52 protein-coding genes and 1 pseudogene (2 of these 53 cut by a window edge) are annotated in these 56,479 nt (G+C 71.3%); 12 read left to right on the forward strand and 41 right to left on the reverse strand.

The features are described 5' to 3' along the window. Positions 1-761: the start of an ABC-F family ATP-binding cassette domain-containing protein gene (locus tag GPA03_RS06940; RefSeq protein ID WP_156251171.1), read on the reverse strand. It extends 922 nt beyond the left edge of the window; the window shows 761 of its 1,683 coding nt (coding positions 1-761); the start codon lies at positions 759-761; its stop codon lies off the left edge, out of view. 83 nt (positions 762-844) lie between these two features. Here GPA03_RS06940 and GPA03_RS06945 point away from each other — a divergent pair, with 83 nt between their 5' ends. Together GPA03_RS06945 and GPA03_RS06950 are read left to right on the forward strand one after the other, a co-directional pair. Beyond that, positions 845-1,288: a DUF5946 family protein gene (locus tag GPA03_RS06945; RefSeq protein WP_156251172.1), complete on the forward strand. Its 444-nt coding sequence runs from the start codon at positions 845-847 to the stop codon at positions 1,286-1,288. A gap of 149 nt (positions 1,289-1,437) precedes the next feature. Then, the gene (locus GPA03_RS06950) at positions 1,438-3,729 is read left to right on the forward strand and encodes a RecQ family ATP-dependent DNA helicase (RefSeq protein WP_156251173.1); all 2,292 of its coding nucleotides are present in this window, start codon (positions 1,438-1,440) and stop codon (positions 3,727-3,729) included. Between the two features lie 8 nt (positions 3,730-3,737). On the opposite strand, the gene GPA03_RS06955 is transcribed toward GPA03_RS06950, so the two are convergent. The 6 genes and pseudogenes from GPA03_RS06955 to dnaE all read right to left on the reverse strand — a co-directional run bounded on the left by GPA03_RS06955 (position 3,738) and on the right by dnaE (position 12,161). Next, the gene (locus tag GPA03_RS06955; RefSeq protein WP_156251174.1) at positions 3,738-5,036 is read right to left on the reverse strand and encodes a VOC family protein; all 1,299 of its coding nucleotides are present in this window, start codon (positions 5,034-5,036) and stop codon (positions 3,738-3,740) included. A gap of 24 nt (positions 5,037-5,060) precedes the next feature. Then, complete coding sequence (locus GPA03_RS06960; RefSeq protein WP_156251175.1) at positions 5,061-5,306, reverse strand: PspC domain-containing protein; 246 nt, start codon at positions 5,304-5,306, stop codon at positions 5,061-5,063. A 51-nt stretch (positions 5,307-5,357) separates the two neighbouring features. Next, entirely contained in the window at positions 5,358-6,683 is a 1,326-nt protein-coding gene (hisD, locus tag GPA03_RS22810; protein WP_421958404.1) for a histidinol dehydrogenase, read from the reverse strand. A 132-nt stretch (positions 6,684-6,815) separates the two neighbouring features. Next, a pseudogene (locus tag GPA03_RS22815) lies at positions 6,816-8,075 on the reverse strand (MFS transporter); the annotation flags it as partial. Between the two features lie 102 nt (positions 8,076-8,177). After that, entirely contained in the window at positions 8,178-8,612 is a 435-nt protein-coding gene (locus tag GPA03_RS06970) for a hypothetical protein (protein WP_156251177.1), read from the reverse strand. A 3-nt stretch (positions 8,613-8,615) separates the two neighbouring features. Then, on the reverse strand, positions 8,616-12,161 hold the full coding sequence (dnaE, locus tag GPA03_RS06975) for a DNA polymerase III subunit alpha (RefSeq protein WP_156251178.1): 3,546 nt from the start codon (positions 12,159-12,161) through the stop codon (positions 8,616-8,618). A gap of 105 nt (positions 12,162-12,266) precedes the next feature. Between dnaE and GPA03_RS06980 the strand changes: the two genes are divergently transcribed. Beyond that, complete coding sequence (locus GPA03_RS06980; protein WP_156251179.1) at positions 12,267-13,511, forward strand: aminotransferase class I/II-fold pyridoxal phosphate-dependent enzyme; 1,245 nt, start codon at positions 12,267-12,269, stop codon at positions 13,509-13,511. A gap of 3 nt (positions 13,512-13,514) precedes the next feature. Here GPA03_RS06980 and GPA03_RS06985 read toward each other — a convergent pair whose 3' ends face one another. From GPA03_RS06985 to mraZ, 19 genes are all read right to left on the reverse strand, one after another. Next, complete coding sequence (locus GPA03_RS06985) at positions 13,515-14,000, reverse strand: GNAT family N-acetyltransferase (protein ID WP_156251180.1); 486 nt, start codon at positions 13,998-14,000, stop codon at positions 13,515-13,517. Beyond that, positions 13,997-14,914 (reverse strand): RluA family pseudouridine synthase, encoded by a 918-nt coding sequence (locus tag GPA03_RS06990; RefSeq protein ID WP_156251181.1) that lies wholly within the window; start codon positions 14,912-14,914, stop codon positions 13,997-13,999. Before GPA03_RS06990 ends, GPA03_RS06985 begins: the two co-directional genes overlap by 4 nt. A 3-nt stretch (positions 14,915-14,917) precedes the next feature. Further along, a complete protein-coding gene (gene lspA / locus GPA03_RS06995) occupies positions 14,918-15,544 on the reverse strand; it encodes a signal peptidase II (RefSeq protein WP_241681108.1) in 627 nt (208 codons plus the stop codon). Between the two features lie 16 nt (positions 15,545-15,560). Next, positions 15,561-16,235 (reverse strand): DivIVA domain-containing protein, encoded by a 675-nt coding sequence (locus GPA03_RS07000; RefSeq protein ID WP_156251183.1) that lies wholly within the window; start codon positions 16,233-16,235, stop codon positions 15,561-15,563. A gap of 66 nt (positions 16,236-16,301) precedes the next feature. After that, positions 16,302-16,598: a YggT family protein gene (locus tag GPA03_RS07005; protein WP_156251184.1), complete on the reverse strand. Its 297-nt coding sequence runs from the start codon at positions 16,596-16,598 to the stop codon at positions 16,302-16,304. Positions 16,599-16,610: 12 nt separating this feature from the next. Continuing rightward, positions 16,611-17,090, reverse strand: a complete 480-nt coding sequence (locus GPA03_RS07010; protein WP_156251185.1) for a cell division protein SepF — start codon at positions 17,088-17,090, stop codon at positions 16,611-16,613. Positions 17,091-17,193: 103 nt separating this feature from the next. Beyond that, positions 17,194-18,396, reverse strand: coding sequence for a cell division protein FtsZ (ftsZ, locus tag GPA03_RS07015; RefSeq protein WP_156251186.1), 1,203 nt, complete (start codon positions 18,394-18,396; stop codon positions 17,194-17,196). 160 nt (positions 18,397-18,556) lie between these two features. After that, on the reverse strand, positions 18,557-19,393 hold the full coding sequence (locus GPA03_RS07020) for a cell division protein FtsQ/DivIB (RefSeq protein WP_156251187.1): 837 nt from the start codon (positions 19,391-19,393) through the stop codon (positions 18,557-18,559). Next, positions 19,390-20,757: a UDP-N-acetylmuramate--L-alanine ligase gene (gene murC, locus GPA03_RS07025; RefSeq protein WP_156251188.1), complete on the reverse strand. Its 1,368-nt coding sequence runs from the start codon at positions 20,755-20,757 to the stop codon at positions 19,390-19,392. Before murC ends, GPA03_RS07020 begins: the two co-directional genes overlap by 4 nt. Beyond that, the gene (locus GPA03_RS07030) at positions 20,754-21,902 is read right to left on the reverse strand and encodes a UDP-N-acetylglucosamine--N-acetylmuramyl-(pentapeptide) pyrophosphoryl-undecaprenol N-acetylglucosamine transferase (RefSeq protein WP_206673455.1); all 1,149 of its coding nucleotides are present in this window, start codon (positions 21,900-21,902) and stop codon (positions 20,754-20,756) included. Before GPA03_RS07030 ends, murC begins: the two co-directional genes overlap by 4 nt. Further along, the gene (locus GPA03_RS07035; protein WP_241681109.1) at positions 21,895-23,211 is read right to left on the reverse strand and encodes an FtsW/RodA/SpoVE family cell cycle protein; all 1,317 of its coding nucleotides are present in this window, start codon (positions 23,209-23,211) and stop codon (positions 21,895-21,897) included. Before GPA03_RS07035 ends, GPA03_RS07030 begins: the two co-directional genes overlap by 8 nt. Then, positions 23,208-24,695, reverse strand: coding sequence for a UDP-N-acetylmuramoyl-L-alanine--D-glutamate ligase (gene murD / locus GPA03_RS07040; RefSeq protein WP_241681110.1), 1,488 nt, complete (start codon positions 24,693-24,695; stop codon positions 23,208-23,210). The genes GPA03_RS07035 and murD overlap by 4 nt, the downstream gene beginning before the upstream one ends. Continuing rightward, positions 24,680-25,762, reverse strand: coding sequence for a phospho-N-acetylmuramoyl-pentapeptide-transferase (gene mraY / locus GPA03_RS07045; protein ID WP_156251190.1), 1,083 nt, complete (start codon positions 25,760-25,762; stop codon positions 24,680-24,682). The genes murD and mraY overlap by 16 nt, the downstream gene beginning before the upstream one ends. Next, on the reverse strand, positions 25,759-27,162 hold the full coding sequence (locus GPA03_RS07050) for a UDP-N-acetylmuramoyl-tripeptide--D-alanyl-D-alanine ligase (protein ID WP_156251191.1): 1,404 nt from the start codon (positions 27,160-27,162) through the stop codon (positions 25,759-25,761). Before GPA03_RS07050 ends, mraY begins: the two co-directional genes overlap by 4 nt. Then, positions 27,159-28,343, reverse strand: a complete 1,185-nt coding sequence (locus GPA03_RS07055) for a glutamate ligase domain-containing protein (protein WP_156251192.1) — start codon at positions 28,341-28,343, stop codon at positions 27,159-27,161. Before GPA03_RS07055 ends, GPA03_RS07050 begins: the two co-directional genes overlap by 4 nt. A 55-nt stretch (positions 28,344-28,398) precedes the next feature. Next, complete coding sequence (locus GPA03_RS07060; protein WP_156251193.1) at positions 28,399-30,177, reverse strand: peptidoglycan D,D-transpeptidase FtsI family protein; 1,779 nt, start codon at positions 30,175-30,177, stop codon at positions 28,399-28,401. 49 nt (positions 30,178-30,226) lie between these two features. After that, on the reverse strand, positions 30,227-30,625 hold the full coding sequence (ftsL, locus tag GPA03_RS07065) for a cell division protein FtsL (protein ID WP_156251383.1): 399 nt from the start codon (positions 30,623-30,625) through the stop codon (positions 30,227-30,229). Between the two features lie 22 nt (positions 30,626-30,647). Next, on the reverse strand, positions 30,648-31,652 hold the full coding sequence (gene rsmH / locus GPA03_RS07070; RefSeq protein ID WP_156251194.1) for a 16S rRNA (cytosine(1402)-N(4))-methyltransferase RsmH: 1,005 nt from the start codon (positions 31,650-31,652) through the stop codon (positions 30,648-30,650). Between the two features lie 173 nt (positions 31,653-31,825). Then, a complete protein-coding gene (mraZ, locus tag GPA03_RS07075) occupies positions 31,826-32,254 on the reverse strand; it encodes a division/cell wall cluster transcriptional repressor MraZ (protein ID WP_156251195.1) in 429 nt (142 codons plus the stop codon). A 316-nt stretch (positions 32,255-32,570) separates the two neighbouring features. On the opposite strand from mraZ, the gene GPA03_RS07080 reads away from it, so the two are divergent. Genes GPA03_RS07080 through GPA03_RS07090 form a run of 3 tightly spaced genes read left to right on the forward strand, consistent with a single transcriptional unit; the run spans position 32,571 to position 36,783 of the window. Next, positions 32,571-33,521, forward strand: coding sequence for an AAA family ATPase (locus GPA03_RS07080; RefSeq protein ID WP_156251196.1), 951 nt, complete (start codon positions 32,571-32,573; stop codon positions 33,519-33,521). Positions 33,522-33,529: 8 nt separating this feature from the next. Then, positions 33,530-34,657: a DUF58 domain-containing protein gene (locus GPA03_RS07085; RefSeq protein ID WP_156251197.1), complete on the forward strand. Its 1,128-nt coding sequence runs from the start codon at positions 33,530-33,532 to the stop codon at positions 34,655-34,657. Beyond that, on the forward strand, positions 34,654-36,783 hold the full coding sequence (locus tag GPA03_RS07090; protein WP_156251198.1) for a transglutaminase TgpA family protein: 2,130 nt from the start codon (positions 34,654-34,656) through the stop codon (positions 36,781-36,783). The genes GPA03_RS07085 and GPA03_RS07090 overlap by 4 nt, the downstream gene beginning before the upstream one ends. 4 nt (positions 36,784-36,787) lie before the next feature. On the opposite strand, the gene GPA03_RS07095 is transcribed toward GPA03_RS07090, so the two are convergent. Genes GPA03_RS07095 through GPA03_RS07105 form a run of 3 tightly spaced genes read right to left on the reverse strand, consistent with a single transcriptional unit; the run spans position 36,788 to position 38,908 of the window. Then, positions 36,788-37,189 (reverse strand): DUF3040 domain-containing protein, encoded by a 402-nt coding sequence (locus GPA03_RS07095; RefSeq protein WP_156251199.1) that lies wholly within the window; start codon positions 37,187-37,189, stop codon positions 36,788-36,790. Between the two features lie 46 nt (positions 37,190-37,235). Further along, the gene (dinB, locus tag GPA03_RS07100; RefSeq protein WP_156251200.1) at positions 37,236-38,483 is read right to left on the reverse strand and encodes a DNA polymerase IV; all 1,248 of its coding nucleotides are present in this window, start codon (positions 38,481-38,483) and stop codon (positions 37,236-37,238) included. Next, positions 38,480-38,908, reverse strand: coding sequence for an SAV_6107 family HEPN domain-containing protein (locus tag GPA03_RS07105; RefSeq protein WP_156251201.1), 429 nt, complete (start codon positions 38,906-38,908; stop codon positions 38,480-38,482). Before GPA03_RS07105 ends, dinB begins: the two co-directional genes overlap by 4 nt. Before the next feature lie 197 nt (positions 38,909-39,105). Between GPA03_RS07105 and GPA03_RS07110 the strand changes: the two genes are divergently transcribed. Next, the gene (locus tag GPA03_RS07110) at positions 39,106-39,828 is read left to right on the forward strand and encodes a spermidine synthase (RefSeq protein WP_241681111.1); all 723 of its coding nucleotides are present in this window, start codon (positions 39,106-39,108) and stop codon (positions 39,826-39,828) included. An 85-nt stretch (positions 39,829-39,913) separates the two neighbouring features. Here the strand turns inward: GPA03_RS07110 and GPA03_RS07115 are convergent, their stop codons facing one another. From GPA03_RS07115 to GPA03_RS07125, 3 genes are all read right to left on the reverse strand, one after another. Continuing rightward, positions 39,914-40,117, reverse strand: a complete 204-nt coding sequence (locus GPA03_RS07115) for a cold-shock protein (protein ID WP_156251203.1) — start codon at positions 40,115-40,117, stop codon at positions 39,914-39,916. A 191-nt stretch (positions 40,118-40,308) separates the two neighbouring features. Next, positions 40,309-41,202, reverse strand: a complete 894-nt coding sequence (locus tag GPA03_RS07120; protein ID WP_156251204.1) for a serine protein kinase RIO — start codon at positions 41,200-41,202, stop codon at positions 40,309-40,311. A 239-nt stretch (positions 41,203-41,441) separates the two neighbouring features. Beyond that, complete coding sequence (locus GPA03_RS07125) at positions 41,442-42,407, reverse strand: proteasome assembly chaperone family protein (protein WP_241681112.1); 966 nt, start codon at positions 42,405-42,407, stop codon at positions 41,442-41,444. Positions 42,408-42,555: 148 nt separating this feature from the next. On the opposite strand from GPA03_RS07125, the gene GPA03_RS07130 reads away from it, so the two are divergent. Continuing rightward, positions 42,556-44,769, forward strand: coding sequence for a HelD family protein (locus GPA03_RS07130; protein WP_241681113.1), 2,214 nt, complete (start codon positions 42,556-42,558; stop codon positions 44,767-44,769). Between the two features lie 65 nt (positions 44,770-44,834). After that, entirely contained in the window at positions 44,835-46,058 is a 1,224-nt protein-coding gene (gene serA / locus GPA03_RS07135; RefSeq protein ID WP_156251205.1) for a phosphoglycerate dehydrogenase, read from the forward strand. Between the two features lie 13 nt (positions 46,059-46,071). Here serA and GPA03_RS07140 read toward each other — a convergent pair whose 3' ends face one another. From GPA03_RS07140 to GPA03_RS07165, 6 genes are all read right to left on the reverse strand, one after another. After that, complete coding sequence (locus tag GPA03_RS07140) at positions 46,072-46,275, reverse strand: DUF5302 domain-containing protein (protein WP_156251206.1); 204 nt, start codon at positions 46,273-46,275, stop codon at positions 46,072-46,074. Next, entirely contained in the window at positions 46,268-46,855 is a 588-nt protein-coding gene (locus tag GPA03_RS07145) for a P-loop nucleotide/nucleoside kinase family protein (protein ID WP_156251207.1), read from the reverse strand. The genes GPA03_RS07140 and GPA03_RS07145 overlap by 8 nt, the downstream gene beginning before the upstream one ends. Further along, positions 46,852-47,601 (reverse strand): hypothetical protein, encoded by a 750-nt coding sequence (locus tag GPA03_RS07150; protein ID WP_156251208.1) that lies wholly within the window; start codon positions 47,599-47,601, stop codon positions 46,852-46,854. The genes GPA03_RS07145 and GPA03_RS07150 overlap by 4 nt, the downstream gene beginning before the upstream one ends. Positions 47,602-47,605: 4 nt before the next feature. Further along, positions 47,606-48,247, reverse strand: coding sequence for a SatD family protein (locus GPA03_RS07155; RefSeq protein ID WP_206673456.1), 642 nt, complete (start codon positions 48,245-48,247; stop codon positions 47,606-47,608). Between the two features lie 101 nt (positions 48,248-48,348). After that, the gene (gene nrdR / locus GPA03_RS07160; protein WP_156251209.1) at positions 48,349-48,819 is read right to left on the reverse strand and encodes a transcriptional regulator NrdR; all 471 of its coding nucleotides are present in this window, start codon (positions 48,817-48,819) and stop codon (positions 48,349-48,351) included. A 128-nt stretch (positions 48,820-48,947) separates the two neighbouring features. Beyond that, the gene (locus GPA03_RS07165; protein WP_156251210.1) at positions 48,948-49,436 is read right to left on the reverse strand and encodes a LysM peptidoglycan-binding domain-containing protein; all 489 of its coding nucleotides are present in this window, start codon (positions 49,434-49,436) and stop codon (positions 48,948-48,950) included. Positions 49,437-49,779: 343 nt separating this feature from the next. Between GPA03_RS07165 and lexA the strand changes: the two genes are divergently transcribed. Further along, a complete protein-coding gene (gene lexA / locus GPA03_RS07170; RefSeq protein ID WP_156251211.1) occupies positions 49,780-50,469 on the forward strand; it encodes a transcriptional repressor LexA in 690 nt (229 codons plus the stop codon). A gap of 1 nt (position 50,470) precedes the next feature. Here lexA and GPA03_RS07175 read toward each other — a convergent pair whose 3' ends face one another. Together GPA03_RS07175 and hflX are read right to left on the reverse strand one after the other, a co-directional pair. Next, positions 50,471-52,498 (reverse strand): ATP-dependent DNA helicase, encoded by a 2,028-nt coding sequence (locus GPA03_RS07175; RefSeq protein ID WP_156251212.1) that lies wholly within the window; start codon positions 52,496-52,498, stop codon positions 50,471-50,473. Positions 52,499-52,664: 166 nt separating this feature from the next. Next, on the reverse strand, positions 52,665-54,212 hold the full coding sequence (hflX, locus tag GPA03_RS07180; protein WP_421958398.1) for a GTPase HflX: 1,548 nt from the start codon (positions 54,210-54,212) through the stop codon (positions 52,665-52,667). A gap of 123 nt (positions 54,213-54,335) precedes the next feature. Between hflX and GPA03_RS07185 the strand changes: the two genes are divergently transcribed. Further along, complete coding sequence (locus tag GPA03_RS07185; RefSeq protein WP_241681114.1) at positions 54,336-54,941, forward strand: class I SAM-dependent methyltransferase; 606 nt, start codon at positions 54,336-54,338, stop codon at positions 54,939-54,941. Here the strand turns inward: GPA03_RS07185 and GPA03_RS07190 are convergent. Continuing rightward, complete coding sequence (locus tag GPA03_RS07190) at positions 54,930-55,526, reverse strand: helix-turn-helix domain-containing protein (protein ID WP_156251213.1); 597 nt, start codon at positions 55,524-55,526, stop codon at positions 54,930-54,932. The two genes, GPA03_RS07185 and GPA03_RS07190, sit on opposite strands and share 12 nt — an antisense overlap. Positions 55,527-55,591: 65 nt before the next feature. Here GPA03_RS07190 and GPA03_RS07195 point away from each other — a divergent pair, with 65 nt between their 5' ends. Next, positions 55,592-56,479 carry the 5' portion of an NAD(P)/FAD-dependent oxidoreductase gene (locus tag GPA03_RS07195; protein WP_156251214.1) on the forward strand. Its footprint extends 60 nt past the window's final position, so the window shows 888 of its 948 coding nt (coding positions 1-888); its start codon is at positions 55,592-55,594; the stop codon falls past the right edge of the window.

Raw genomic sequence — 56,479 nt, forward strand, 5'->3', positions numbered from 1 at the left:
GCCGCGGGGTAGGTCCGGAACGATCCCGGGTGCACCCATAGCCGGGAGCCGCCGCCGCCAGGTTCCAGGGTGGCGACGGCGGTGGCCACCCGGTCGAGGAGCTCGCGGTCGTGGCTGATCAGCAGGACGGTCTTGTCGGAGGCGATCAGCTGGTCCTCGAGCCATCGCTTGCCGGGGACGTCGAGGTAGTTGTCGGGCTCGTCGAGGAGCAGGACCTCGTCGGGTCCACGGAGCAGCACCTCGAGCACCAGGCGTTTCTGCTCACCGCCCGAGAGGGTCGTGACGGCACGCCACTGGGCGCGCTCGTAGGGCGTGCCGAGCGCCGCCACGGTGCAGATGTCCCAGAGCGTCTCGTGCTCGTAGCCGCCCACGTCGGCCCAGTCGGCGAGCGCCTGGGCGTAGGCGAGCTGGACCTGCTCGTCCTCCCGCTCCATCATCGCGAGCTCGGTGCGGTCGATCTCGGCGGCAGCCGTGCGGATCGGTGCAGGCGCGACCGAGAGCAGCAGGTCGCGCACGGTGCTGTCGTCGTGGACCGAGCCGATGAACTGCCGCATGACGCCGAGGCCGCCCACGCGGGTGACGGCGCCCTCCGGGATCGGCAGGTCACCGGCGACCATCCGCACCAGGGTGGTCTTGCCGGCGCCGTTGGGCCCGACGAGCGCGACCCGCGCGCCCTCGCCGACGCGCAGCGAGACGTCCTCCAGCAGCGGCCGCCCGTCTGGCAGCACGTAGCTGATGCCGGAGATGTCGAGGAAGCCCATGAGGAGAGTGTGCGGGTCGCACGCCGTGCCGTCACGCTCAATCCAGGTGCTGGTCGGCAGGTGCGCTTTGTAGGGTCGGCGTCATGGCGGGCCAGGCGCAACCGTGCGTGCAGTGCGGAGCGAGCGGTCGACTGGGTACCTGCGACGAGCTGTTCCATGCGCTGCTCGCCCTCGACCACCAGCGGCTGCAGCCGTGGGGCCGGTACCACGGGCTCAACGTCGCGTGCTTCGGACTGCAGCACCCGTCGGGGATCACTGCGAAGGTGCTGGATGGACAGCTGGCGATGCTGACGGCGTTCCTCGTGGGCGGTCTGGACGCCGTCAACGCGCGCGAGGCGGAGCAGGTGCGCGCGAACCGGCGCGGCGGCCTGATGCGCGCCGACGCCGCTGCGGTGGTGCCGCCGTCGAGCGCGCCCGTCGTTCTGGTCACGATCGAGGACGTCGCAGTCGACGGCACCTTCCCCGCCGAGGGGTACCAGCAGCGCATGCACGCGTGGGCCAGGTCGATCGCCGGCGAGCGGCCCTGACGACGTAGCTCTCGTGCGACTGGGTGCCCACGGCGCTCAGATCGCACGTGCACGGTGAGCGCGCACTGCGCACCGTGCGATCCCACCGTGGATGTGCGATCTCAGTGCCGGAGCGGACGCGTGTGGGTGGTTGTCGTTACGGTCGAGCCATGACCGATCCCGCTGCCTCGCACCCGACCGCAGCCGACCAGCAGCGCGCCGAACCGCCACCCGATGACTGGTACGGCGAGCCGCAGGAGCCGCCCTTCCCCGACCCGGAGGAATGGGGCGCGCCTTATGGCGGCGGCGACGCCGCCGCAGAGCCGGTCGAGCGCCCTGCGGTACCGACCTCGCAGCTGCCGCCACCCGATCCCGAACAGCTGCGCCCGGAGGCCGAAGCGGCGCTGCGACGCCTCGTCGGCCGCGACGACGCTGAGCTGCGCGAAGACCAGTGGCGGGCGATCGAGGCGCTGGTGGTCGATCGCCGGCGCGCACTGGTGGTGCAGCGGACCGGCTGGGGCAAGTCGGCGGTGTACTTCGTGGCCACGGCGCTGCTGCGCGCCCGCGGCGCGGGGCCGACCGTGATCGTCTCGCCGCTGCTGGCGCTGATGCGGGACCAGATCGCGGCCGCCGACCGTGCCGGGATCCATGCCGTGACCGTGAACTCGGCCAACTCCGGCGAGTGGTCGCAGGTCTACGAGCGCATCGCGTCCGGTGAGGTCGATGTGCTGCTGTGCTCGCCGGAGCGGCTCAACAACCCCGACTTCCGCGACGAGGTGCTCCCCCGGCTCGCCGCCAGCGCCGGCCTGGTCGTGGTCGACGAGGCCCACTGCATCTCCGACTGGGGCCACGACTTCCGCCCCGACTACCGCCGGATCCGCACCTTGCTGGCCGACCTTCCGACGGGGATCCCGGTGCTGGCCACCACGGCGACGGCGAACGAGCGGGTCACCACCGACGTGGCCGAGCAGCTCGGCTCAGGTGCGGACGTGCTGGTGCTGCGCGGCGGGTTGGACCGCCCCTCGCTGCACCTCGCCGTCGTGCAGCTTCCGGATGTCTCCACCCGGCTCGCGTGGCTGGTCGAGAACCTCAGCGACTACGGCGGCTCCGGCATCATCTACTGCCTCACGGTCGCTGCCGCCGAGCAGACCGCCACCCAGCTGCGCGCGGCGGGCTACCCGGTCGCCTCGTACACCGGCCAGACCGACCCGGCTGAGCGCGAGCAGCTCGAGGCCGACCTCAAGGAGAACCGGGTCAAGGCGCTGGTCGCCACCTCGGCGCTCGGCATGGGCTTCGACAAACCCGACCTGGGCTTCGTCATCCATCTCGGCGCACCGCCCTCGCCGATCGCGTACTACCAGCAGGTCGGCCGCGCCGGGCGCGCCGTCACCCGCGCCGACGTCGTGCTGCTGCCCGCAGCCGAGGACAAGGCCATCTGGGACTACTTCGGCTCGATGGGCTTTCCGCAGGCCTCAGACGTCCGCGCCACCCTTGCCGAGCTGCCGAGGCTGGGCGAGGGTGCGATCTCGGTCGCCTCGCTCGAACCCCTGGTCGACCTGCGGCGCAACCGCCTGGAGATGATGCTGAAGGTCCTCGACGTCGATGGCGCGGTACGGCGCGTGCGCGGCGGCTGGGCAGGCACCGGCGAGGAGTGGGAGTACGACGCCGATCGCTACCAGCGCGTCGAGGCGGCCCGGCTCGCCGAGCAGGAGGCCATGCTCGTCTACGAACGGACCGACGGTTGCCGGATGACGTTCCTCCGGCGCTGTCTGGACGACCCCGAGCTGCAGCCCGACGAGCGCTGCGGCCGGTGCGACGGCTGCGGCGCGGTCACGCCACCCGGTGCCCCGGCTGCAGCCGCGGTGAGCGCCGCGCGCGAGGGCCTCGATGTCATCGGTGTCGAGATCACCCCGCGCCGGCAGTGGCCGCCCGGGATGAAGCAGCTGGGCATCGAGCTCTCCGGCCGTATCGGGCCGGACGAGCAGCCCGAGCCGGGTCGGGCGCTCGCGCGCCTCGACGGGCTGGGTTGGTCGCTCCCCCTGCGCGAGCTCCTCGCAGGTCCCGACGGCGAGCTGCCGGTGAGTCTGCGAGGGCCCCTCACGAGACTGGTCCGCGAGTGGGAACCGAGTGTCGACGTGATCGTCGCCGTCGACTCGGTGACGCGCCCGCAGCTGCTGCGGCACCTGACCTCCGGGGTGGCGGCGCTGCTGACCGTGCCGGTCGCCGGTGCGATCCGACCAGCGTCAGGGAGCGAACCCGGCCGGCACGACGTCAACTCCGCGCAGCGCCTCGCGGGCGTGGTGCGGCGGCTGCCCACGGTCGACGGCCTCGACGTCGCCGGCAAACGCGTGCTGCTCGTCGACGACAGCGTCGACTCGGGCTGGACCGTCACGTACACGGCTCGGTTGCTACGGCTCGCGGGCGCGACGGCCGTGCTGCCGCTGGTGCTGGCGCAGCGGTAGGGCCCGCCCTAGCCGCTCGTCGCCTCGCGCCAGTGCTCCTCGCGCCCCACCGTCACGGCGATGTCGAGCTCGTTGCCCTCCGGATCGGCGATCGTCCACCAGAAGGGGGCGTGGGCGTCGGTGAGAAGTCGCCCGCCGGCCGCGAGCGCGGCATCGACCCGTGCCCGTGCCTGGTCCGCGGGCACGTACAGGTCGACGTGGATCCGGTTACGCTGGGCGCGGCGTGCCGTCTCGCTCGCGGGCATGGGCTGGAAGAAGACCGGTGGTCCGAGCCACCGCGGATCATCGATGTCGGTGACGCCGGCGCGCGGGTCCTCCACGTAGCCCAGCGCCGCACGCCAGAACTCCCGCACCAGCGGCACGTCCACGGCATCGATCCCCATCTGCACGAACCGCACCCGGTCGAGGTCGGCGCGCAGCCCCATCCCGCGGGCGAGGCCCTGCACGCGGGTGGCGAAACCCAGGAAGCTCTCGTCCTCCCACCGGTCCTTGCCCGAGTCGATGGTCACGCCGTCGGGGCGGATGTCGATGAGCGCCGGCGCGCCGGTCTCATCGGCCAGCACCGCCACGGCTGAGGCGAGCTCCGCCGCCTGGGTCGGGGACGTCGTCGGGTAGCAGACCATCGCGCCGAAGATCAGTCGCCAGTCCTCGGCCCCGGGTTCCTCGAAGGTGTCGGCGGCAGCCAGCGGCACGAGGTCAGCCTCGTTCCCCTCGATGTCGGCCACCGTGGCGTAGTAGTCGACCGCGAACCTCTCGCTGGCGCCTCCGGCGAGCAGCGCCGCCCTCGCGGACCGCCCGAGCTCGTGCCGACGGCTCGCATCCACGTGGATCCGGTTCCGCTCCGGCCGCGCAGCCGCAGCGGTCTGGAACCAGATCGGCGGAAACCTGCCACCGGGGTCGACGAGATCCTCGTCGCGCTTGTCCACGTACCCGAGCGCCTCGCGCCAGAACGACCGGACCCCCTCGAGGTCGAGCACGTCGATCGTCAGCTGCATCGACTGCACGCTCGCAGGGTCGGCAGCCATCCCGAGCGTGGCGGCCGCGGCCGAGACCGCCCGGGCGGTCTCGACATCTGCAGGGCTGAAGCCCGCGTCGGCGCGCCGGATGTGGACCTGCACACCGTCAGCACGGACGTCGAACCACGGCTCGGCACCGGCGCTGCTCGGTCGCTCGGCCACTCGCGTGACCAGCGACGCGCCCGCGGCGTACGACGGCGCCGCGAACCATGTCACGGCGTCGTCGGAGAGGACCCGCCAGTCCGGGAGATCGTCCTGGAACAGGCGGCCGGTCAGGCGTTCGTCGGACATCCTCGGCCTCCGCGTGTCGTGCTGCTATCGGCGCGGCGAGAGCAGCCGCTCGAGCGGGATCGTGCCGTCCTGCCACGGGAGCAGCAGCCACCCCACCAGGTAGGCGGCGACGCCGAAGAACGGGAGCAGGAAAGCGAGCAGCATGCCGATCCGCACGATCGTGACACTGATCCCGGCCTTGGCCGCGATGCCGCCGCAGATGCCGCCGGCGATCCGTTCGGGGCCGCGCTGGTAGCCGAGCTTGCGGATGCTGTCGAAGATGTTCTCCATGCGCCCACGCTACGGGCGCGCGCCCGCCGTGACCAGAGGGATGTCCCCCGCTCAGAGGGTGGGTCGACCCCGCCGCAGCATCGCCGCGGTGCCGTGCGCCGGCAGGTCCTCCGCCTCGGCCAGCGAGATCAGCGGGTCGGTGACCTCCGCCAGCGCGGCCGCTGTGTACTCGATGACCTGGACCGACCGCAGGTAGGCGTGCACGTTCAGCCCTGCGGCGTAGCGGGCCGTGCCGCCGGTGGGCAGCACGTGGTTCGAGCCCGCGATGTAGTCGCCGAGCGGGACGGGCGAGTACGGGCCGACGAAGATCGCCCCCGCGTTGCGCACCCGTGCCGCCACGGCTGCGGCGTCGGCGGTCTGGATCTCGAGGTGCTCGGCTGCGTACGCGTCAACGACCTGCAGGCCCTGCTCGACGTCGTCGACGAGCACGACGGCGGACTGCGGGCCGGTCAGCGCCGCCCTGATCCGCTCGGCGTGCTTGGCCTCGGCGGCCTGCCGTTGGACCTCGAGCGCGACGGCGGCGGCCAGATCGGTCGAGTCGGTCACCAGGACCGACGCGGCGGCGGGGTCGTGCTCGGCCTGCGAGATCAGGTCGGCCGCCACGAAGGAGGGGTCGGCTCCGGCGTCGGCGAGCACCGCGATCTCGGTGGTGCCGGCCTCGGAGTCGATGCCGACCACGCCCATCACCGCCCGCTTCGCCGCGGCGACGTAGATGTTGCCCGGTCCGGTCACGACGTCGACCGGATCGCAACGGTTCTCCGTGTCGCCGCCGCCCACCCCGTAGGCGAACATCCCGATGGCCTGGGACCCACCGACGGCGTAGACCTCGTCGATGCCGAGCAGCTCGCAGGCGGCGAGGATCGTCGCTGCCGGCCAGCCGTCGTCATCCTTCTGCGGAGGGCTCGCCACCGCCAGCGACTCGACACCGGCCACCTGAGCCGCGACGACGTTCATCACCACCGAGGAGGCCAGCGGTGCCAGCCCGCCCGGGACGTAGAGACCGACACGACGGACCGGGGCCCAGCGCTGGTGGACCAGGGCACCGTCGGCGAGCACCGTCGTGCGCTCCTGCGGCAGCTGCGCCTCGTGCCCGAGGCGAGCTCGCCGGATCGCCTCGACCAGCGCGTCGCGCACGCTGGGCTCCAACCGCGCCGGTGCCTGCGCCAGCACCTCGCGCGGCACCCGCAGCGAGTGGGGGACGAGCCCGTCGAGCTCCTCGGTGTACCGGCGCACCGCCTCGTATCCCTCGCTGCGCACGGCCGCCAGGATCGGCCGCACCCGCTCGCTCGCCGCCTCGATGTCCACCTCGGCGCGCGGGAGCCGTGCCCGCAGCTCAATCGGGCTGAGGCTGGTCCCACGCAGGTCGATCGTCCGCATCACGACAGCGAGTGTAGGCAGCGCGCGCGCAGGGCGCGCTCGGCGACCACGCCGGAGGACGGCGGCACGTTCGTACCCGATGTCCCACCAGTGCTGCACGGGCACCACAGGTGGTTCCCACCCCTCCTCCGCGACCAGCCGCATCGTCCGGCGACGACACAGCAGCAGCCACCGCAACATCTGGCCGGTGGTGAGCAGCGCCGCCACCCCGAGGACCGCGAGCCCCCAGCGGTAGTCGAGCAGCGTGGGCTTCGCCGACCCGCTGCGCAGGTCGATCACCACACCCACCAGCACCGTGCCGAGCATGGCTGTGGTGAAGCCGGCGACGTTCACGATGCCAGTAGCGAGCGCGCGCCGCTCGGGATCGCTGTGGTCGCGTGCGATCTGGAACCCGACCTGCGAGGCCGGGCCGCCGATGGCGAGCACGACCGTCACCGTCACCACGACGGCGAACGGCACCTGCCCGCCAGGCCACCCGAGCAGCACGGCCCAGGCCAGCACGCATCCGACCGCCGAGGCGAGGGCGATCGCTGTGCGGGACCCCCGTCGTCGGCTCGTGACCGGACCGAGCACCAGGCTCGCACCGAGCATGCCGACCACGAAGATCGTCAGCACCGAGGCGGCCCGGGTCTCCGGCATCCCGAGCCCGTTGGTCAGGTACGGGAACGCCCAGAGCACCGTGAAGGCGGTGCCGGTGGCCATCGTGGCGGCGTGCGTCCAGAACGCGAGCCGGATCTCGGGGATCCCCCAGGTCCGTCGCACATCGCCCAGCAGTGAACCTACGCGTGCCCGCAGGCGCGGGGCGGGGACGGGGGCTCGGCCATCCGTGCTCGCTCGAACCGCTCGCTCGCGGAACGGCGCCGCCATCGCGGGCCGGAGCAGCAACAGGGCGTACCCGAGCGAGACGCCGCCTGCGAATGCGAGCGTCCGGGTCCAGCCCCAGGTGGAGAACGCGAGCGCCAGCGGCACCGTGGCAAGAAGGTTGCCGACCATGGCGAACAGGCCGGTGACCATCGTCATCATCGCGAAGCGGCGCGGCTCGAACCACAGTGTCACCAACCGGATCACCGCGATGAACACGGCGCTGTCCCCGATGCCCAGCAGCGCTCGTGCGAGCAGCGCGACCGGGTACGAGCCGGCGAACGCGAACACGAGCTCGGCGATCCCGAGGATCGTGGTGGCCGCCAGCAGCACCCGACGTGGTCCGAAGCGGTCGATCGCCAGCCCCCACGGCACCTGCATCGCGGCGTACATGCCGAGCTGGAGCGTCACGAACGAGCCGAGCTGAGCGGCGCTCACGTCCAGCCGCTCGATCGCCAGCGGCCCGGCCACGCCGAGCGACATCCGGTGTGCCACGGACAGGACATAGACGCCACAGGCCAGCAGCCACACCGCCCAGGGGGAACGGCGGGCAGCCGCGAGCGGGTGCAGGTGCGTAGTCAGGCTGCCATTCTTCCGTACCAGCCTCGAGGACCGGGGCCGGGGACACAGGACCTAGATCTGCACCATGAAGAAGAGCGGGTCGATCTCGGAGCAGTCGTCGGGGACATCGACGTCGAAGCCCTCGATCGGCAGCTTCACGATGTCACCCCTGAGGTGGACCGGCCGGCCGAGGAAGTACCGCTTGCTCTCCACCCACAGCGACTCCCGGTCCCACCGGGTGCCGAGATCGGGGAACAGCGGGATCCAGCGGCGGCCGTCGTCGGCGTCGAGGTAGGTGCATCCCGCCTCGCGCCGAAGCTCACCCGAGACGAGGTCGGTCTTGCGACCGGTCAGCGGCGGGCTGAACACCGCGACGTCCTCGGCGCGACCCGCCGTCGGCTGCTGCGCCGAGACCAGAGCAGCGACCCCCGCGACGATCATCGCCAGCACCGTGACGCCAGCGATCACCGGGGCCCACTCCCGGAGCTTCGATCGCCGCCGCGCCATGGTCTAGACCAAGCAGTTCGGCCCGAGGAGCGCCTTGAGGTCGCCGTAGAGGGCGGGGGTGCGTTGTACCCGCAGCCCGTTCAGGCTCATCACCTGACCGTGCCGGCCGGAGGTGATCCGCAGCCGGACCTCGGTCGCGCCCGCGTGGGTCGTCAGGATGTCCTTGAGCTGCTTGACCACCGGTTCGGTGCACCGGTTGTGCTCGATGTGCAGCACCACGGGCGCATCGTCGGTGCTGGAGACATCGGGCAGGCTCATCTCCATCGCGAGCAGCGCCATCGCGTCGTCACGGCGCCGGATCCGCCCCTTGATCACCACGACGGCGTCCTCTGCCAGCTGCGTCGAGTACCCCAGGTAGGTCTCGCCGAAGAACATCACCTCGACGCTCCCGGCCATGTCCTCGATCGTCACCGCGGCCCACGCGTTCCCGGCCTTGGAGACCTTGCGCTGCAGCCCGGTGATCAGGCCGGCGATCGTGACCGTGGAACCGTCGGGCCGGTCGACATCCTCGTTGAGGACGGCGATCGAGACATCGGCGGCCTGCTCCAGCACGTGCTCGATGCCCGCGAGCGGGTGGTCCGAGACATACAGGCCGAGCATCTCGCGCTCGAAGGCAAGCTTCTGCTTCTTGTCCCACTCGGGCATCTCCGGGACCGCCACCGAGAACGACAACCCGGCGTCGGCGTCGTCAGCGCCGAGGGAGGCGAACAGGTCGAACTGGCCCTCGGCCTCCTTGCGCTTGGCACCGATCACGGCGTCGACGGCCTGCTCGTGCACCGCCAGCAGTGAGCGCCGCGTGTGACCGAGCGAGTCGAAGGCGCCCGCCTTGACGAGCGACTCGATCGTCCGCTTGTTGCAGACGACCGCGGGCACCTTGTCGAGGAAGTCGGTGAAGGAGGTGAAAGCGCCCTTCTCCTCGCGGGCCTTCACGATCGCGTCGACGACGTTGGCCCCGACGTTGCGCACCGCGGTGAGGCCGAAACGGATGTCCTCGCCCACTGGGGTGAACAGCGCGTCCGAGGCGTTGACATCCGGCGGCAGCACCGTGATCCGCATGCGGCGGCACTCGTTGAGGTAGAGCGCCGACTTGTCCTTGTCGTCACGCGTCGAGGTGAGCAGCGCCGCCATGTACTCGGTGGCGTAGTTGGCCTTGAGGTACGCGGTCCAGTACGAGACCAGCCCGTACGCCGCCGAGTGCGCCTTGTTGAAGGCGTAGTCGGAGAACGGCACCAGCACGTCCCAGAGCGCCTTGATCGCGTCGTCCGGGTAGCCGTTCGCCCGCATCCCGGAGCTGAAGGGGACGTACTCGGCGTCGAGCACCTCCTTCTTCTTCTTGCCCATGGCGCGACGAAGGAGGTCCGCCTGTCCGAACGTGTACCCGGCGAGGTGCCGGGCGATCTCCATGACCTGCTCCTGATAGACGATCAGGCCGTAGGTCGTGGAGAGGATCTCGTCGAGCGGTCCGGCGAGCTTCGGGTGCAGCGGCGTGATCGGCTGCAGGCCGTTCTTGCGCAGCGCGTAGTTGGTGTGGGAGTTCGCCCCCATCGGGCCGGGCCGGTACAACGCACCGACGGCCGAGATGTCCTCGAAGTTGTCCGGGCGCATCTGGCGCAGCAGCGTGCGCATGCCACCACCGTCGAGCTGGAACACGCCCAGGGTGTCACCGCGGCCGAGCAGGGCGTAGGTGGCCCTGTCGTCGAGCGGGAGGGACTCGAGCTCGATCGGTTCCTTGCCGTTGATCTCGATGTTCTTGACGGCGTCGTCGAGCACGGTGAGGTTGCGCAGCCCCAGGAAGTCCATCTTCACCAGGCCGAGATCCTCACCGGCCGGGAAGTCGATCTGGGTGATGACCGCGCCATCCTGCTCACGGCGCATGATCGGGATGATGTCGATCAACGGCTCGGAGGCGATGATCACGCCGGCGGCGTGCACACCCCACTGCCGCTTGAGGTTCTCGAGCCCCTTGGCGGTCTCCAGCACCTCTTGCGCGACCGGGTCTGCCTGCACCGCCTGGCGGAACTCCCCCGCCTCGGCGTAGCGCTTGTCCTCGGGGTCGAACATGCCCGAGAGCGAGATGTCCTTGCCCATCACCGGCGGCGGCATGGCCTTGGTCAGCCGCTCACCGGTGGCGAAGTCGTGGCCGAGCACACGGGCGGAGTCCTTGAGCGCCTGCTTCGCCTTGATCGTGCCGTAGGTGACGATGTAGGCGACCTTGTCCTCGCCGTACTTCTCGCTGACGTACCGGATCACCTCGGAGCGGCGGCGCTCGTCGAAGTCGATGTCGAAGTCGGGCAGCGACATGCGCTCGGGGTTGAGGAACCGCTCGAAGATCAGCCCGTGCTCGAGCGGGTCGAGGTCGGTGATCCCCATCGCGTAGGCCGCCATCGAGCCGGCACCGGAGCCACGGCCGGGGCCCACCCGGATGCCGTTGTCCTTGGCCCAGTTGATGAAGTCCGAGACCACGAGGTAGTAGCCCGCGTACCCCTTGGAGGTGATGACCTCGATCTCGTAGGTGGCCTGCTTGCGCACGTGGTCGGGGACGCCCGCCGGATAGCGACGCTGCAGGCCCAGCTCGACCTGGCCCACGAAGTGCGAGATCTCGTCCTCGCCCTCGGGGACCGGGAAGTGCGGCATGTACTTGCCGACCTGCTCGGTGAACTCGACCTCGCAGCGCTGCGCCACCAGCAGCGTGTTGTCGCACGCCTCGGGGTGATCGCGCCAGACCTCGCGCATCTCTGCGGCGCTCTTGAGGTAGTACCCCTGACCGCCGAACGCGAACCGGTTGCCGCCCTGCTCGTAGGTGGGCTCGCTCAACGTGGAGCCCGACTGCACGCACAGCAGCGCCTCGTGCGCGTGCGCGTCCTCGGCCTTGGTGTAGTGCAGATCGTTCGTGGCGAGCAGCGGCGCGCCCATGTCCTTGGACAGCTGCAGCAGGTCCGGCAGCGTGCGCTTCTCGATGTCCAGACCGTGGTCCATGACCTCGATGAAGAAGCTGTCCTTGCCGAAGATGTCCTGCAGCTCGCCGGCGGCCTTGCGGGCCTCCTCGTGCTGACCGAGCCGCAGCCGGGTCTGGATCTCGCCCGACGCGCAACCGCTGGTCGCGATCAGACCCTTCGAGTAGGTCTGCATCAGCTCGCGGTCCATCCGGGGCCACTTGCCGAGCTGACCCTCGAGCGAGGCCAGGGAGCTCATCCGGAACAGGTTGTGCATGCCCGCGGTGTTCTCGGCGAGCAGGGTCATGTGCGTGTAGGCACCGCGTGCCGAGACATCGTCGTTGCGCTGGGACTCCTCGCCCCAGCGCACGCGCGTCTTGTCGTGGCGGCTCGTGCCGGGCGTGACGTACGCCTCGACGCCGATGATCGGCTTGACGTCGTAGGACTTCGCCGTGCGCCAGAAGTCGTAGGCACCGAACAGGTAGCCGTGGTCGGTCGTCGCCAGCGCCGTCTGCCCGAGCCGCTGCGCCTCGGCGAACAGCTCCTTCACGCGAGCTGCGCCATCCAGCATCGAGTACTCGGTGTGGACGTGGAGGTGAACGAAATCCGAGGACATGATCCAGCGATCATAGGTCGCCCCGCCGACACCGCGGGATCGACCCACCGGCCTCGCGCGAGCCGCCCGGCGTGTCGGCTCCGGCGTGTCCGTAGGGTGGCGTCCATGGCACCAGCAGGACCGTGGCGGGCAGCCGCCGCAGCAGCCGGGCTCCTCGGCGAGGACGGTATCGCGCGACCCACGATCTTCGCCGAGATGTCGGCCCTCGCGCTGGCGACCGGAGCGATCAACCTCGGCCAGGGCTTCCCCGACGACGACGGGCCGGAGTCGGTCAAGCGGGTCGCCGCGGACGCGCTGCTCGGCGGGCTGAACCAGTACCCGCCCGGTCCTGGCATCCCCGAGCTGCGCCGGGCGATCGCGGCCCACCAGTCTCGCCACTACGGGCTCGATCTCGACGTCGAGGACGAGATCCTCGTGACCACGGGCGCCACCGAGGCGATCGCGGCCACCCTGCTCGCCCTGGTCTCCCCCGGCGACGGCGTCATCACCCTCGAGCCGTTCTACGACGCGTACGCCGCGATGATCGCCCTCGCCGGTGGCGAGCACCTCACGGTGCCGCTGCATCCCACGGTGCAGGGTTTTCGGCCCGACCTCCAGGCCCTCGTCGAGGCGGCCGCCCATCCCGCCGCGCGGATCGTGCTGCTCAACTCGCCGCACAACCCGACGGGCGCGGTGCTGGCACCCGCGGAGCTGCAGCGGGTCGCGGACCTCGCGATCGAGCACGGTCTGATCGTCGTGACCGACGAGGTGTACGAACACCTGACGTTCGACGGCGTGACGCACGTCCCGATCGCGACGCTGCCGGGAATGGCGGAGCGCACGCTGACGATCTCCTCGGTCGGCAAGACCTTCTCGTTCACCGGGTGGAAGGTCGGTTGGGTGAGCGGTCCCGCGAGACTGGTCGATGCCGTCAGGGCGGTCAAGCAGTTCCTCACCTACGTCTCGGGCGCACCGTTCCAGCCCGCCGTCGCGCATGCGCTGGACCTGGAGACCACCGACGAGCCGGAGGCCGGCTACGTCGCGCAGCTGGCCGCCTCGCTCGCACGGCGTCGCGATCTGCTCGTCGACGCCTTGGAGGGCGCCGGCATGAGTACGGTGCGCCCCGAGGGGACCTACTTCGTGATCGCGGACGCCACCGGTGTGATCGAGCGCCTCGGGCTGGCCGATGCCGCCGCGCTGTGCCGCGCCATGCCCGAGCTGTGCGGCGTGGTCGCGGTGCCGGTCTCGGCGTTCACGCGCGCCGGGTCCGCCTCGGCCACGGCGTTGCGCAACCACGTGCGCTTCACGTTCACGAAGTCGGAGGCGAGCATCCGCCAGGCGGCGCTCAGGCTCCCGCGCCTGGCGGGGTGAGCCTCAGCCGCTGAGCGTCTTGCTCGCGTCGCGGTGCCAGATCCGGGCGTCGAGGTAGCGCTCGGCGGCGACCGTGTAGCCGAGCGCCTCGTAGAACGGGATCGCGGTCTCCTGGGCGGACAGCTCCACGCGCACCGCACCACGGTCGGCGTGCTCCGTCAGGGCGATCCGCTCGATCTCGGCCATCAGCGCGCGCCCGACCCCGAGCCCCCGCCCGGACCGACGCACCGCCACCCGACCCACGTGGACCACCCCAGGATGCGCGGGGTCGGTCAGGAGCCGCGCGGTGCCGACCGGTGAGCCGTCGCGGGCGACGGCGAGCACGTGGGTCGTGGTGGCCGCAGCGTCGAGGGCATCGTGCTCCTCCTCGAGCGTCACGCCCTGCTCGCCGACGAACACCTCCTCGCGGATCTCGAACGCTGCCGCCATGTCGGCGTCGGTGCTGATCCGCCGCACGATCACGCGGCCATCCGCCTCCGGGGCGCTCATCTGCGCAGCACCTCGAGCGCGTGGGCGAGATCCTCCGGGTACTCGCTGCTGACCTCGGTCCAGAGCCCCGTGCGCGGATGGTCGAAGCCCAGACGCATCGCGTGCAGCCACTGCCGCTGCAGCCCGACCTGCTCCGCGAGCACGGGGTCCGCACCGTAGGTGAGGTCGCCCACGCAGGGGTGCCCGATCGCCGAGCTGTGCACCCGGATCTGGTGGGTACGACCGGTCTCGAGATGGATCTCCAGCAGGCTGGCAGCGCGCAGTCCCTCGAGCGTCTCGTAGTGCGTGACGCTGGGCTTGCCGTCGCTCACCACGGCCCACCTGTAGTCGTGTGTCGGGTGGCGCCCGATCGGGGCGTCGATCGTGCCCTTGCTCGGGTCGGGATGCCCCTGCACCAGCGCATGGTAGATCTTGGCGACCGTGCGCTCCTTGAACGCACGCTTGAGCACCGAGTAGGCGAGCTCGCTCTTGGCGACGACCATCAGCCCCGAGGTGCCGACATCGAGCCGGTGCACGATCCCCTGCCGCTCGGCGGCTCCCGACGTCGAGATCCGGTAGCCCGCGGCCGCGAGCCCGCCGACCACGGTCGGGCCGGTCCACCCCGGGCTCGGGTGCGCCGCGACCCCCACGGGCTTGCTCACCACCACCACGTCCTCGTCGTCGAGCATCACCTGCATCCCCGGGATCGGCTCGGGCCGTGTCGCGACCACGTCGGGGTCCGGCAGCTCGATCTCGAGCCAGGAACCGGGCAGCAGCCGGTGCGACTTGCCGACGACGAGGCCGTCGACCAGCACCGCACCCGCCTCCGCGAGCTCGGCGGCCTTGGTACGGCTCAGTCCGAGCAGCCGCGCGAGCGCGGCGTCGAGGCGGTCACCGGCGAGACCGTCGGGTACCGGGAGGGACCGGACCGGCATCGCTCAGTCCGCATCCTTCTCGACAGCCGGGGTGGGCTCGCGCTCGTCGGTCTCGGTGTCCGTCGGCTGCGACTCCTCGGCCGCCACCTTGCCGTGCTCCCCGCCGGACCCGGCGTCGGCGGCCAGGTGCCGCGTGCCGTCGACGCCGACACCCAGGAACGCGAGGATCGCCATGGCGACGGCGGCGCCCACGATGGCGATATCGGCCACATTCCCGACGAACCAGCCGTTGTAGTTGAGGAAGTCGACCACGTGACCCTGCGGGAAGCCCGGGTCCCGGAACAGCCGGTCACCCAGGTTGCCGAGGTTGCCACCGAGCAGCGCCCCGAGCGCGAAGGCCCAGCCGCGCGAGTTCAGCTTGCGGGAGATGCGCACGATCACCACGGTGACCACGACCGCGACGAGCGTGAAGATCCACGTGCTGCCCGTCGCGAAGGAGAACGCAGCGCCCGGGTTGAAGACCAGCTGCAGCCCGAAGAAGTCGCCGAGCAGCGGGATGTACTCCCCTGGCTCCAGGCGTGCCACCACGAGAGTCTTGCTCGCCTGGTCCACCACGAGGACGCCGGCCGCCAGCAGCCCGAGGGCCACCAGCAACCGGCGTCGTCGCGGTTGGTCGTGCGGGGCGCTCACGCCCGCGGGGAACCGCTCACGGACGGCGAGCCTCGGACTCACCCGGGCCGGCGCCGGCGACCGAGCCGCGGCCCTCGACATCGTTGAGCAGGCCCTCGAGGTAGCTCTTCAGGCGCGTGCGGTAGTCGCGCTCGAAGCCACGGAGCTCGTCGATCTTGCGCTCGAGCAGCGACCGCTCGCCCTCGAGCTGGCCCAGCGTGCGGTTCCGGGTCTCCTCGGCCTCGCGCGCGACGCGCTCCGCCTCGGCGCGGGCCTCGCCCAGGATGCGGTCGGCCTCGGCGCGACCGTTGTTCACGTACTCGTCGTGCACGCGCTGCGCGAGCGCGATCAGGCCGGTGGCCGACTCGGGCTCACCGCCGGACGCTGCCGAGGGCGCCTGCGAGAGCGACGCGATGTCGGGCTCGGGCGCAGCCTCGGGCTGCGGCTCGTCCTCGACAGGCGCCTCCTGCACGGCGTCCATCTGCTGCGTCTGCTGCTCCGCGACCGCGGCCGGGGCGGCACTGCTCGCGCCTGCGCCCGTCTGCGCAGCCTCGAGCTTGGTCTTGAGCTCGGCGTTCTCAGCATCCAGCGCACGAAGCGTGTTGACCACCTCGTCGAGGAAGTCGTCGACCTCGTCCTGGTCGTAGCCCTCACGGAACTTGGTCGGCTGGAACTTCTTGTTGAGGACGTCGTCTGCTGTCAGCAGCGCCATGTCGTCACCTCGGTGTCATTCGTCGTTCGGCTGGTTGCCAGGGATCACGCTAGCCCATGAAACGGGCTAGAACCGCACCATCAAACTGCTCAGCAGCGCCAGTCCCAGGGAGCAGGCGATCATGACGAGCAGGAAAGCGACGTCGAGGGCGACGCCGCCGATGCGGATGGGCTTGATGCGCCTGCGGAGCCACCGCAGCGGCGGATCCGTCACCGAGTACACCCCTTCTGCGATGACGAGGCTCACCCCGCTCGGCTTCCAGTCGCGCGCGAAGACCTGGATCCAGTCATAGACGAGACGGATCAGCATCGCCACGACGAACAGCAGCAGGAGCAGGTAGGCGATTCCGAAGACCCACCGCATCGTTGAGGTGGCTCAGCTCTGGTTGAAGAAACGGGCGTGCGTGACCTCGGGCTCCGAGGACTCCGCGGCGATCTCGACCGAGGCCGGAGAGAGCAGGAACACCTTGTTCGTCACGCGCTCGATCGCCCCACGCAGGCCGAAGACCAGGCCGGCGGAGAAGTCGACGAGTCGCTTCGCCTCGCCGTCGGACATGTCGGTGAGGTTCATGATCACGGGCGTACCGGAGCGGAACGCCTCACCGATGACCTTGGCGTCGTTGTAGTTGCGCGGGTGCACGGTGGTGATCCGACGCAGCGGACCGCCGTCGAAGCGCGCGGCCGCGCGGTTGATCGGGGTGACCTCGGCGCTCGGGGTGGCTTCCTCGTACTCCTCGTAGGAGTCCTCGTAGGCGGGCTCCTCGGCATAGCCGCGGGCCTCCGCCGAGGTCTCCTGCTCGCGGTCGGCCTCGGAAAGGCCGAGGTACAGCATCGTCTTGCGCAGCGCTCCGGCCATGCCTACTCCCATTGAACGTCGGTACGTCTCGTCACTCGCACGCTAGACCAGCGATCCAGCGCGGTTCGGCAGGGGGTGCGGCGTGTCGCCGCACCACCCGCCATTACTTGAGGAAGTCCGGGATGTCGAGGTCGTCCGCCGCCGGACGACGGCGGGGCTGCTCCTCGACGACCTGCGGCACCTCGACCGGTCGCTGCTGCGGCTGCACGACCTCGGTCTCGACCGTGCTCGGCGCGCTCGGCTCCGCCAGCGCCTCGTCGGCAGCGGGCTCGATCACCACGGGAGCGGTGCGGACGGCACCCTCGACGGGGGCCGACCGGGGCTCGCTGACCGGGCGGGTGGGATTGGTGGCCCCGGGTGCCGCGTTGTCGAACCCGGCCGCGATCACGGTGACGCGCACCTCGTCGCCGAGGGCGTCGTCGATGACGGCACCGAAGATGATGTTCGCCTCGGGGTGCGCGGCCTCCTGCACCAGCCTCGCCGCCTCGTGGATCTCGAACAGCCCGAGGTCGCTGCCACCCTGGATGGACAGGAGCACACCGTGCGCGCCGTCGATCGAGGCCTCCAGCAGCGGCGACGAGATCGCGAGCTCGGAGGCCTGCACCGCGCGGTCGTCACCTCGGGCAGATCCGATGCCCATCAGCGCGGAGCCGGCGCCCTGCATCACGGACTTGACGTCGGCGAAGTCGAGGTTGATCAGACCCGGGGTGGTGATGAGGTCGGTGATGCCCTGGACACCGGAGAGCAACACCTGGTCGGCCGACTTGAAGGCATCGAGGACCGAGACGTTGCGGTCGCTGATGCTGAGCAGCCGGTCGTTCGGGATCACGATCAGGGTGTCGACCTCGGCACGGAGCGCGTCGATGCCCGAGTCGGCCTGCGTGCCGCGTCGACGCCCCTCGAAGGTGAACGGGCGCGTCACCACACCGATCGTCAGGGCGCCGAGGGAGCGGGCGATCTTCGCGACCACCGGGGCACCACCGGTACCGGTGCCGCCGCCCTCGCCCGCAGTCACGAAGACCATGTCGGCGCCGCGCAGCACCTCCTCGATGTCCTCGGCGTGGTCCTCGGCGGCCTTCTTGCCGACCTCGGGATCCGCGCCGGCGCCGAGCCCGCGCGTGAGCTCGCGGCCGACGTCGAGCTTGACGTCCGCATCGCTCATCAGCAGGGCCTGAGCATCGGTGTTGACGGCGATGAACTCCACGCCCTTCAGCCCGACCTCGATCATGCGGTTGACGGCGTTGACACCGCCGCCGCCGATGCCGACCACCTTGATGACCGCTAGGTAGTTCTGGGGTGCCGCCACGTCTGTCCCTCTCGCCGTTTCATGCCCTGACTCACACTCTCAACCTTCAACCTCAACCTGAGGGTGAGAGTTATGTCATTTCTGATCGCGATGACGGTAGGTCCGCAACCCCGCTCAGACAACGACCGCGCTGGGCGTGTCGGAACGCGAACGTCCGGGCTCAGCGCGTGATCGGGCTGAGCGGGGCCGAGACGTCATAGACCTCGGCATCGACCGGCAGCAGGATCTCGAGCGCCGCGGACTTCAGGTCGTTCTCCTCGGCACTCCCCCACACCACACGGGCGCCGGAGTCCAGCACGAACTCGACCTCGTGCGCCGTCGTCGCCGACGCCGACGCGACCTGCTCGAGGATGCCCGCCGGCAGCGCGGCCATCACCGTCAGCACGGCATCGAGCGCTGCGGCGGTGTCCTCGGTGCCCAGCGGCACCTCGACCACCGGCACGCCCTCGGCCGGTGCGTCGGTCGTGACGAGCGCGACGCCGTCGCTGTCCAGCAGCACGAAGCCGCCGTCCTGTGCCACGGTCGCGACCGGCACCCGGGGCTCGATCGTGACCACCAGCCCGTGCGGGAACGCGCGCTCCACCGTGGCGTCGCGCACCCCGGCGATCTCGAGCAGCTGCTCCCGGAGCGCCGCGGTATCGACCCGCAGCAGGGGCTGTCCCTGCGCGGGCGTCACCACCGCCAGCACCTCCTCGGTGGTCGCGATCTCGTTGGTCCCGGCCACCTCGATGGCGCCGGCACGCAAGGCGAGCCACGGGGAGGCGAGCAGCACGTAGCCGGCACCCGCGATCAGCAGCACCACGGTCGCGACAGCCACGATCGACCTGATGCGCAGTCGACGGCGGGCGCGCTGCCGCTCCGCGAGCCGGTCGGTCAGGCCGGTCAGGAGCGCGTCGCGCTGGGCCGGAGGGCGCCGAGCCTCCTCGCGCTCGGCCACCTTGCCGGCGGACCGCTCGGCGCGGGTGGCCGGGGCGAACGACGGCGGCCGGCGGCTCATGACCGTTCCCTCGCCTCGAGGCTCGCGAGGATCACCCCGGCGAGCTCGGTCACGTCGCCCGCACCGATGGTCATGACGAGATCCCCGGGTCGGGCGAGCCCGGCGGCGGTCTCGGCCGCCTCCACACGCTCCGGCACGTAGCGTGAGCCGGGCAGGCGGTCGGTGATGAGCGTGGACGAGACGCCCGGCCGTGGCGCCTCTCGTGCGCCGTAGATCGCGGTGAGGACCACCTCGTCTGCGCTGCGCAGGGACTCGGCGAACTCGGCGGCGAAGTCGATCGTGCGCGAGTACAGGTGCGGCTGGAACAGCACGATCAGCCGACCGTCACCCGCAGCCCGGCGCCCTGTCGCGACAGCGGCTCCCACCTTGGTGGGGTTGTGGGCGTAGTCGTCGACCACGCGGACGCCGGCCACCGTGCCGCGGTCCTGGAACCGCCGCGCGGTGCCCTCGAAGGTACCGAGCGCGCGAGCCATCGTGGCGCCGTCGACCCCGAGAGCCACGCCGGCGCACCAGGCGGCGGCGGCGTTGCGGACGTTGTGCTCGCCTGGGACCGCCAGCACGAGCTCGACATCGCCGTCGGGACCGTGCAGCACCGCGCTGGACCCTGCGGGGCCGAGCTCGCGGATCGTGAGAGAGATGTCGGCGCCCTCGCTCGTGCCGTAGGTCTGCACCCGCACCCCTGCCCTGGCGGCCGAGGCCGCGAGCCGTGCCGCTCCTGGGTCGTCGGAGCACGCGACCAGCAGCCCACCGGGCCTGATCGTGCCGGCGAACTCCACGAAGGCCGCCTCGAACGCCTCGGCGCTGCCGTAGTGGTCGAGGTGGTCGGGCTCGATGTTGGTGACGACACCGACCCGTGGCGCGTAGCGCAGGAACGATCCGTCGGACTCGTCGGCCTCGGCCACGAAGGCGCTGCCCTGCCCCAGGTGCGCGCCGGTGCCGAGCGCGAGCACCGTGCCCCCGATCGCGAACGACGGGTCGGTCCCGGCAGCCTGCAGCGCGACCGCCAACATCGCCGAGGTGGTGGTCTTGCCGTGCGCACCCGCCACGGCGACGACGTCGAGCCCGGCCGCCGCCTGGGCGAGCGCCGTCGAGCGGTGCACCACCTCGATCCCGGCCGCGCGTGCCGCTGCTACCTCGGGGTTGTCCTCGCGGACGGCGGAGCTCACCACGAGCTGTGCGGCGCCCTTGACGTGGGCGGGATCGTGACCGACCCACACCTCCGCCCCGAGCGCGCGCAGCCGCTCGAGAGCCGCGGACTCACGTGCGTCGGAACCACTCACGGGCATGCCGCGCGCGAGCACGAGCTCGGCGACCACCGACATGCCCGCGCCCCCGATACCGACGAAGTGGACGCGGCCCGTCATGACCGGCGTCCGCTCTCGATCGCGTGCTCGACGAGGTCGGCCAGCCTGGCGGCGCCGTCACGGACACCGACGGCGGCGGCGCGCTCCCCCATCGCGCGCAGGCGGTCGCGCTCGGACAGCAGCGGTGCGACGTGCTGGCGGACCCAGTCGGGCGTCAGCTCGGCGTCGGCCACCAGCGTCCCGCCCCCGGCGGCGACGACGCCGGCCGCGTTCAGCCGCTGCTCGCCGTTGCCGATCGGCAGCGGCACGTAGATCGCGGGGATGCCCAGCGCAGCGAGCTCGCACACGGTCCCGGCACCGGCGCGGCCGACCACCAGGTCGGCGCACGCGAGCCCGTGCTGCATCTGCTCCAGGTAGCCGAGCACGTGGTAGTCATCGGCCGGCACCCCTGCCGCGGCCGTGACCTCGGCCACCGTGCGGCGCACGTCCTCGTCCTTGCCCGCCCCGGCCAGGTGAACCACCTGGGCGCCGGTGCCGAGGATCTCGACGGCGGCGCCGGCCACCGCACTGTTGACACGTGCTGCACCCAGCGAGCCGCCCGTGACGAGCAGCACCGGGCGGTCGGCGTCGAGCCCCAGTGTCGCAGCGCTCGCGCGGCGAGCCTCGGCGGTGTCGATCTCGCGCGCCGACACGAGGTCGGAGATCGCGGACCGCAGCGGCAGCCCGACCACGGTCGCCCCGGGCAGCTTGGTGCCGGCGAAGGTCACGCCGACGGCGCTCGCGAATCGGGCGCCCAGCCGGTTCGCCAGCCCCGGTCGTGCGTTCTGCTCGTGCACCACCACCGGCACACCGGCGCGACGGGCGGCGATGTAGGCCGGTGTGGCGACGTAGCCGCCGAACCCGACCACCGCGTCCGCGGGACGGCCACCGGTGATCGCCCCCTGGGCCGCCGCCACCGCGCGTCGCCAGCGGCTGGGGAACCGCAGCACGTCCATCGAGGGGCGGCGCGGCAGCGGCACGCGCGGCACCTCCACCAGGTCGATCCCGGCGGCAGGGATCAGCTCGGCCTCCAGCCCGGTGGCGGTCCCGAGCGCGAGCAGCTCGGCGCCGGGGTGCCGGCGGCGCAGCTCGGCAGCGAGTGCCAGCAGCGGGTTCACGTGCCCGGCGGTGCCACCTCCCGCCAGGACGAGGCGCAGCTCAGCCACGGGCACGCGAGACCAGCCGTGGTCCCAGCACCGCGAGCGAGCGACGCATCGAGCCGCGGCGGGCGGCGAACGCCTGCTTCGCCCCGGGTTCGGTGCGTGCGAAGGAGAGCAGCACGCCGAGCGCGATCAGGGTGGTGACCAGCGAGGAGCCGCCTGCCGAGAGCAGCGGCAGCGGCACGCCGATCACGGGGAGCACGCCGATGACGACGCCGATGTTGACGAACGCCTGACCGACGATCCAGGCACCCAGCGCGGCGGCGGTGATCTTGACGAACCGGTCGGGGTGCCGCGTGACCACCCGGGTGATACCGATGGCCAGGGCGACGAACAGCATGATGACCAGCAACGTGCCGAGCAGCCCGAGCTCCTCGCCGATGATGGCGAAGATGTAGTCGTCCTGTGCCGCCGGCAGGCCGCGCCACTTGATCCGGGACGCACCGAGCCCCACGCCGGACAGACCGCCGGAGCCCAGCGCCTCGAGTGCGCGATCGACCTGGAAGGTGTCGATCGACGAGCTGTCGCTGCTCATCCCGAGGAACTGCTCGATGCGTTCACGCCGGTTCCGCGAGGAGAACACCAAGAACCCGGCGGCTGCCGCGGCGAACGACCCGAGCAGCACGAACAGCGAGGCCGGGACACCGGCGACCCACAGCGCCCCTGCCACGAGCGCCATGATGATCAGCGCCGTGCCGAGGTCGTGCCCGCGAAGCACCAGTCCGAGGAAGCCACCGGCGACGAGCACACCGGGCATGAGCGCGTGCCGCCACTGCCGCAGCAGGTCGCCCTTGGTCGCGAGCACCGCACCGAGCCAGATCGCGAGGCCGAGCTTCGCGAACTCGCTGGGCTGGAACGTGCCGACGCCGGGCAGCTCGACCCAGTTGGTGTTGCCGCCGACCTCGATCGCGAACGACGGGACGAACAGGAGCGCCTGCATCCCGAGCGCGCCGGCCAGGATCAGCCACGCGAGCTTGCGGAACCACACCGGCTTGAAGCGCGAGGCGACCAGGGCCACCGGGACGCCGATCCCGGCGAACATCAGCTGGTCGAAGAAGTCGGTGAACGGGGTCGCTCCGCCGCTCTTGTTCAGCGAGTCGACCATCGAGGCCGAGAGCACCATCACCAGCCCGAGCATGAGCAGCAGCAGGCCGGCACCACCGATGAGGTAGTAGCTCGTGGTCGGTGAGGCCCATGCCGCCGTCCGCCACTCGGCGAAGCGTGACACCTCGGCAGGCTGCCGCTGCTTCGCCGTCTTCTTCTTCGTCGCACCCGCGGCGGGGCGTCGGCGCGAGCCGACGCCGACCGCGGTCACCGGCTCCCCGCCAACGCCCGGGCGGCGGCGGCGAACGCCTCGCCCCGCTCGGCGTAGGAGCTGAACTGGTCCATCGAGGCGCACGCCGGCGCGAGCAGCACCACATCGCCCGGCTGTGCCAGGCGGGCTGCAGCGGAGACGGCGGCGCTCATCACCTCATGCTCGCCCGGGTCGATCCGTTGGCGTGGGATGTGGGGCGCGTGTCGTGACAGTGCGTCGAGGATGGGCTCGGCGTCAACACCGATGACGACGACGGCGCGCATCCTGTCGGCCCGTTCCCGCACCAGGTCGTCGAACCGCGCGCCCTTCGCGAGGCCACCCGCGATCCACACCGCACGACCGGGCTCGACCGAGGCGAGCGAGGCCGAGGCGGCGTGCGCGTTGGTGGCCTTGGAGTCGTCGACGTACGCGACGCCGTCGACATCGGTCACGTGCTCGATGCGGTGCGGACCACCCTGGTAGGTGCGCAGCCCGTGGGCGACGTGCTCGGGCGCGAGCCCGGCCGCGCGCGCGAGGGCTGCGGCAGCGAGCGCGTTGCTGACCACGTGCGGCGGCACCCCGCTCGAGCCCCCTGCCGAGAGATGCGCGAGGTCGGCGAGATCGGCTACGACCTGGCCGTGGGTCTGCCGGTTGTCGATGAACGCCCTGTCCACCAGGCTCTCCTCGACCAGCCCGAGCTCGGCCACCCGTGGCGCCTGCAGCGTGAACCCGACCGCGCGAGCACCCTCCTGCACCTCGGCCGCCTCGACCATGCGCATCGTGGCCTGGTCTGCGGAGCTGTACACGCAGGCGACCCGGGTGCGCTGGTACACGCGCGCCTTGTCGTCGGCGTACCCCTGCGCGGAACCGTGCCAGTCCAGGTGGTCGTCGGTGATGTTCAGGCACGCGCTCGCGAGCGGCGCGACCGAGTGCGTGAAGTGCAGCTGGAAGCTCGAGAGCTCGACGGCGAGGCCGTCGAGAGCCCGACCGCCCGAGCGGGCGTTGAGCACGGTCGTCGAGATCGGGGTGCCGACGTTGCCCACCGCTGGCGCGTGCCAGCCCGCGGCGGCGAGCTGGGAGGCGAGCATGCCGACCGTGGTGGTCTTCCCGTTGGTCCCCGTGAGCGTCAGCCACTGCGTGGCCGGCCTGTCGATCCGCCAGGCCAGCTCGACCTCGCTCCAGACCTCGGCCCCGACCTCCTGCGCACCGAGCAGCGCCGGGTGATGGGGCGGCACGCCGGGCGAGGCCACGACGACGGCGGGGCGCGCCTCGGCGAGCCGCTCCCCCATCCGCGTGGGGTCGCCCTCGACGAGCACGTCGGCACCGGGAGGCAGCGCGGCGCTGTCGACCTCCTCGGCACGCGGGACGACCACGCGGACGCGTGCGCCGACCTCGTGCAGCACGGTCAGCGCGGCACGCCCGCTCGCCCCGAGCCCGAGCACCGCGACCGAGACGCCCTTGAGGGCGTCGATGTCCTGCTCGGCGCCCACTAGTTCGCGATCCACTCGGCGTAGAAGATGGCGAGGCCGCCGGCGACGAACAGCACCTGGATGACCCAGAACCGCACGACGATCGTCACCTCACCCCAGCCCAGCAGCTCGAAGTGGTGGTGCAGCGGCGCCATCTTGAACACCCGTTTGCCGGTCAGCTTGAAGCCGCCGATCTGGATGACGTCCGAGAGGATCACCAGCACGAACATGCCGCCGATGATGGCGCCGAGGATCTCGGTGCGGGTCAGGATCGTGAGGCCGGCGAGTGCGCCACCGAGCGCCAGCGCGCCGGTGTCACCCATGAAGATCTTGGCCGGCGAGGTGTTCCACCACAGGAACCCGATGCAGGCGCCGACGATCGCCGCCGCGACGATCGACAGGTCCTGCGGGTCGCGGACCTCGTAGCAGCTCGGACCCACCTGGCTGAGCACCTGGCAGCTCTGGTTCGCCTGCCAGATCGTCAGGATCACGTAGGCGCCGAACACCAGCGCACTCATACCGGTCGCGAGCCCGTCGAGCCCGTCGGCGAGGTTGACGGCGTTCGACCAGGCGGTGATGAGAAAGTTCGACCAGATCACGAACAGCACGAGACCGACCGCCACACCCGCGAACGCGAGGTCGAGACCGAGATCGCGGATGAACGAGATGTGCGTGCTGGCGGGGGTCCGGAACTGCTCGTTCGGGAACTGCAGAGCGAGCACCGAGAACGTGATGCCGACGGCGCCCTGCCCGATGATCTTCGCGAGCGGCGACAGTCCTAGCGAGCGCTGCCTGCTGATCTTGGTGAAGTCGTCGAGGAACCCGATGAGCCCCAGGCCGACCATGAGGAACAGCAGCAGCACGCCCGAGGCGTTCGGCCCGCGGCCCGCCGCGAGATACGCGACCGCGTAGCCGACCAGCGTCGCCCCGATGATGACGACGCCACCCATCGTGGGAGTCCCGCGCTTGGTGAAGTGCGCGGTAGGCCCGTCCTGACGGATGAACTGGCCGTAGTTGCGGTGCACGAGGAACTTGATGAACAGCGGCGTGCCGAACAGCGCGACAGCGAGCGAGACCGCTCCCGCGACGATGACGGCGATCACGGGGCACCCACGGGTGAGGTCGCTGCGGCCAACGCCTCGGCGAGCCGGTACAGGCCGGTGCCGTTGGAGCCCTTGACGAGCACGACGTCGCCGGGCTCGAGGAGGGTGGTCAGCAGCCTCTCGGCGCCCTCGAGGTCGTCGGCGTAGGTCGCGCTGCCTCCGGCGTCGAGCACGGCCTCGAGCAGCGGACGTGCCTCCCGGCCGACCACGACCACCTCGTCGATCCCCAGCTCCTGGGCACAACGACCGATCTCGGCGTGCTCGTGCGCGGACTCCGGCCCGAGCTCGAGCATCTCCCCGACCACGGCCACCGAGCGTCGGTCGGAGGCCATCGCCGCCAGGGCCACGAGCGCGGCGCGCATCGAGGTCGGGTTGGCGTTGTAGGCGTCGTCGATCACGCGGATGCCGTCGGCACGGTCGGTCAGGTGCATGCGGTGGGGGCTGAGCGGCGCGGCGGCGGCCAGCGTGGTGGCGATCTCGTCGAGCGGGCGGCCCAGGTGGAGCGCCACGGTCGCCGCCGCCAGGGCGTTGGTGATGTGGTGATCCCCGGCGAGCCCGAGCCGCAATCGGGCCTGTCCCTGCTCGGCGACCAGTGTCAGCTCGGCGTGACCGTCGGTTCCGGTCGCCACCTCGGCAGCGCGCACGTCGGCATTCTCGGAGCGCCCGAAGGTGAGCACCCGTTCGGCGAGCGTCGCCATGCTCGCGACACGGACGTCGTCGGCGTTGAGCACGGCGATCCCACCCGGGGCGAGGCCCTGCACGAGCTCGGCCTTCGCGGTCGCCACGCCCTCGATCGAGCCGAAACCGCCGAGGTGGGCGTGGCCCACGATCAGCTCGACGGCGACATCCGGTGCCGCGATCGAGGTGAGGAACGTGAGGTTGCCGGGTGCGTCGGCGCCCATCTCCAGGACCAGCACGCGGGTGTCGTGGTCGGCACGCAGCACGGTCAGCGGCAGCCCGATCTCGTTGTTGAACGAGGCGACGGGCGCGACCAGGTTCCCGAGCGGTGCGAGCAGCACCGAGAGCAGGTCCTTGGTCGTGGTCTTGCCGACCGAGCCGGTGATGCCGACGACGACCACCTGGCCGGTGGCCCGGAGCCGGGCCAGCACCTCGCGGGCGAGATCGGCCAGCGCGGCGGCCGTGTCGGCCACCCGGACGTAGGGCAGCGGTGCGCCTGGGACGTCGCGCGAGACGATCGCCGCGCCCGCGCCACCGGCTGCGGCGGCCTCGAGGTAGTCGTGGCCGTCGACGTGCTCCCCCGGCAGCGCCACGAACAGCGCGCCGGCCGTGGCGGCGCGGGAGTCGATGACGACCGATGTCAGTGGGTCGTTGCTCGCGACAGGGCCACCGAGCTCGCCACCGGTGATCGCGGCGACCTCGGTCGGGGTGAGCGCGATCATCCGCCCGTTGCGTGCCGCTGGGCGATGCCGGCACGCACCTCCTCGCGATCGTCGAGGTGGTCACGCTCGCCGGCGATGAGGATGCGGCCGAGATGACCGCGGCCTGCCACGAGAACGGTGTCGTCGCGACCGGCCATCGCCACCGCGCCCCGGATCGCCGTCCGGCGCGGCGAGACCTCGGCGACCTCGCGCGCACCGGCCTCGCGGGCCCCGGCGATCACGTCGGCGCGGATGGCTGCCGGGTCGTCGTCGACGCCGTAGTCGTCGTCGGTCACCACGACCACGTCGGCGGTTGCTGCCGCGCGCCCGATCGCCTGGCGGGTGGCGGCGTCGTCGGCTGCGCGGGCGGCCACCACCACGATCACCTTGCCCCTGCTGGAGCGGCGTAGCGGCAGCAGCGCGCGGGCGAGCCGAGCCGGGTTGTGCGCGATGTCCACGATGCAGCGCGGGTGATCGGCGACCCGCTCGATACGACCTGGCACGACCGGACGGAGGCCGTGCGGGAGCACGCTCGCGATCGTGCCGCCGCTGATCCCGGTCTCCATCACCGCGACCAGCGTGAGGGCCGCGTACCCGACCGAGAACCGCGTGGGGATCCACAGCGACGTCGACACGCTGCGGCCGCCGCGATGCGTCACCGTGAAGTCGATGTGGTCCTGCCGGGTGGCGTTGAGGGTGACCTGCCAGTCGGCGTCCTGCTCGCGCGGGAGGCTGCCGACCGTGATCGCACCGGGTACGCGACGGGCCAGCTCGATGCCCGCCGGGTCGTCGATGAGGATGACGGCGCGACCTGCTGCCGCGAGCACGCCGGAGATCAGCTCGAGGTGCTCCTCGTACCGCTCACCCTCCACACCGCGGTCCAGGTGCGTGAAGAGAGCGAGGTCGAGCGCGTGGTCTCCGAGGCTGCCCGCGGAGAGCTCCGGCCACCGCAGCTCGATGATCGTGTCGTCGATCCGGTCAGCCTCGGACCGGGCCACGAGATCGGTCAGGTCCGGCTGCGCGTCCCGCTCGAGCGGGGAGCGCTCGGAGCCCACCTTGATCTCCACCGTGCTGAACAGCGACGTGCTGCGCCCGAGCGCCGCGAGCACGTGCTCGAGCAGGTAGCAGGTGGTCGCCTTGCCGGTGCTGCCGAGCACGGCGTAGGTACGCCGCACGTCGTGCTGGCTGCCCTCGGTCGTCATGTGCGCGAATCTACCCGTTCGTGATGGCTGGCTTCGGATGGCTGAGCAGGAAGCGTCAGCCCTGCTCCTGCTCTGGTGCGAGCGGGAACGGATCGGCGGGCTCCCCCGAGGGTGCGATACCGAGGTCGGGAAGCGCGAACGCCGCGACGTCCTGGAACACCGGCGCCGCCACCGTGCCACCGAAGAACCCCGAGGTCGGCTTGTAGACGACCACGCCAATGGTGATCTGCGGGTCGTCTGCGGGGACGACTCCGACGAACGAGGCGGTCGTCGCGGTGATGCCACCGGCGCCGTCCGCGGTCTGCGCCGTCCCGGTCTTGCCCGCCACCCGGTAGCCCTCGATGTCCGCACGTACCCCGGTGCCACCGTCATTCACGACCGACTCCAGCATGCGGATCATCATCGCTGAGCTCTCCGGCGAGACCACCTGCTCCGGCTCGGAGACCGCGTTCGCCGTGTACTCGCCGTCACAGGTCCAGCCGTCGACGAGCACCGGGTCGACGTGCATCCCCTGGTTGCCGATCGTGTTGAAGACGCCGGTGTTCTGCAGGAGTGACACCGCCAGCCCCTGCCCGAACATGGTGGTGAAGCGTGTACGGCCGTCCCACTCCTGCGGTGGTCGCACCTGCCCGGCGGACTCCCCCATGCCGAGGCCCGGGCTCGTGGTCCACCCCATGCGCTCCATGTAGGCGTATCGGGTCTCGTCGCTCATGAGGTTCCCGATGTTGATGGTGCCGGTGTTCGCCGACTCCGCCAGCACACCCGTGGTGGTGAGCAGCTGGTCGGGGTGCTCGCTGTGGTCGCGGAAGGTCTGCCCGTCGATCGTGAGGCGGTACGGGTCCTCGATCACGCTCGTGGGTGTCACGACCCCCTCCTCGAGCGCCGACAGCACGGTCAGCACCTTGCCCGTCGACCCCGGCTCGTAGAACGCCTGCAGCGCCGGCGACAGCATGAAGCCGGGCTCGGTCAAGCGGTCGGTCGGCGGGTTGGCGGGGTCGTACGAGTTGGAGTCCGCCAGCGCGAGCAGCCGACCGGTCTCGGTCTCCATCACGACGACGGCGCCCCAATCAGCTCCGTACTTGTTGACCGTGTCGGTGATGACCTGCTCGGTGTAGTACTGGATGTCGAGGTCGACGGTGAGGTGGACGTCGCAGCCCGGCACCGCCGGCGTCTGCGACTGGCTGCCGGTCGGGATCAGCTGACCGGCCGCACCGAGCTCATGGGTCTCCTCGCCGTCGGTGCCGGTGAGCAGGTCGGCGTACACCGACTCGATCCCCGTCGCCCCTGCACCCTCGTCGTTGACCCACCCCAGCAGCGGACCGGCCACGGTCTCGTTCGGGTAGATACGGGTGGTGTTGATCTCGTCGGAGAAGCCGGGGATCTCCAGCGCGGCGACCTGCTGGCGCACCTCGCCGCTCACGGTGCGGGCGAGCACGAAGTACTGCCGCCCGGTCGAGACCTCGGGGTTGCCGACGAGGCGCGCACCGAGCACGTTGGCGTCCATGCCGAGGATCGGCGCGAGCTGCTGTGCCAGCGCCGCGGCGCCGCGGCCCACGACGTTGCCCTCGTCGTCCTTCAGCTCGTACGACGGGACCTTGGTGAGATCGAGGATCAGGTCATAGGTGGAGACAGAGGTGGCAAGGATCTCGCCGTTCGCGTCGAGGATGTCCCCCCGCGGGGACACGATCATGCTGGTGAAGCTGCGCGCGTCGGTCGCCGCCTGTGCGAGCGCCGGCCCCGCGATCGTCTGCACGTACACGAGGCGACCGGCGAACACCGCCGAGACCACCAGCACGAGCGACAGGATCACGTTCTGGCGCCTGTCGTGCCGCACGACCTTGCCGCTCCGCTTACCCCTGGGTCCCGTGGATGACACGCCCGCCTCAGTCCTGTCGTTCGGCGACGAGTTCCGCCGCGGGTCCGGTGATCGTGCCGTCCTCGAGGTGGATGTAGCTCAAGCCTTCCGCAGGAACCATGCCGAGCCGCGTAGCCGCCGCGGCGAGTTGCGCTGGCGACGACATCTGCTCGACCCGCTCGGCGAGCAGCTGCTCGGTCTGCGTGAGCTGGGCGAGCTCGACCTGCCGCTCGCTGATCGTGTAGGCGGTCATCGCCATCGACGTGTTGAGGGCGAGCGCGCCGAGCATCGCGCCACCGAGGATCGCGACGCACAGGAGCAGGAACGGCAACCGTGCCCGTGCCTGCGCCGGAGCACGCACGAGTCGGAGCCGGGGTCGCCAGGCCGGCTTGCTCGACGGGCGGGCCTGTGGCGCCCGCAGGGGCATGGCGCTCACTGCTCTACCTTCCTCATGCTGCGGCCTCACGGTTGCGCGTGACCTCGGCGGCGCGCAGGCGCACCGAGGCGGATCGGGGGTTGTTCAGCTGCTCCTGCTCGTCGGCGACCTCGGCGCCGCGGGTCAGCAGCCGCAGGTACGGCCGGTGCTCGGGCAGCTCGACCGGGATGCCGGGGGGCGTCTGCGAGGTCGCACCGGCCGCGAACGCGCGCTTGACGATCCGGTCCTCCAGAGACTGGTACGACATCACCACGAGACGGCCGCCGACGGTGACCATCGCGATCGCCTCCGGGACGGCGCGGGCGAGAACCTCGAGCTCGGCGTTGACGGCGATCCGCAGCGCCTGGAACGTGCGCTTGGCCGGGTTGCCGCCGCGCCGCCGGGCCGCGGCGGGGATCGAGTCGCGCACGAGCTCGGCCAGCTGCGCGGTCCGGACCACCGGGTCGCTCTCGCGGCGGGCCACGATCGCCGCGACGATCCGGCCGGCGAACTTCTCCTCGCCGTAGCTCAGCAGGATGCGGCGTAGCTCGCGCTCCGACGCCTCTGCGAGGAGCTCGGCGGCGGTGATCCCGGTGCTGGTGTCCATGCGCATGTCGAGCGGGCCGTCCTGCGCGTACGCGAAACCGCGGTCGGCGAGGTCGAGCTGCATCGAGGAGACCCCGAGGTCCATCAGCACGGCCTGCGCGCGGCCGTCCTCAGAGTGCTCGGCGAGCACGTCGCGGATCTGGTCGTAGGTGGCGTGCGCGCCGACGAAGCGGTCACCGAACCTCTCGAGCCGCTCCCCCGCGAGCCGGAGCGCCTCGGTGTCGCGGTCGATCCCGATGACCTTGACGGCGTCGAATCGCTGCAGCACCAGCTCGCTGTGGCCGCCGAGCCCGAGCGTCGCGTCCACGAGCACCGGCCGCGGTCGGTCGGGCGTGACCCGGAGCGCGGGCTCGAGCAGCTCGACGCAACGGTCGGCGAGCACCGGCACGTGCAGCGACGCTGGTTCGCGCTGCTCGGCGTTCTGGTGCTCCATGGGTTGCTCATTCGTGTCGGTGGGTGGATGTGACTGCATCGGGTGGTGCTGGTGCTGCGGGTGGTTGGTCGGGGGGCCCTCCACCGCCCGACCAGGACTCCCCCCGGGGAGCTCTGGCGCCGGGGAAGTGCGTCAGAGCTTCGGTGAGAGACCTCGTCGTGCGGAGGTGCGAGTCAGAGACCAGGCACCACCTCTTCGGTGATCTGTGCGTACGAGTCCTCCTGCGCCTGGAGGTAGTCGGCCCACGCGGTCGCGCCCCAGATCTCGACCTTCGAGCCGGAGCCGATCACCGCGAGGTCGCGCTCCAGACCGGCGTAGCGGCGCAGGATCGACGGGATCGTCACGCGGCCCTGCTTGTCCGGCACCTCGTCGGTGGCCCCGGACAGGAACACGCGCATGTAGTCGCGAGCCTGCTTGGAGGTCAACGGCGCCTGTCGGAGCTGCTCGTGGATCTGCTCGAACTCGTTCCGCGGGAAGGCGTAGAGGCAACGCTCCTGACCGCGGGTGAGCACCACGCCGCCGGCCATCTGGTCGCGGAACTTGGCGGGCAGGATCAGCCGGCCCTTGTCGTCGAGCCGCGGCTCGTAGGTACCAAGAAACACGTGTCCCACCCCCTTCCGGCGATCCCAGTTCCATCCCGCTGCCACCACATTACTCCACTTCCCTCCCCCTATGGCGGAGACGGACGGATTATTCTCGTCTGCGCGTCGCGAATGCGCAGGTCAGAGGTGGTGGGGCGAAGTGGGGGGTTCTAGCTGAACTCGCCCGTCCTGGCGCGTCGGGAGCGCCCCTTCGACGGCCGGGAGCCCCGGCGACGACGGCGACGCCCCTCCGCAGGCGGGCGCACCCCGCCGTCCTGGCTCAGCCGTGGAGGGAAGTGGGGACCCGGGCGGCGCACTCTCCCGTACCCTTCGATCCATGACGCAGGGGACCCCGACGGCGACCACAGCAGCCGGCCGAGCACAGCTCCTCCAGGACAACCTGGCGCGTGCCGTACGTGGCCGCCGGGACGTGGTCCGGACCGCCGCCGCCGTGTTCCTCGCGCGGGGTCATCTGCTGCTGGAAGACGTCCCCGGAGTCGGCAAGACCACGCTCGCGCGAGCGCTGGCGGCCTCGGTCGAGGGCACGGTCGGGCGCGTGCAGTTCACCCCCGACCTGCTGCCGAGCGACCTGACCGGGGTGACGATCTACCGCCAGGAGTCCGGCACCTTCGAGTTCCACCCCGGGCCGCTGTTCGCCACCATCGTGATCGGCGACGAGATCAACCGCGCCTCACCCAAGACGCAGTCCGCCCTGCTCGAGTCGATGCAGGAGCAGCAGGTCACCGTCGACGGCACCTCCTACCCGCTTCCCGAACCGTTCATGGTGATCGCCACTCAGAACCCGATCGAGATGGAGGGCACGTACCCGCTCCCGGAGGCGCAGCGCGACCGCTTCATGGCGCAGGTCAGCATCGGGTACCCACCGGCCGAGAACGAGCTCGAGCTGCTCGCCGCCGGCGGCTGGGCACCCGCGCAGACCCAGCCTGTCGTCACGCAGAACGAGGCGCTCGAGCTGATCAAGCAGGTCGACACGGTGTATGTGTCGGACTCGGTCCGGCAGTACGTGCTCGCCCTCGTCCGCGCGACCCGTGACCACGAGGCGGTCGAGCTGGGCGCCTCGCCCCGCGCCGGGCTGCAGCTGGTGGCGCTCGCGCGTGCGACCGCGGCGCTCTCGGGTCGGGACTACGTGCTCCCCGACGACGTGCAGGAGGTGCTGGTCGCTGTGCTGGCCCACCGCTTGGCGCTGACCCGCGCAGCGCGCTCGGCCGGCACCGCGGCCGCCGATGTGCTGTCCGAGATCCTGTCGGCCACCCCCGTGCCGCGCTGAGGTCGATCATGCGCGTCACCGCTCGCGGCTGGGGGATGCTGATCGCCGGCCTGCTGCTGGGAGCGATGGCAGCGGCGATGCAGTCGCTCACCTTGGCGCGGCTGGCTGCCGTCGTGCTGGCGATCCCGCTGGCTGCGCTGGCGTGGTCCTTCCTCAGCCGCGCCTTCGCACGGCGGCGCGGCCTCGAGAGGAAGCTCACCCCGACCACGTGGCAGGTCGACGCACCGGGCTCGGTCGAGCTCGTGCCCACCGGCGCCAAGCAGCCGCCCTGGGCCTCGCTGCGCGAGCGGGTGCCGGCCTCGTTGCGGCGTCGCAGCCACAGCCGGTTCGGGTACGGCGTGCTGCCTGAGGCCCGTGGGCGGCACACGTTGGGACCGGCGATCCTGCAACGGTCCGACCCGCTCGCCATCAGCTCGTGGCGGACCCCGATCGGTCAGCCCACCGGCGTCCTCGTATGGCCGCGGACCGAGCAGATCGACGGCGAGGTGCTCGCCCGCGCCCTGGAGGCGAGCGCGCCGGTCGCCGTCGGGACACCGCAGCGGATGATCGAGGACCTGACCGTCCGTGAGTACCGCCGGGGCGATGACCTGCACCGCGTGCACTGGCGGTCGACCGCCCGCCAGGGCGAGCTGATGGTCCGCCACGACGAGCCGACCACCACGCGGGTGCTCGACATGCTGCTCGTGCTGAGCGCACATGAGGACGACATCACGGAGTGGGCCGTCAGCGCTGCCGCGTCGATGACGACCTCCCTGCTGGAGGCGAGCTACGCGGTGCGGGTCGTGACGGTGGTCGGCGGCCAGCTGGTCGAGGCCTCCGCCCGGTCGACGGCGGACGCCCTGGACGTCTTCGCCCTCGCCTCGCCCGCGGGTGAGACCGGCATCGACGCCGTGCGCAGTGTCCAGCGCTCGACGGCCGCCGGTGTGATCGCCGTGCTCGACCGGCCCGATCCGGTGGTCGGTGCCGCGGTGGTCGCCAGCGGCGGGCTCGAGGTCTCGACCGCCCTCGTGATCGACCCGACCGGGGCGGCAAGCGATCTGGTGGACGGGCTGGAGCGCTCGGGCTGGCTGGTGGCCACGTCCCCAGGGACCGGCTCGATCAGCGACGCCTGGCGCACCCGAGAGGTCTCGCGATGAGCCGGCGGCTGGCTGCGCTCGCCGCGGTGCTGGCGATGACGTTGTCGAGCGCGCTGATCCTGCAGACGCTGGTGGTGCCGAGCCTCTGGCTGGGTCGCACGATGCTGTGCGTGGGCGTCGTGGCGGTGGTGGTCACGCTGATCCGCACGCGCACGCAGTCGGCGGGACTGCCGTCGCTGGCCGGGTTCGCCGCTGGGCTCCTCGCGATCTCGGCGGTCTACTTCCCGGACGAGGCCTTGCTCCGTGTGCTCCCCACCCCGGCGACCATCGAGGCGGCCGCCGATGCGATCCCCGAGGCCTTCGCGCTGATGCGCACCTCGTTCCCGCCGTTGACGAGCGGTGACGGGGTGGCGTTCCTCGTCACCACCGGTGTGGTGCTGGTGTTCGTGCTGGCCGAGATGCTGGGGGTCGGCGCTTTCGCGCCCGCGTGGGCCGGGTTGCCGATGCTCACCCTGTGGGCCATCCCGATCCTGCTCGGCGCCGCTGTGAGCCCGGCCTACCTCGTGGCCGCCGCCGCCTCGTACGTGGTGCTGATCGCGATCCAGGCCCGCGACGACGCCCGCTACCGCCGCAGACCCACACCGCAGGCGGTGCGGACGACCACGGCGCTCATGGCGTCCGCTCTCGTCGGGGCGTTCGTGCTGGCCCCGATGCTGCTGCGGATGCCCGTGCCCCTGCGGGTGCACCCGTTCTACGAGCTCGTGGGCTCCAGCACCACCCGGCTCGATCTCGGTCTCGGGCTGCGCGACGACCTGGTCCGGAACAACGACGCGGAGCTGATCACCTACACCGGTGCCACGCCCGCCCAGGTGGGTCCCTTGCACGCGTACACCGTCGAGGAGTTCACGGGCAGCGACTGGGTGCGCGGCGACGGCGGTGAGGTACTGACGTCCGACGGGCAGATCCTTTGGCCGGCGCCCCTGGACGGGGTGGCTCTCGGCGAGCAGGTGGATCTCGAGATCAATGTGGCCAACCTGGGGCAGGACCGGCTGCTGCTACCCGGCGAGCCGCGCCTGCTGCGACTGCCCGCCGACGTGCAGTACCTGCCCGCCTCGGACGAGGCCGTCGCCCACATCGGCGGTGAGGTCAGCTACGACGTCTCGTTCCTCCCCCGCACGCTCGGCAGCGACGCGCTGTCACGGCTGCAGCTCGCGACCGACGTCGACCCCGCGCTGCTCCAGGTGCCCGAGACCGGGTACGAGAGCGACATCGCCGAGCTCACGCGCGAGGTCGTGGCCGAGGCCGGCGCCGAGACGCCCTACCAGCAGCTGCTGGCGATCCAGAACTATCTGCGCGACCCGGGTGAGTTCATCTACTCGACGAGCATCGCGGCACCGACGACGCCTGACGCCGTCTGGGACTTCCTCAACGACAAGCACGGTTACTGCGTGCAGTTCGCGACGACGATGATCGTCATGGCGCGCACGCTCGGCATGCCCGCGCGCCTGGCGGTCGGCTTCCTGCCGGGCGAGGAAGGCGCCGGCGGTGTCGTCAACGTGACCGCCCACGACGCGCACGCGTGGCCGCAGGTGCAGTTCGAGGGCATCGGCTGGGTCCGGTTCGAACCGACCCCGGGCGTGCAGGCCGGCCCTCCGCCGGTGTACGCCCCCGAGACGCCCGGTGCCGAGCCCGAACCGAGCAGCTCCACCACGAGCAGCGCGGCGCCGAGCGAGGGTGTGTCCACCGCGACGCCCCGCGACTCGAGCACCGCGGGCGGGACCTCGGCCGAGGACGAGCAACGGCGACGTTCACCGTGGCTGGTGTCGCTGCTCGTGCTCGTCGGCCTCGCCGGCGCGGCCAGCGCCCTCGCACGTCGACATGCGAGGCTGCAGCAGACCGATCTGCACGAGCGGTGGGACCACGTGCTGCGCTACCTCGAGCGGCTCGGCGTGGACGTGGCGGACTCCCGCACGCCGCGCGCCATCAGGGACGAGGCGGTGGCCCTGCTCGACGACGAGGCCGCAGCCGCGCTGACGGGTCTCGCGGATGCTGTCGAGGCGGCCGCGTACCGGCCGGGGATCACGTCCCGACCGCCGGACGAGCAGATCGACGCCTGGGTCGACGCCGTCGTCGAGTCGGTGAGGCAGATCGTTCGCGAGCGCAGCTCGGCGCGCGTAGGCGTCTGAACCCTCAGCGCTCGTCGCGTCGGCGCTTGTCCCAGCGCTCCTCGAGCCGCTGCATGAAGGGAGCACCCCCGCTCTTGCCACCGCCACCACGCTTGGGACGGATGGGGCGGACGTTGTCGGAGCTCGGATCCTGCGGCTCCGCGCCTGACAGCTTCGGCCGCCGAAGCGCGAGCAGCACGCCGCCGAACATGGCGACGAAGCCGATCAGGCCAAGCCAGACCTGGGCGTTCCACAGACCCGCGAACAGCAAGCCGATCCCAGCGATCACGACGAAACCACCGAGCGCCACGTGGAGCGGCCGTCTGGGCGCTCCACCCGAGATCGTCCTGGCGAGCTTGGGGTCGTCGGAGCGCAACTGCTGCTCCATCTCGTCCAGCACGCGCTGCTCGTACTCGGAGAGAGGCATGGTCACACCCCCACTCTTCCTGCACCGACGTCCGCACGGTGCAGGGTCAGGATATGTCGCTCTCGCCAGGTTCGGTAGTTGGTTGGCGCACGAGCGAGCCAGCCGTGACCGAAGTGCGGCCAAAACGGGCGTGAACCTCGTCCATGACGAGCTCGGCGGCACGTCGTTCAGGACCGGAGTCATCGAGCGCGAGCTGGACGAACGTGGTGGCGGCATCGCTCAGCGCCTCGCACCGTACGCCCAGCAGGCGTACCCCCTCGGGCGGGAGCGTCATGCCGGCCAGCAGCCGCCGTGCTGCTTGGTAGATCTCGTGGGCGACATCGGTGGCCGCATCGAGGGTGTGCGACCTGCTGAGGGTGGTGAAGTCGGCGAGCCGCACCTTGATCGAGACGCACGAGGTGACGAGATCGGCCGCCCGCAGCCGTGCGGCGCACCGGTGGGAGAAGTCGAGCAGGGCCGCGCTCATGTCGCCGAGATCGGTGAGGTCGGTGCCGAAGGTCTGCTCGTGCCCGATCGACTTCTCGTGCCGCGCCGGCTGCACCGGCCGTGGGTCGCGGCCCCAGGCCAGATCGAGCAGCCGAGTTCCGCCCGCGGTCCCGAGCACGCGGTTGAGCATCGCCGCCGGGGTGTGGGCAAGATCTGCGACCGTGCGGATTCCCGACCTCGCCAGCGTGGCCTCCGTGCGCTCGCCCACGCCCCACAACGCGCCGACGGGCAACGAGTGCAGGAACGCCACCGTGGCCTCGTGCGGGATCAGCAGCAGCCCATCGGGCTTGGCGTGGCTGGAAGCGAGCTTCGCGACGAACTTCGTGGAACCGATCCCCACCGAGGCGACCACGCCCAGCTCATCAGCGATGCGGCGGCGGATCAGCTCACCGATGTGGTGGGGCGCTCCGATCCTGCGCCGCGCGCCCGAGACATCGAGGAAGGCCTCGTCGATGCTGACCGGCTCGATCACGGGCGTGATATCCCCCAGGATCCGCATCACGGCGGTCGAGACATCCCGGTAACGGTGATGGTCGGGAGGGATGATGATCGCCTGCGGGCACAGCGCCCTGGCGCGGGTCATCGGCATCGCCGAGCGCACGCCCGCGGCACGGGCCTCGTAGGTGGCGGACAGGACCACGCCACGGTGCGCTCCCCCGACGATCACCGGGAGCCCGCGCAGCTCCGGCCGCTCGATCAGCTCGACCGCCGCGAAGAACGCATCCATGTCGACGTGCAGGATCGGCGTGGCGGTGTCATCGCCACCCCAGTCCCGTCGGACGTTCTCGTTCCGCGGCGACCTGCTCATGACGCGATCGGCGTCATCTCCGAGGGCCGCTGAACGCGCGCCGCCTCGGCCACCTGAGCCACGAACTCATCGGCTGCCGCCACGGCCTGGTCGGCGAACTCGGGAGCGAGATCCGCGACCCGCCCCGCCTCGATGGCCGCGCGCACCCGGGCACCGGACTCGAACCGCGCCGCCCACGCCTCCCACTGCTCGCCGGCATCCGCCAGCTGCTCCCACACGCTGCGCAGCCGACCGCGCTTGCGAGGCACGACGGCGCCGAGCGCCAGGACCGCGGACGCGCCGCGGATCGCCGCCATGTGCGCGTGCAGGAATCGCATCGACGGGTCGGTGACGCTGTCGGCCGAGTCGAGCTCCAGGTGAGCACGCCGCAGGAGCTGCTGGGCGACGGGGTTTGCCGTGCTCGCCCGCCAGGTGGTCGTGGTCATCGTCTGCTCCTCCCGTGCGATCCTGCAGCCCCATTGTCGAACATTTGTTCTACGGCGTCAAGGGGTTGTTCGAACCATGCTCCGCCGGGCCCTACGCTCGGGCCATGGCCAGGCGCCGAGGTCCTACCGCCCTCCCCGACGCACCGGTTCCGACGTCACTTGGCACTGTAGAGCTGAGGTCTGACACCGACGGCGTGATGCTGCTCCTCGACGGGGTCGAGAGCTCGCACCTCGACCTCGACGACCCGGTGCACCTGGTCTTCGAGTACATGCAGCAGATGCAGGCAGTGCTGCGCGCCACGCACCCTGGCGCCGAGCGGCTGCGCGCGCTCCACCTCGGCGGCGCGGGTTGCGCGCTGGCACGCGCGATCGACGCCGAGTGGATCGACGCGCGCCAGATCGCCGTCGAGATCGACGCGATGCTCGCCGCCCTGGTACGGGAGTGGTTCGACCTCCCGCGCTCGCCCCGGCTGCGGATCCGGGTCGGGGACGCCCGCACCGAGCTCCTCACGATCGCGGAGGACTCGCTCGACGTCGTCGTCCGCGACGCGTTCTCGGGCCGTTCCGTGCCCGACCACCTCCGCACCCGGGAGTTCACGACCGAGGTCGCAGCCCGGTTGCGCCCCGACGGGCTGTATCTCGCCAACCTCGCGGACTCGCCGCCGCTGCGCACGGCTCGACGCGAGGCCGCCACCGTGCAGTCGGTCTTCGCCCACGTGGTCGCGATCGGTGAGCCGGCGGTGCTCAAGGGCCGCCGGTACGGGAACATCGTGCTGGCCGCGTCGCAGCAGCCGGTGCATCGCGCAGGCCTGACGCGTGCGCTGCGCTCGCTCCCGGTGCCCGCCGGGATCGTGGGCGAGGCGGAGGTGGTCGACTTCGCCGCCGGCGCGACCCCGCTCGCGGACCCGCCCGCAGCCTGAGCAGGCGAACGGGCCCCGCACCGTCGTGGTGCGAGGCCCGTCGAAGGCCCACGTCACATGCGTGTCGAGGGCATGTGTGCCGTGCTCAGACCGGGCGTACGCTCTCGGCCTGCGGGCCCTTGGGGCCCTGGGTGATCTCGAACTCGACGCGCTGCGCCTCTTCGAGGGAACGGTAGCCATCTGACTGGATCGCCGTGAAGTGGACGAAGACGTCATCGCCGCCACCATCCTGGGCGATGAAGCCGTAGCCCTTCTCAGCGTTGAACCACTTGACGGTTCCCTGTGCCATCTCTTGCTCGTCCTTCCGGGACTTCGTGAGTCGGACCTCTCGTGATCGGACTCGTGGTGCCGCAATGCCTCGCCCACGTCATGCTCTGGCGTTCGTGCCCGGTGAAACGTAAGAGAAAACCCTGCAACGACGGCAGTCTTGCACGGAGGTACGTGCGGGCGCCACAGTCTCAGGCCAGGGAATCTCGAGCCTCACCGGTACCGTCGGACGGCGTGCTCGTACCACTCCTCGGGGTCGGCGCTGCGCTCTGTCGCACCGTGGGCACGCAGCCAGGTGCACACGTTCACGCAGTCCCGCTCGAGGAACTCCGGACCGTGGGGGTTCGCGACCAGGTCCACCACCTGCGGCACATCGATGATCGCCAGCCGCTGCGTCTCGGAGCGCGGATCGACCAGCACGTTGTAGGGCGACAGGTCCCCGTGCGCGTATCCGAGATCGGCGAGGTCGAGGACGAACCGCCGCAGCTCCTGCGCCCACTGCACGGCGAGCGTCTCATCCGGTCGCATCTCGTGCAGCCGCGGCGCGGCGACCGGTCGGGCGTCGTCGTCGGTCCCGATGAACTCCATGCACAGCTCGCCCTCGACGATCTGCACCGGGTACGGCACTGCGAGACCTGCCGAGAACAGCTCGCAGAGGGCGTCGAACTCCGTACGAGCCCATTGCCCAGCGGCGGCCTCTCGGCCGAAGGCGGTGCCACGGGCGATCGCCCGGCTGACCCGGGAGTCCCGGGTGCGCCGACCCTCGGCATAGGACTGCGAGCGATGGAAGGCGGCCAGCTCCGGGGAGCGGAACCGTTTGGCGACCATCAGCGTCGCCTCACCGCCCTGGTCGGTGCGCAGCTCCTGCGGCAGTGCGCGTTCGATGAGGAAGGCATCAGCCTCCTTGCCGGTCTTGAGCACACCGAGCTCGGTGTCGATCGCGCCGTGGTGCTGGACGACCCAGTCGGGGAACGGCTGCGGCCCGCGGTCGAGCGTGTGCGCGGTCTCGGGCCAGGTGGACCAGCGCTGGTCCTCGTCGAGCTCGGCGACCTGGGTGGTCAGCTCAGAGGTGGCAAGAAAGGTGTCCCAGTCGAAGGACGACGTCATGGTGGGTCTCCTGAGGGAGGGACCCGCCGACGGGTGACGGTGTGAACCGCCGTCGGGGTGTCAGCGGGCCCGAGCGGAACGGAGGACGGCAGGGGTCGGCGCAGCGACAGTCATGGCGTCCTCCTTCCCTCAGGTGAGGCGAGCGCGGTGCGGCCTCAGATGCTCGACGCTATCGAGACACCGGCCGGCGGGCCACCGATTAATGCGCCGGCCCTTTCGGTCCGACGGCGAAGACCGGCTCAGTCCTCGCGGTCACCAACGGGTCCGCCGTCATCACCGTCCGCGATGCCGTCCGGGTCGTCGACGCCCTCCACGCCTGCGAGGAACGCCTCGATCTGCGCGCCGAGCTCCTCGGCGCTCGGCAGCTGCTCGGTGGCCGCGAGCAGCGGCGGGCCTCCGGCACGCTCGGCCTCGGCAGCGAAGGAGTCGAACTGCGACTCCAGCGCGCGCACGACCGAACGGACCTCGTCGGAGCCCTCCACCTGCTTGTCGATCTCGGCGAGCACCTTGACCGCCTCGACCTCGAGCTCGCCGGTGGGCAGCGTGAGGCCGCTCGACCGCGAGACCTGTCGCACCAGCTCGGCGGCGGCCTGCGGGAAGTCGGTCTGCACGAGGTAGTGCGGCACGTTCGCGGCGAAGCCCAGGGCGTCACGTCCCTCCTCGCCCAGCCGGAGCTCCAGCAGAGCGGCAGCCGAGCCCGGCACCTCGAGACGCCCCATGAAGTTGGGATGGTCGGCGATCAGCTCCGGGCGGGTCGCGTGCGCGGTCACCGTGATCGGACGCGTGTGCGGGACGCCCATCGGGATCCCGTGCAGACCGATCGTGGTCGTGACGCCGAAGTCGTCGATGATCTGCCGCACGGCAGCCACGAACGCCTCCCACGACAGGTCGGGCTCGAGCCCGTGCAGGAGCAGCAGCGGCACACCCTCGTCGTCGTGAAGCAGGTCGACCACGAGGCTCGGCGCGGCGAACGAGACCCATGACCCGCCGTCGTAGGTCATCGTGGGGCGCCGGGAGCGGTAGTCGACGAGCTGGTCGACGTCGAACGTCGCGACGCGCTCGGTGGGAAGGGTGCTCGTCAGGTGCTCGGCGACGAGCCTGCCGGCGTGGCCGGCGTCCATCGACCCCGAGAGGGCGTGCACGAGCACGGTCGCGGTCCGCCCTTCGGCACCGGGACCCGAGTACAGATCAGCTGGATTGCGCAAGTGAACTCCTCCTCGCCGGGTGCAACACCTGGGGCAAGCCTGCCATTCCCGCGAGACGTCGTTCGCGGACACCTGCCCGGGGATGGATAATGGACGGCCGCTTCGCCACGCGGACGGGACCGGCCCAGACAGGGGGGAACGAGGAATCGTGCCAGAGGACCGCTCGCCCGTGCCCGCGCTCGAGAACGCACTGGAGCACGAGCAACGCTATGTCGACACCGTCTACGGACGTGTCGACGACCTCCGGGAGGATGCGCGGCGGCGATTGCAGGGCGTGCAGCGCTCCGGCGCGTCGGGGACCCACCAGAACCGTTCCGAGCGTGACGCGTTCGCGACCCTGTACGCCGACCGGCTCGCCCAGCTCAACAACGTCGAGGAGCGGTTGGTCTTCGGCCGGCTCGACCTCGACGACGGCGGCCAGCGGTACGTCGGGCGCATCGGGGTCTCCGACGTCGATCAGGTCCCGCTGCTGACCGACTGGCGGGCCCCGGCCGCGCGGTCCTTCTACCAGGCGACAGCAGCGTCCCCCGACGGCGTGGTGCTGCGCAGACACCTGCAGACGCGGGGCCGCCGCGTGGTCTCGATCGAGGACGACCTGCTCGACGCCGAGGCATTGACCGATGGCGTGCACCTGCAGGGCGAGGGCGCGCTGATGTCGGCGCTGCTCGAGCACAGGACCGGCCGGATGGGCGACATCGTCGCCACGATCCAGGCCGAGCAGGACGCGATCATCCGCTCCCCCGCCGACGGGATCCTCGTGGTGCAGGGCGGGCCCGGTACCGGCAAGACGGCGGTCGCGCTGCACCGTGCGGCCTACCTCCTCTATGCCAACCGTGAGGTTCTCGAGCGATCGGGCGTGCTGCTGATCGGACCGAGCCGGGTGTTCCTGCGCTACATCGAGGCAGTGCTCCCCTCCCTCGGCGAGACCGGGGTGGTCTCGCTGACCCTCTCCGACCTCGTGCCGGACGTGACGGCGACCGGCACCGAGCCCGACGACGTCGCCGCGCTCAAGGGCCGCGCCGTGTGGTCGCGGATCATCGCGCGCGCCGTGCGCGCCAAGGAGCGGGTGCTCCCGCCACGCGATCTCACCGTCGGTAGTCACACGGTGCGGCTGCTCCCCGGCGACGTGCGCGAGGGGCACACACGCGCGCGGCGCGCTCACCGGACGCACAACGAGGCACGCGCCACCTTCGTGCGGCACATGCTGAGCGTGCTGGCACGCCAGTACGCCGAGGAGATCGGCGGCGTGGACCCGGACGAGCGCGCCGAGCTGGTCGAGGAGCTGCGCACGTCGCGGGACGTGCGTGTCGCACTCAACCTCTGCTGGATGCCGCTGACGGCGGCCGGGGTGGTCTCCGAGCTGTTCGCCAAACCGCACAAGCTGGCCGACGCCGCCCGCGGCATGCTCAGCCGGGCCGAGATCGCGCGGCTGCAGCGCCCCGCCGATGCACCGCTGACACCCGCCGACGTGCTGCTCATCGACGAAGCGGCCGAGCTGATCGGACCGGAGGACGAGGCCGATCGTGGCCGTGCCCGTGCCGCAGCGGAGGCGCAGCGGCGTGCGGAGGTCGAGTACGCCCAGCAGGTGCTGGGCGAGGGCCTGGGAGGCGGCATCGTCAGCGCCGAGCAGCTGGCCTCGCGGTTCGCCGAGAGCGGCCCCGCGCTGACGACGGCGGAGCGCGCCCTGGCCGACCGCGCCTGGACGTACGGGCACGTGGTGGTCGACGAGGCTCAGGAGCTCTCCGAGATGGCCTGGCGGGCACTCCTGCGGCGGAACCCCCGACGCTCGATGACGATCGTCGGTGACGTCGCGCAGACCTCCGCCAGTGCGGGTGTCCGCCGCTGGAGCGATGCGCTCGACGGCCCGCTGAAGGGCGACTGGCGGCTGGCCGAGCTCACGGTCAACTACCGCACGCCGCGGTCGGTGATGGACCTCGCCACCGCTGTCGCGACCGCCGCCGACCCGGAGCGTCCGCCCTCGCCGGTGCAGTCGGCGCGGGACGAGCCGGACGCGGTGACCCTGCACCCCACGAGCGATGTCCTCGGCACCGTGAGGGCCGCCGTCGAGATCGCGCACGAGCGAGGCGGGACGATCGCGGTGATCGCACCTCGCGACCAACGGGCAGCGCTCACAGCCGAGCTCGGGCTGCGCGAGGCCTCCGACCTCGGTGCTCCGCTGGTCGTGCTCGACCCCGCCGGTGCGAAGGGTCTGGAGTTCGACCAGGTTATCCTGGTCGAGCCGAGCGAGATCGCGGCGCAGGCCACCGGGGCGGGTGACCTCTACGTCTCGATGACCCGCCCCACCCGCTACCTCGACGTGGTGCACAGCGAGCCGCTGCCTGCCGGGTTCGAGGTCGCGTAGTCCATCCTGTGTCCATCTCGTGGTCCCTGGCCGGTACGGGGCCAGGAGCCTGAGACGATAGGGCCGTGGTCAAAGCACTCTTGCTGGAGAACGTGCACAGCCTGGGGCGGGAAACGCTCGAGAAGGCTGGCGTCGAGGTGACGACCCTCAAGGGGGCTCTCGACGAGGACGAGCTGATCGCGGCGCTCGACGGCGTCGAGATGCTGGGGATCCGATCGAAGACCCAGGTCACCGCTCGGGTCCTCGACAACGCCCCCTCGCTCACGACGATCGGCGCGTTCTGCATCGGGACGAACCAGATCGACCTTGCGCACGCCGCGACGAACGGCGTCGCCGTCTTCAACGCCCCGTTCTCGAACACCCGCTCGGTCGTCGAGCTCGCGATCGCGGAGATCATCGCCCTGACGCGACGCCTCACCGAGAAGGACAAGGCGTTGCACGGCGGCGTCTGGGACAAGTCGGCCGACGGCGCGCACGAGGTGCGCGGCCGCACTCTCGGCATCGTGGGCTACGGCAACATCGGCACCCAGCTCTCGGTGGTGGCCGAGGCGCTCGGGCTGCGGGTCGTGTTCTACGACACCGCTGAGAAGCTCGCGCTGGGCAACGCGACCCGGATGAGCTCGCTCGACGACCTGCTCGACGTCGCCGACATCGTGACGCTGCACGTCGACGGCCGCGCCGGCAACGCCGGGATGTTCGGGGCCGCGCAGTTCGAGCGCATGAAGCCGGGCGCGATCTTCCTCAACCTCTCGCGCGGGTTCCTCGTGGACTACGCCACGCTCCGCGAACGCATCCTCGCCGGCACGGTCGCGGGCGCTGCCGTCGACGTGTTCCCGGTCGAGCCGAAGTCCGCCGGTGAGGCGTTCGACTCCGAGCTGCGGGATCTGCCGAACGTCATCCTGACCCCGCACGTGGGTGGTTCGACCGAGGAGGCGCAGCAGGACATCGGCCTGTTCGTCTCGGCCAAGCTCCGCGACTACGTCACGGTGGGCGCGACCGGCCTGTCGGTCAACGTCCCGCCCCTGATCCTCGACCGTCCGCGCGAGGGCGCGTACCGGATCGCGCACCTGCACCGCAACGTGCCGGGCGTGCTCGCGGGCGTGAACCAGACGCTCTCGGCGGTCGGCGTCAACGTCGAGTCCCAGGTGCTGGGGACCTCCGGCGAGCTCGGGTACGTGGTCACCGACATCGGTGGCCCGCTCCCCGGATCGGCGGTCCAGGCCCTGGAGGACATGGACCCGACGATCCGGGTGCGGGTTCTCGATCAGGCGGTGCTGCCCGCGGGCTGATCAGCCCGCGTGCTCAGCCGCCGGACTTGCGCCGGAACATCCGGCGCCCGCCGGTGACCTCGGAGCCCTGTACCTGACCGGTGTTGCGACGCCCCTCCGCGGTCAGGTGGTCCTGCTCCTTCTTGCGCTCGAGCGCCTCGCGCATCTTGGCCTTGGCATCGCTCATGCCGTCGGCACCGGTGCCCTTGTCCGCAGGTTTGTCGTTGTTCTCAGCCATCGTGCTCCCTCTCGTGGTTCTGCTGCCCCAGCCTGCCCGACGGCGGTGGGTCCTGCCAATCGGTTATGTAGGCCTGTGCGCTCGCGAGCAGGTCGGGAAGCGGCCTGACCGAGTCGAGGAGCAGCCGGTCGTCGCTCCAGGGGTCGATCTGCCGCTCGCGCACCTCGGCCCAGCTGGGCTCGCGGAACCCCTCGTAGCGGGTCCCGCGGGCGGCGAGCCGCCGCCGGTGCAGGTCCGGGTCGGTGCAGGTCACCTCGAGCCAGCGCAGCGGCACGCCGTGCGCTCCGGCCAGGTCACGCCAGGCTGACCGAGCCGGCTCGACGGCGTTGACGGCGTCGGCGATCACGGTGTGGCCGGCGTCGAGGAGCTCGCCGGCGAGGGACTGCACGACCGCGTAGGCGGCGATGCCGGTGGGCACGCACTCGTCCGGTCCGACACCGGCGCGCCACATCGCGGCCTCGACCGCGTCGACGGCCAGGACGACGCCCCCGATCGCGCGACCGATCTCACGGGCGAGCGCGCTCTTGCCCGATCCTGGTAGGCCGCTCATCGCGACGAGGACCGGCGTGGCGCCGGTCATGTCGCCAGCAGGGCGAGCGAGACGAGCGCCAGCATCCAGCTCACGAACGATCCGACGAGGAAGTACTCGGTGAGACGGTGCACGTGCTCCTGGTCCTTGCGGGAGCTGAGCTCGGGGAACCGCAGCAGGCCCTTGGCGGCGACGACGATGCTCGCCGCGGTGAGGTTGCCGGCGAGGCCGAGACCGATGATCAGCAGGCGCTCCATCGGGCCGAGGAGTCGCCCGCCCTTGAGATCGCTGGCCGGGTCGGTCGGGCCGGTGGCCGCGCCGCTGGCTCGCCGAGCCGGGTTGACGGTGCCTGTCGCCGCCAGCACGAGCCGCACGATCACGTTGGCTGTGCTCAGCTGCGCCGCCATCACGCCGATCACCAGGAGCGCCCGCTCGGGTGCGACACCCTCGGCCGGCGGCCAGGCCAGGTGGTCCCACCACACCGCGAACGGTCCCGAGACGGGGGAGGCCAGGCCGGAGATCATCAGCGCCAGCACGATGCTGAGACCCAGCACGAGCAGGGGTGCCGCCGGGCGGCCCGTGTCGAACGAACGAGCGCAGGAGCGGCTCCAGGCGACGACGAGCACAGCGATGAGGACGAGCACGAGCAGGTTGCCGGCGTCCGTCTGGCCGGCGAGAGTGCCGAGGACCACGGCGACGGCGGCGCCGAGCGCCTCGGGGAGCACACGTGGCGCCGTGGGTCGGTTGGCGATGTCGGCAACGGCATACCCGACCAGCAGCAGTCCCAGCCAGATCATCGGCTCACACCTCCTGCAGCAGTGCGTCAGCGGCCACGATGACCCCGAGCCCGTCGGCTCGCGTCCGTTGCGAGACGGCGGAGGCTGAGATGCCCTCGTCGGCGGCCAGGTCCGCCTGGGTGCGGCCGGCCAGGAGCCCGCGCAGCAGCCGCAGGGAGCGCTCGTCACCGAGCGCCAGGAGCTGGTCGCGGCACAGCAGCGCGGCGTTGATCGCGGCGGGCTCGGGCCCGTCGGACTCGTGGGCACGCTCGTAGCGAGTACGCACCGCGTGCGTGCGGGGACGGGCCGCGTCGGCCTCGGCGGCCTCGATCGCCGCTCGTGCCGCCCACCAGGCAGGGCCGTCCTCGACGCGGGGCTCCTCCTGCAGCACCGCGAGCCCACCCCACCCGATGCCGTGGCGGAGATCAGCGGCCGGGAGCAGGCCGAGCCGCAGGCGCAGCGCTGCGTGCAGCGCGGCCCCGACGGTGTCGAACACTCCCTGGTACTCGTCGCCCACGGTGATGCGGATCGGAGCCGCCGGTGTCATGTCGGCGTTGACCTCGGCGATGACGGTGCGCAGCCGCTCGTGGAGCGCCGACCGGTTGTCGACATCCCGGGAGCCGATGATGTCGCCGATGAGTGCGGCTCCCTGCTTCATCTCCGCCATCTGAAGATCATAACTTCTTTTCGCAGAAGTGAAGTCGATATCTGAAGGCCGTCGGTAGCGCCGGCTTCCCCTCCGGCGCCACCGACGGCAGTCCGGTCAGCCTACTGGTCGCCGTCAACACCTACCGATCGATGGTGGCGCAATGCGGTGATCGCAGCCTCGAAGTCCTCGAGGGACGTAAAGCTGCGGTAGACGCTCGCATAGCGCAGGTAGGCGATCTCATCGAGATCCTGCAGCGGTCCCAGGATCGCGAGGCCTACCTCGTGCGCGTCCACCTCAGCGGCGCCTGTGCTGCGGATGGTCTCCTCGACCTGCTGCGCGAGCAGCGCGATCTGATCGCCGGAGACAGGGCGGCCCTGGCACGCCTTGCTCACGCCCGCCGCGATCTTGTCGCGGCTGAACGGCTCGGCCGCCCCCGACCGCTTGACGACCACCAGGCTCGTCGTCTCGAGCGTCGTGAAGCGACGTTGGCACTCAGGACATTGCCTGCGACGCCGGATCGAGGAGCCATCTTCGGCGGCCCGGGTCTCGACGACCCGGGAATCGGGATGACGGCAGAACGGACAGTGCATGCTGCCTCTCCCTTGCACACGCCTTGCGCGCTAGATCTATTGGATCACACCGCTGTAACTACTAGATGTAGGAAACCTAGGTCGGGAACGGTGCTGCGCGCAACCTCGGGTGCCGAGAGGGTGCGGTATCAGTCTCCAGCCGGGACCGTGAGCTCCTGGCCAGCCACCAGGGTGGCGCCCTGCAGCCCGTTGAGCTCGACGATCTCGCTCATCAGGTCGCGGACATCCTCGCCGGGCGCCGCGGCCGCGGCGGCGATGCTCCACAGGCTGTCGCCGCTCTTCACGGTGACGACCTCGAGGCCACCGGCCGAGGCCGGCGTACCCATGGCCGCACCGGCGACAGAACCAACGACCGCGGCGAGGGCGATCGCGAGGCCGGCCAGCACCGCTCGCCCGCGGTTCGTGAGCCGGAGCGGCGCATCGGCGACGGCGGGGCGCGAGACCGCGGGGCGGGCCGTCGTGGGGCCGGCCGGCCGGGCCTGCGGAACCGGCAGGTCGATGACCTCGGCGAACCGCTCAGGCTCGGGCGTGACGTCCGGGAGCGCCGGGACCACGGTGAGGTGACGGCGGCGCGGCAGCGGGAACGAGATCGGACCGGGGTGGGCCAGGACGCTCATCGTGGACTCCTTCGGTGAACGGAGTGAGGGGCTGGGAAGAGACGGGCGGGTGGGGGCGATCGGGGTGCTGCTCGCACAGGCGTTCGTCGGACGTTCGTACGAACGTAGCACGCATGTTCCAAGACTGTCCAGGCGTGTCGACGCCGCCGGGGCCTTGACCAGCGGCCGACGCCTCGCGACACGCCCATCGAACGCATGTTTGGCGGTGGGGCCCTGTGTCCGTACGCTTGTTCTCACGAGGTCAACACCATCACCGACCACCGACATCCATCGAAATCGTTGAGATTCCGCGGAAGTCGAGGTCCGTCCACCCACCGCGCCGAACCGATCAGGGAGCCATTCGATGACACCGACCGACCCCGAGACCCAGGGTTCTCGACTCACCGAGCGCCAGCAGCTGATCATGGAGGCGATCCGCAGCAGCCTGGCCACCCGCGGCTACCCGCCCACCATGCGGGAGATCGGCGATGTCGTCGGGCTCGCGAGCCCCTCCTCGGTCAAGTACCAGCTCGCCGTCCTCGAGGAGAAGGGCTACCTGCGGCGCGACCCGATCTCCACGCGCGCGATCGAGATCGTCGCTCCCGATGACGACGTGGCGATGGCGGGTTCCGAAGGTGGCCGCCACCTGACCCTTCACGATGGCGGCACGACCGCCGCCAAGCCCTCCTACGTCCCCGTGGTCGGCCGGATCGCAGCGGGCGGGCCATTGCTCGCAGAGCAGGCTGTCGAGGACGTGTTCCCGCTCCCCCGCCAGCTCGTCGGCGAGGGTGACCTGTTCCTGCTCAAGGTCGTCGGTGAGTCGATGATCGATGCCGCGATCTGCGACGGCGACTGGGTCGTCGTCCGGCAGCAGCCCGTCGCCGAGAACGGCGAGATCGTCGCGGCGATGATCGACGGAGAGGCCACCGTCAAGACCCTCAAGCGCGAGAAGGGCACGGTCTGGCTGCTTCCTGCCAACGAGGCCTTCTCCCCCATCGACGGCACCGACGCCGAGATCCTCGGCCGTGTCGTCAGCGTGCTGCGGGCGCTCTGACCTACGCCTTCTCGCCGCGCAACCGCCGCAGCGCCGACCGTACGACCCGCGGGTCGGTGGTCGGCCACAGCGGCGGCAGCGACCGCGAGAGGAATGTGCCGTAGCGGGCGGTGGCGACCCGGGGGTCGAGGATGGCGACCACACCGCGATCGGCGACGCCACGGATGAGGCGCCCCGCACCCTGGGCAAGCAGCAGGGCTGCGTGCGTGGCCGACACCGCCATGAAACCGTTGCCCCCGCGCTTGGCGACCACCTCGGTGCGGGCGGCTATCACCGGGTCGTCGGGCCGGGGAAACGGGATCCGGTCGATCAGCACCAGCTGGCACGAGTCGCCTGGCACGTCCACGCCCTGCCAGAGGGACAGCGTGCCGAACAGGCTGGTGGCCGGGTCTGCGGCGAAGGACCGCACCAAAGACGGGATCGAGTCGTCGCCCTGGACGAGCACCGGCGTGGTCAGCCGCTCGCGCATCGCCTCGGCGGCAGCGGTCGCACCCCGGCGTGAGGAGAACAGCCCGAGCGTTCGGCCACCGGCGGCCTCGATCAGCTCGGCGATCTCGTCGAGCACCTGCGGATCGGTACCGTCGCGCCCGGGCTTGGGCAGGTGCTTGGCGACGTAGAGGATCCCCTGTCGCCCGTAGTCGAAGGGCGAGGACACCTGCAGCCCCTCGTAGTCCGCGCCGCCCATCCCCATCGAGGACGCCGTCGCGTCGAAGGTGCCACCGAGCGTCAGCGTGGCCGAGGTCAGCACCGCGCCCCGCCCGGCGAGCAGGTGCCCGGCGATCGGTCCGGCGACATCGAGCGGGGCCACGTTGATCTTGATCGCCTCGCCCGGACCCATCCCGCGGCTGAGCCACACCACGTCCTCGCGGTTTCGGAGCCGATCCGAGAGGAGCCGATCGGTGATCTCGAACAGCACCAGCGCGGCGGATCGGGCCTGCGCGAGACCGCCACCGGCGTCACCCTCCTTGGCACCGGCCTTGACGCTGTCCTGCTTGATCGAGGAGAGCACCTCGCGCGCCGCGTCCGCGACAGCACGAACGGCGCCTTCGATCTCGGGAGGCAGCGCCTCGGGCCATCGCCCCTCGGGGGTGGCCGTCAGCACGGTACGCAGGAGCGCGGCTGCGTCGTCGAGCGCCTGGGTGGCGGCGCCCGCCTGTCGGCGTGCCAGCCGTGCCACCCGCTCGACGGCGGGAGCCGAGAGCTCGACCGAGGCCTGCGCGGTCACCCGCGACGGGAGCTCGTGTGCCTCGTCGACCACGAGAGCGTCGAACTCCGGGAGCGCGCCCGGCGAGCCCGAGGCCGCGATTCCCAGCATCGCGTGGTTGGTGACCACGACGTCAGCGGTCCGTGCCGCCTGCCGAGCAGCCTCGGGGAAGCACTCCGAGCGCAGCGGGCAGGACTGGCCGATGCACTCCATCGACGTGACCGAGACCTGTCGCCAGGCCTTGTCGCTCACCCCGGGGACGAGGTCGTCGCGATCGCCGCTGTCGGTCTCATCCGCCCACGCCCGCACGCGCACCACCTGGCTGCCGAGCGAGTCGTCGCGAGCAGAACCGGCGGGGTGCTCCTCGGCTGCCGAGGCCGACTCCGGCGCCATGTCGAACAGCGCCGTGTCCTCCTCGGGCGGGTAGCCACCCGTGACCTTGTGCTTGCACAGGTAGTTGTGCCAGCCCTTGAGCAGCGCGACCGCGGGTGGCCTCGGGAGCTTCTCCTCCACCACCTCGGCGACCAGCGGGAGATCGTGCCCGAGCACCTGCCGCTGGAGGGCGAGGGTCGCCGTCGAGATCACGGCGCGCTCGCCCGTGCGGACGGCGTGCAGCAGCGTCGGGACGAGGTAGGCCAGCGACTTGCCGGTACCCGTGCCGGCCTGCACCATCAGGTGCGTGTCGCCCTCGAGCGCGGCGGCGACCGCACGCGCCATCTCGTGCTGGCCCTCGCGCCGGGCGCCACCCATCCGGGTGACGACGGCGTCGAGCACCTCGTCGACATCGCTCGTGGAGGTCGTCTCGGTCGAAGGCACGCCTGCCATCGTCGCACCACGCGCCGCCATTGCGCGCGATCTGCTCCCGCCGGTCGGGCTTCGGGGTGATCTGAGTCCAGCACACCTGGACCCCTTTCACCCCAAAGCGCTTTCCACGGAGATGGGCGGGGAGCGGTGGATAGAAGGAGAGGCCGGAGTCAGGCCGAGGCGGGCGTCAGGCGGAGGCGACAGCCTGATCGAGCTCGGCCGCGAGAGCACCGTCGACCCGGGCGTGCAGGTGGGTGCCCTCCGCCGTGTGCTCCTCGCTCAGCACCTCGCCGCTGATGTGGGCGCGGTGCACGAGGTCGCCGCGCTGGTACGGCACCACGACGTCGACCTCGATCGCCGGCCGTGGCAGCAGCTCGGCGATCCGCTCCTGCAGCTCCTCGATGCCCTGTCCGGTCTTGGCCGAGACGGCGATCGCGTTCGGCGCTCTCGTCCGCAGCCGTGCGATGGTCTCGGGGGCGGCCAGGTCGGACTTGTTGAGCACGACGAGCTCGGGCAGCTCCGAGACGCCCTCGATGTCACGGAGGGTGTCCCGGACAGCGCTCAGCTGTCCCTCCGGATCGGGGTGCGAGGCGTCGACGACGTGCACCACCACGTCGGAGCCGGCGACCTCCTCGAGGGTGGAGCGGAACGCCTCGACGAGCTGGGTGGGGAGGTTCCGCACGAAGCCGACCGTGTCGGCGAGGGTGTACTGCCGACCGTCCGGGGTCTCCGAGCGGCGGACCGTGGGGTCCAGCGTGGCGAACAGCGCGTTCTGCACGAGCACCCCGGCGCCCGTGAGCCGGTTGAGCAGCGAGGACTTGCCGGCGTTCGTGTAGCCCACGATCGCGACCGAGGGCACCGCACCCGTGCGCCGCGAGTGGCGCTGCTCGGCGCGCGCGGGCGCCATGTCGCGGATCTGCCGGCGAAGCTTGGACATCCGGGTGCGGATGCGACGGCGGTCGAGCTCGATCTTCGTCTCACCAGGACCACGCGAGCCCATGCCCGCACCTCCGGCGGCCACCCGACCACCGGCCTGCCGGGACATCGAGTCACCCCACCCGCGCAGGCGCGGCAGCAGGTACTCGAGCTGGGCGAGCTCGACCTGCGCCTTGCCCTCGCGGGACTTGGCGTGCTGAGCGAAGATGTCGAGGATCAGCGCCGTCCGGTCGATCACCTTGACCTTGACGACATCCTCGAGCCCGCGTCGCTGGGAGGGTGCGAGCTCGGTGTCGACCACCACGGTGTCGGCGCCGGTCGCGGCGACGACGTCGGCGAGCTCTGCCGCCTTGCCCGACCCGAGATACGTCCCAGGGTCAGGCTGATGACGACGCTGCAGGACGCCGTCGAGCACCTCGGACCCTGCGGTCTCGGCGAGGGCTGCGAGCTCCCGGAGCGAGACCTCGGCCGCCTCGGTCACCGCAGGCCCGCTGCCGCTGAAGATGCCGACGAGCACGACCTTCTCCAGCCGCAGCTGTCGGTACTCGACCTCGGTGACGTCGCTGAGCTCGGTGGAGAGGCCGCCCACGCGCTGGAGCGCGGTGCGCTCCTCGACATCCAGCTGTTCGCCGTCGTAGTCGCTGTGACCAGCGGTGGACTCGTCCTGCAGCGCGGTGCCCGCGCGGGCGAGCACACGGGCGACGACGTCCTGAGCACGTCGATCCGCCTCAGAGATATCGGGTCGACCCGGTGCCACGCCCGCCTCCGTGCGCCTGCGGGTGGGTGTCGGGTCAGCCAATGGAGCTCCTTGCGTGGAACGAGTGAGGGAGATGCGAGTTCCACTGTGACACGTGTCGCCGCCGGCAGCACAGCGATTTCGCCCAGGGAGCAGCGCCGTCTCGCGCGTCTAGGCTGTCGCGCGGTGTCTCACTACTTCTCCTCCGACTCCCCCGGCGCCTCCGCGCCCCGGGAGATCGACGTCGTGCTCCGCGGTCGCCCGATGAGGGTCACCACCGATCGTGGCGTGTTCTCGGGTGATCGCCTCGACCCGGGCACGTCGGTGCTGCTCGGCGAGGTCCCGGCTCCGCCCGCGAACGGTACGTTCCTGGACCTGGGGTGCGGGTGGGGCCCGATCGCCCTCTCGCTGGCCGCCGCTGCCCCCGACGCGCGGGTGCTGGCGGTGGACGTGAACCCGCGCGCACTCGAGCTGACCGCCCGGAACGCTTCGGCGCAGGGCCTGTCGGTCGAGGTGTTCCAGCCCTCGGCGCTGCTGGCAGCGGAGCCCGACCTCACGCTCGATCTGATCTGGTCGAACCCGCCGATCCGGGTGGGCAAGGAGATCCTGCACGAGATGCTGCGCACCTGGTTGCCACGGTTGGCTCCCGACGGCGTCGCTCACCTCGTGGTGAGCAAGAACCTGGGCGCCGACTCGCTCCAGCGCTGGATCTCGACCGAGCTCGGTCAGCCGGTCGAGCGCACCGCGAGCAGCAAGGGCTTCCGCGTCCTCGAGGTGGGCTCAGCGCGCTGAGCTGCCGTCCTTGCGGCGCGGCCCTGCGCGCAGGTGCGCACGTTCGCCCTCCTTGCCGAACAGGCTGAGGAACTCCACGGCGTCCCCGTCGGCCGGGCCGAGCCAGTGCGGCACGCGGGTGTCGAACTCGGCGGCCTCCCCCGCCGTGAGCACCAGGTCGTGCTCACCGAGCAGCAGCCGCAACCTGCCGTCGAGCACGTAGATCCACTCGTAGCCGGTGTGGGTCTGGAGCGTGGGCTCACCAGGGCGGGCGTCGCCCTCGAGCAGGACCTTGAACGCCTGTATCCCGTCGGCGCGCTGGCTCAGCGGCACCATCGTCATGCCGTGCTGGCTCACCGGCCGCAGGTGCACACGCGGGTCGCCAGTAGGTGGAGCGTCGACCAGGTCGTCGAGCGTGACGCCGTGGCTGCGGGCGAGCGGGAGCAGCAGCTCGAGCGTCGGCTTGCGCCCTCCGGACTCCAGCCGGGAGAGCGTGCTGACGGAGATGCCGGTCTGCTCGGCGAGCTGTGCGAGCGTCACGTCCCGCTGCTGGCGTAGGGCGCGCAGCCTCGGTCCGACGCCGGCGAGCTCACGGTCGTTGTCCATGCACCCATCTTGCCATCTCGGCAACGAGGTTTGCTCACCGTCGTCGGGCGTCGCATGATCGGGCCATGACGACGACTGCCACTCTCCCTGACCTGCTCGACTCCGTGGTGATCGGCGGCGGTGCCGCCGGTCTCGCCGGTGCCATCACGCTCGCACGCTCGCGCCGCTCGGTGCTGGTGGTCGACAGCGGCGCACCACGCAACGCGCCCGCCGACGGCGTGCACGCACTCCTGGGGCACGAGGGCATCGCCCCGGCCGAGCTGCTCGCGCGTGGCCGCGCCGAGCTCGCCGGCTACGGCGGCCGGCTGCTCGAGGCACAGGTGAGCGCGGTGAGCGGCTCCGAGGGTGACTTCACGGTCGCGCTGGCGGATGGTCGCTCGGTCCGCGCGCGGCGGGTCCTGGTGACGACAGGGCTCCTCGACGAGCTGCCCGACGTCCCGGGAGTGGCGGAGCAGTGGGGTCACGGCGTGGTGCACTGCCCTTACTGCCACGGCTGGGAGGTGCGTGACCGGACCATCGCCGTGCTGGGCACGAGCCCGAACTCGGTGCACCAGGCGCTGCTGTTCAGCCAGCTGAGCGATCGGGTCACGCTCGTGGTGCACGTGGCCGACGTCGTGAACGACGAGCAGCGCGCCCAGCTGGCCGCCAGCGGCGTCGAGGTGCTCGACGCCCGGGTGGCGGCGCTCGAGAGCGCCGACGGCGAGATCACCGGGATGCGACTGGCCGACGGCGCCCTGCGCCCCTGCGAGGTCGTGGTCGTGGCGACCCGCATGGTGGCGCGCACCGGCTTCCTGGCACCGCTGGGTCTCTTGCCCGTGGCACATCCGTCGGGCATGGGTGAGCACCTGCAGGCGGATACCACGGGCCGGACCGCGGTGCCGGGCGTGTGGGCAGCGGGGAACGTCGCGGACCTGTCGGCGCAGGTCGGCGCTGCCGCCGCCGCGGGCACGATG

The organism is Pseudactinotalea terrae (assembly GCF_009733845.1).
GTDB classification, from domain to species: Bacteria; Actinomycetota; Actinomycetes; order Actinomycetales; family Beutenbergiaceae; genus Pseudactinotalea; species Pseudactinotalea terrae.

Coding starts and splice junctions, on each gene's coding strand:
- ftsL (WP_156251383.1), bottom strand. CDS start 30,625: ATGCCCCTGCGGGCGCCACAGGCCCGCCCGTCGAGCAAGCCGGCCTGG.
- GPA03_RS07110 (WP_241681111.1), top strand. CDS start 39,106: ATGCTGCTCCTCGACGGGGTCGAGAGCTCGCACCTCGACCTCGACGAC.
- GPA03_RS06955 (WP_156251174.1), bottom strand. CDS start 5,036: ATGTCCGACGAACGCCTGACCGGCCGCCTGTTCCAGGACGATCTCCCG.
- GPA03_RS06950 (WP_156251173.1), top strand. CDS start 1,438: ATGACCGATCCCGCTGCCTCGCACCCGACCGCAGCCGACCAGCAGCGC.
- GPA03_RS07115 (WP_156251203.1), bottom strand. CDS start 40,117: ATGGCACAGGGAACCGTCAAGTGGTTCAACGCTGAGAAGGGCTACGGC.
- GPA03_RS07085 (WP_156251197.1), top strand. CDS start 33,530: ATGCGCGTCACCGCTCGCGGCTGGGGGATGCTGATCGCCGGCCTGCTG.
- GPA03_RS07105 (WP_156251201.1), bottom strand. CDS start 38,908: ATGACCACGACCACCTGGCGGGCGAGCACGGCAAACCCCGTCGCCCAG.
- GPA03_RS07020 (WP_156251187.1), bottom strand. CDS start 19,393: ATGAGCCGCCGGCCGCCGTCGTTCGCCCCGGCCACCCGCGCCGAGCGG.
- GPA03_RS07005 (WP_156251184.1), bottom strand. CDS start 16,598: ATGCGGTGGGTCTTCGGAATCGCCTACCTGCTCCTGCTGCTGTTCGTC.
- GPA03_RS07050 (WP_156251191.1), bottom strand. CDS start 27,162: ATGATCGCGCTCACCCCGACCGAGGTCGCCGCGATCACCGGTGGCGAG.
- GPA03_RS07140 (WP_156251206.1), bottom strand. CDS start 46,275: ATGGCTGAGAACAACGACAAACCTGCGGACAAGGGCACCGGTGCCGAC.
- GPA03_RS07150 (WP_156251208.1), bottom strand. CDS start 47,601: ATGATCTGGCTGGGACTGCTGCTGGTCGGGTATGCCGTTGCCGACATC.
- GPA03_RS07095 (WP_156251199.1), bottom strand. CDS start 37,189: ATGCCTCTCTCCGAGTACGAGCAGCGCGTGCTGGACGAGATGGAGCAG.
- murC (WP_156251188.1), bottom strand. CDS start 20,757: ATGACGGGCCGCGTCCACTTCGTCGGTATCGGGGGCGCGGGCATGTCG.
- nrdR (WP_156251209.1), bottom strand. CDS start 48,819: ATGCACTGTCCGTTCTGCCGTCATCCCGATTCCCGGGTCGTCGAGACC.
- lexA (WP_156251211.1), top strand. CDS start 49,780: ATGACACCGACCGACCCCGAGACCCAGGGTTCTCGACTCACCGAGCGC.
- GPA03_RS06990 (WP_156251181.1), bottom strand. CDS start 14,914: ATGCCGGTCCGGTCCCTCCCGGTACCCGACGGTCTCGCCGGTGACCGC.
- GPA03_RS07165 (WP_156251210.1), bottom strand. CDS start 49,436: ATGAGCGTCCTGGCCCACCCCGGTCCGATCTCGTTCCCGCTGCCGCGC.
- GPA03_RS07175 (WP_156251212.1), bottom strand. CDS start 52,498: ATGGCAGGCGTGCCTTCGACCGAGACGACCTCCACGAGCGATGTCGAC.
- GPA03_RS07120 (WP_156251204.1), bottom strand. CDS start 41,202: ATGACGTCGTCCTTCGACTGGGACACCTTTCTTGCCACCTCTGAGCTG.
- GPA03_RS07055 (WP_156251192.1), bottom strand. CDS start 28,343: ATGACGACCGAGGGCAGCCAGCACGACGTGCGGCGTACCTACGCCGTG.
- dinB (WP_156251200.1), bottom strand. CDS start 38,483: ATGAGCAGGTCGCCGCGGAACGAGAACGTCCGACGGGACTGGGGTGGC.
- rsmH (WP_156251194.1), bottom strand. CDS start 31,652: ATGGAGCACCAGAACGCCGAGCAGCGCGAACCAGCGTCGCTGCACGTG.
- GPA03_RS06985 (WP_156251180.1), bottom strand. CDS start 14,000: ATGAGCGCCCCGGAGGCGGATGGCCGCGTGATCGTGCGGCGGATCAGC.
- GPA03_RS07190 (WP_156251213.1), bottom strand. CDS start 55,526: ATGGACAACGACCGTGAGCTCGCCGGCGTCGGACCGAGGCTGCGCGCC.
- GPA03_RS06945 (WP_156251172.1), top strand. CDS start 845: ATGGCGGGCCAGGCGCAACCGTGCGTGCAGTGCGGAGCGAGCGGTCGA.
- hisD (WP_421958404.1), bottom strand. CDS start 6,683: ATGCGGACGATCGACCTGCGTGGGACCAGCCTCAGCCCGATTGAGCTG.
- GPA03_RS07080 (WP_156251196.1), top strand. CDS start 32,571: ATGACGCAGGGGACCCCGACGGCGACCACAGCAGCCGGCCGAGCACAG.
- GPA03_RS07000 (WP_156251183.1), bottom strand. CDS start 16,235: ATGGCGCTGCTGACAGCAGACGACGTCCTCAACAAGAAGTTCCAGCCG.
- GPA03_RS07010 (WP_156251185.1), bottom strand. CDS start 17,090: ATGGCCGGAGCGCTGCGCAAGACGATGCTGTACCTCGGCCTTTCCGAG.
- GPA03_RS07145 (WP_156251207.1), bottom strand. CDS start 46,855: ATGACCGGCGCCACGCCGGTCCTCGTCGCGATGAGCGGCCTACCAGGA.
- GPA03_RS07090 (WP_156251198.1), top strand. CDS start 34,654: ATGAGCCGGCGGCTGGCTGCGCTCGCCGCGGTGCTGGCGATGACGTTG.
- GPA03_RS06980 (WP_156251179.1), top strand. CDS start 12,267: ATGGCACCAGCAGGACCGTGGCGGGCAGCCGCCGCAGCAGCCGGGCTC.
- GPA03_RS06970 (WP_156251177.1), bottom strand. CDS start 8,612: ATGGCGCGGCGGCGATCGAAGCTCCGGGAGTGGGCCCCGGTGATCGCT.
- dnaE (WP_156251178.1), bottom strand. CDS start 12,161: ATGTCCTCGGATTTCGTTCACCTCCACGTCCACACCGAGTACTCGATG.
- GPA03_RS07155 (WP_206673456.1), bottom strand. CDS start 48,247: ATGGCGGAGATGAAGCAGGGAGCCGCACTCATCGGCGACATCATCGGC.
- GPA03_RS06960 (WP_156251175.1), bottom strand. CDS start 5,306: ATGGAGAACATCTTCGACAGCATCCGCAAGCTCGGCTACCAGCGCGGC.